The 53146-nt window shown below is 61.9% G+C and carries 69 protein-coding genes and 1 tRNA gene (2 of these 70 running past the window's edge); 45 read left to right on the plus strand and 25 right to left on the minus strand.

The genetic code is table 11. The annotated features are described in order from the left end of the window. Nucleotides 1-342, minus strand: the 5' portion of a protein-coding gene (locus tag PV764_RS02035) for a glycoside hydrolase family 104 protein (protein ID WP_346483003.1). It extends 147 nt beyond the left edge of the window; 342 of the gene's 489 nt are visible here — the first part of the coding sequence; its start codon is at nt 340-342; its stop codon lies off the left edge, out of view. Nucleotides 343-528: 186 nt separating this feature from the next. On the opposite strand from PV764_RS02035, the gene PV764_RS02040 reads away from it, so the two are divergent. Further along, complete coding sequence (locus PV764_RS02040; protein ID WP_421116082.1) at nt 529-1239, plus strand: DUF4145 domain-containing protein; 711 nt, start codon at nt 529-531, stop codon at nt 1237-1239. Here the strand turns inward: PV764_RS02040 and PV764_RS02045 are convergent. Genes PV764_RS02045 through PV764_RS02100 form a run of 12 tightly spaced genes read right to left on the minus strand, consistent with a single transcriptional unit; the run spans nt 1172 to nt 6191 of the window. Further along, on the minus strand, nt 1172-1600 hold the full coding sequence (locus PV764_RS02045) for a hypothetical protein (RefSeq protein ID WP_421116083.1): 429 nt from the start codon (nt 1598-1600) through the stop codon (nt 1172-1174). The genes PV764_RS02040 and PV764_RS02045 overlap by 68 nt on opposite strands. Next, nucleotides 1590-1985 (minus strand): hypothetical protein, encoded by a 396-nt coding sequence (locus PV764_RS02050; RefSeq protein ID WP_421116188.1) that lies wholly within the window; start codon nt 1983-1985, stop codon nt 1590-1592. The genes PV764_RS02045 and PV764_RS02050 overlap by 11 nt, the downstream gene beginning before the upstream one ends. Before the next feature lie 13 nt (nt 1986-1998). Next, nucleotides 1999-2310, minus strand: a complete 312-nt coding sequence (locus tag PV764_RS02055; protein WP_421116084.1) for a hypothetical protein — start codon at nt 2308-2310, stop codon at nt 1999-2001. Further along, a complete protein-coding gene (locus tag PV764_RS02060) occupies nt 2307-2504 on the minus strand; it encodes a hypothetical protein (RefSeq protein WP_421116085.1) in 198 nt (65 codons plus the stop codon). Before PV764_RS02060 ends, PV764_RS02055 begins: the two co-directional genes overlap by 4 nt. Nucleotides 2505-2554: 50 nt before the next feature. Beyond that, nucleotides 2555-3055 carry a hypothetical protein gene (locus tag PV764_RS02065; RefSeq protein ID WP_421116086.1) on the minus strand — a complete coding sequence of 167 codons (501 nt, stop codon included), beginning with the start codon at nt 3053-3055 and terminating at the stop codon, nt 2555-2557. After that, nucleotides 3052-3417 (minus strand): Ref family recombination enhancement nuclease, encoded by a 366-nt coding sequence (locus PV764_RS02070; RefSeq protein ID WP_421116087.1) that lies wholly within the window; start codon nt 3415-3417, stop codon nt 3052-3054. Before PV764_RS02070 ends, PV764_RS02065 begins: the two co-directional genes overlap by 4 nt. Beyond that, a complete protein-coding gene (locus tag PV764_RS02075; RefSeq protein ID WP_421116088.1) occupies nt 3417-3653 on the minus strand; it encodes a hypothetical protein in 237 nt (78 codons plus the stop codon). Before PV764_RS02075 ends, PV764_RS02070 begins: the two co-directional genes overlap by 1 nt. Continuing rightward, on the minus strand, nt 3646-3903 hold the full coding sequence (locus PV764_RS02080) for a hypothetical protein (RefSeq protein WP_346481263.1): 258 nt from the start codon (nt 3901-3903) through the stop codon (nt 3646-3648). The genes PV764_RS02075 and PV764_RS02080 overlap by 8 nt, the downstream gene beginning before the upstream one ends. Continuing rightward, the gene (locus PV764_RS02085; RefSeq protein ID WP_421116089.1) at nt 3903-4556 is read right to left on the minus strand and encodes a hypothetical protein; all 654 of its coding nucleotides are present in this window, start codon (nt 4554-4556) and stop codon (nt 3903-3905) included. Before PV764_RS02085 ends, PV764_RS02080 begins: the two co-directional genes overlap by 1 nt. Then, nucleotides 4546-5433, minus strand: coding sequence for a helix-turn-helix domain-containing protein (locus tag PV764_RS02090; protein ID WP_421116090.1), 888 nt, complete (start codon nt 5431-5433; stop codon nt 4546-4548). The genes PV764_RS02085 and PV764_RS02090 overlap by 11 nt, the downstream gene beginning before the upstream one ends. A gap of 3 nt (nt 5434-5436) precedes the next feature. After that, nucleotides 5437-5751: a winged helix-turn-helix domain-containing protein gene (locus tag PV764_RS02095; RefSeq protein ID WP_421116091.1), complete on the minus strand. Its 315-nt coding sequence runs from the start codon at nt 5749-5751 to the stop codon at nt 5437-5439. Continuing rightward, nucleotides 5748-6191, minus strand: a complete 444-nt coding sequence (locus tag PV764_RS02100) for a phage regulatory CII family protein (RefSeq protein ID WP_421116092.1) — start codon at nt 6189-6191, stop codon at nt 5748-5750. The genes PV764_RS02095 and PV764_RS02100 overlap by 4 nt, the downstream gene beginning before the upstream one ends. A 142-nt stretch (nt 6192-6333) precedes the next feature. Here PV764_RS02100 and PV764_RS02105 point away from each other — a divergent pair, with 142 nt between their 5' ends. Next, entirely contained in the window at nt 6334-6552 is a 219-nt protein-coding gene (locus PV764_RS02105; RefSeq protein ID WP_266084504.1) for a hypothetical protein, read from the plus strand. Nucleotides 6553-6764: 212 nt separating this feature from the next. Here PV764_RS02105 and PV764_RS02110 read toward each other — a convergent pair whose 3' ends face one another. Further along, nucleotides 6765-6932 carry a hypothetical protein gene (locus tag PV764_RS02110; protein ID WP_266084505.1) on the minus strand — a complete coding sequence of 56 codons (168 nt, stop codon included), beginning with the start codon at nt 6930-6932 and terminating at the stop codon, nt 6765-6767. Between the two features lie 11 nt (nt 6933-6943). Here PV764_RS02110 and PV764_RS02115 point away from each other — a divergent pair, with 11 nt between their 5' ends. After that, a complete protein-coding gene (locus PV764_RS02115; protein WP_421116093.1) occupies nt 6944-7153 on the plus strand; it encodes a hypothetical protein in 210 nt (69 codons plus the stop codon). A 4-nt stretch (nt 7154-7157) separates the two neighbouring features. On the opposite strand, the gene PV764_RS02120 is transcribed toward PV764_RS02115, so the two are convergent. Next, nucleotides 7158-7646: a hypothetical protein gene (locus PV764_RS02120; RefSeq protein WP_421116094.1), complete on the minus strand. Its 489-nt coding sequence runs from the start codon at nt 7644-7646 to the stop codon at nt 7158-7160. Between the two features lie 84 nt (nt 7647-7730). Here PV764_RS02120 and PV764_RS02125 point away from each other — a divergent pair, with 84 nt between their 5' ends. Next, the gene (locus tag PV764_RS02125) at nt 7731-8402 is read left to right on the plus strand and encodes a S24 family peptidase (protein WP_421116095.1); all 672 of its coding nucleotides are present in this window, start codon (nt 7731-7733) and stop codon (nt 8400-8402) included. 12 nt (nt 8403-8414) lie between these two features. Beyond that, nucleotides 8415-8936 (plus strand): DUF4468 domain-containing protein, encoded by a 522-nt coding sequence (locus PV764_RS02130; protein ID WP_421116096.1) that lies wholly within the window; start codon nt 8415-8417, stop codon nt 8934-8936. A gap of 36 nt (nt 8937-8972) precedes the next feature. Here the strand turns inward: PV764_RS02130 and PV764_RS02135 are convergent, their stop codons facing one another. Next, nucleotides 8973-9203, minus strand: a complete 231-nt coding sequence (locus PV764_RS02135; protein ID WP_421116097.1) for a hypothetical protein — start codon at nt 9201-9203, stop codon at nt 8973-8975. Between the two features lie 226 nt (nt 9204-9429). On the opposite strand from PV764_RS02135, the gene PV764_RS02140 reads away from it, so the two are divergent. From PV764_RS02140 to PV764_RS02160, 5 genes are read left to right on the plus strand one after another with little or no spacing between them, the layout of a single operon-like run. Next, nucleotides 9430-9669: a hypothetical protein gene (locus PV764_RS02140; RefSeq protein WP_346467862.1), complete on the plus strand. Its 240-nt coding sequence runs from the start codon at nt 9430-9432 to the stop codon at nt 9667-9669. Then, nucleotides 9666-9902 carry a hypothetical protein gene (locus tag PV764_RS02145; protein WP_070427027.1) on the plus strand — a complete coding sequence of 79 codons (237 nt, stop codon included), beginning with the start codon at nt 9666-9668 and terminating at the stop codon, nt 9900-9902. Before PV764_RS02140 ends, PV764_RS02145 begins: the two co-directional genes overlap by 4 nt. Further along, nucleotides 9899-10033: a hypothetical protein gene (locus PV764_RS02150; RefSeq protein ID WP_399620058.1), complete on the plus strand. Its 135-nt coding sequence runs from the start codon at nt 9899-9901 to the stop codon at nt 10031-10033. Before PV764_RS02145 ends, PV764_RS02150 begins: the two co-directional genes overlap by 4 nt. After that, on the plus strand, nt 10021-10203 hold the full coding sequence (locus PV764_RS02155) for a hypothetical protein (RefSeq protein WP_421116098.1): 183 nt from the start codon (nt 10021-10023) through the stop codon (nt 10201-10203). Before PV764_RS02150 ends, PV764_RS02155 begins: the two co-directional genes overlap by 13 nt. Beyond that, nucleotides 10196-10738, plus strand: a complete 543-nt coding sequence (locus PV764_RS02160) for a hypothetical protein (protein WP_421116099.1) — start codon at nt 10196-10198, stop codon at nt 10736-10738. Before PV764_RS02155 ends, PV764_RS02160 begins: the two co-directional genes overlap by 8 nt. A gap of 26 nt (nt 10739-10764) precedes the next feature. Here the strand turns inward: PV764_RS02160 and PV764_RS02165 are convergent, their stop codons facing one another. Beyond that, entirely contained in the window at nt 10765-11412 is a 648-nt protein-coding gene (locus PV764_RS02165) for a hypothetical protein (RefSeq protein WP_421116100.1), read from the minus strand. Between the two features lie 125 nt (nt 11413-11537). Between PV764_RS02165 and PV764_RS02170 the strand changes: the two genes are divergently transcribed. Together PV764_RS02170 and PV764_RS02175 are read left to right on the plus strand one after the other, a co-directional pair. Beyond that, entirely contained in the window at nt 11538-12467 is a 930-nt protein-coding gene (locus tag PV764_RS02170; RefSeq protein ID WP_421116101.1) for a DNA cytosine methyltransferase, read from the plus strand. Further along, nucleotides 12467-12655, plus strand: a complete 189-nt coding sequence (locus PV764_RS02175; RefSeq protein WP_421116102.1) for a hypothetical protein — start codon at nt 12467-12469, stop codon at nt 12653-12655. The genes PV764_RS02170 and PV764_RS02175 overlap by 1 nt, the downstream gene beginning before the upstream one ends. An 8-nt stretch (nt 12656-12663) precedes the next feature. Here PV764_RS02175 and PV764_RS02180 read toward each other — a convergent pair whose 3' ends face one another. Beyond that, complete coding sequence (locus PV764_RS02180; protein WP_421116103.1) at nt 12664-12891, minus strand: hypothetical protein; 228 nt, start codon at nt 12889-12891, stop codon at nt 12664-12666. Between the two features lie 80 nt (nt 12892-12971). Between PV764_RS02180 and PV764_RS02185 the strand changes: the two genes are divergently transcribed. From PV764_RS02185 to PV764_RS02195, 3 genes are read left to right on the plus strand one after another with little or no spacing between them, the layout of a single operon-like run. After that, nucleotides 12972-13298, plus strand: a complete 327-nt coding sequence (locus PV764_RS02185; RefSeq protein ID WP_421116104.1) for a hypothetical protein — start codon at nt 12972-12974, stop codon at nt 13296-13298. Continuing rightward, complete coding sequence (locus PV764_RS02190) at nt 13285-13620, plus strand: hypothetical protein (RefSeq protein WP_421116105.1); 336 nt, start codon at nt 13285-13287, stop codon at nt 13618-13620. Before PV764_RS02185 ends, PV764_RS02190 begins: the two co-directional genes overlap by 14 nt. 17 nt (nt 13621-13637) lie before the next feature. Beyond that, the gene (locus PV764_RS02195) at nt 13638-14468 is read left to right on the plus strand and encodes a tyrosine-type recombinase/integrase (protein WP_421116106.1); all 831 of its coding nucleotides are present in this window, start codon (nt 13638-13640) and stop codon (nt 14466-14468) included. Here the strand turns inward: PV764_RS02195 and PV764_RS02200 are convergent. From PV764_RS02200 to PV764_RS02210, 3 genes are all read right to left on the minus strand, one after another. Next, nucleotides 14465-15013, minus strand: coding sequence for a hypothetical protein (locus PV764_RS02200; protein ID WP_421116107.1), 549 nt, complete (start codon nt 15011-15013; stop codon nt 14465-14467). The genes PV764_RS02195 and PV764_RS02200 overlap by 4 nt on opposite strands. A gap of 8 nt (nt 15014-15021) precedes the next feature. Then, the gene (locus PV764_RS02205) at nt 15022-16056 is read right to left on the minus strand and encodes a hypothetical protein (protein ID WP_421116108.1); all 1035 of its coding nucleotides are present in this window, start codon (nt 16054-16056) and stop codon (nt 15022-15024) included. Nucleotides 16057-16274: 218 nt separating this feature from the next. After that, a tRNA-Arg gene (locus tag PV764_RS02210) sits at nt 16275-16351 on the minus strand. A 181-nt stretch (nt 16352-16532) separates the two neighbouring features. On the opposite strand from PV764_RS02210, the gene PV764_RS02215 reads away from it, so the two are divergent. The 6 genes from PV764_RS02215 to PV764_RS02240 all read left to right on the plus strand — a co-directional run bounded on the left by PV764_RS02215 (nt 16533) and on the right by PV764_RS02240 (nt 22365). Further along, nucleotides 16533-17078 carry a phosphatase PAP2 family protein gene (locus PV764_RS02215; protein WP_421116109.1) on the plus strand — a complete coding sequence of 182 codons (546 nt, stop codon included), beginning with the start codon at nt 16533-16535 and terminating at the stop codon, nt 17076-17078. 117 nt (nt 17079-17195) lie between these two features. Continuing rightward, nucleotides 17196-17540 carry a hypothetical protein gene (locus PV764_RS02220; protein ID WP_343312019.1) on the plus strand — a complete coding sequence of 115 codons (345 nt, stop codon included), beginning with the start codon at nt 17196-17198 and terminating at the stop codon, nt 17538-17540. A 92-nt stretch (nt 17541-17632) separates the two neighbouring features. Next, a complete protein-coding gene (locus PV764_RS02225; RefSeq protein ID WP_284129471.1) occupies nt 17633-18739 on the plus strand; it encodes a polysaccharide biosynthesis/export family protein in 1107 nt (368 codons plus the stop codon). A gap of 13 nt (nt 18740-18752) precedes the next feature. Continuing rightward, nucleotides 18753-19442, plus strand: a complete 690-nt coding sequence (locus tag PV764_RS02230) for a YjbF family lipoprotein (protein ID WP_421116110.1) — start codon at nt 18753-18755, stop codon at nt 19440-19442. Beyond that, nucleotides 19439-20218 carry a capsule biosynthesis GfcC family protein gene (locus tag PV764_RS02235; protein WP_421116111.1) on the plus strand — a complete coding sequence of 260 codons (780 nt, stop codon included), beginning with the start codon at nt 19439-19441 and terminating at the stop codon, nt 20216-20218. The genes PV764_RS02230 and PV764_RS02235 overlap by 4 nt, the downstream gene beginning before the upstream one ends. After that, on the plus strand, nt 20215-22365 hold the full coding sequence (locus PV764_RS02240) for a YjbH domain-containing protein (RefSeq protein WP_421116112.1): 2151 nt from the start codon (nt 20215-20217) through the stop codon (nt 22363-22365). The genes PV764_RS02235 and PV764_RS02240 overlap by 4 nt, the downstream gene beginning before the upstream one ends. Nucleotides 22366-22500: 135 nt before the next feature. On the opposite strand, the gene PV764_RS02245 is transcribed toward PV764_RS02240, so the two are convergent. Together PV764_RS02245 and PV764_RS02250 are read right to left on the minus strand one after the other, a co-directional pair. Next, nucleotides 22501-24747, minus strand: coding sequence for a polysaccharide biosynthesis tyrosine autokinase (locus PV764_RS02245; protein ID WP_421116113.1), 2247 nt, complete (start codon nt 24745-24747; stop codon nt 22501-22503). Nucleotides 24748-24770: 23 nt separating this feature from the next. Further along, on the minus strand, nt 24771-25208 hold the full coding sequence (locus tag PV764_RS02250; RefSeq protein ID WP_421116114.1) for a low molecular weight protein-tyrosine-phosphatase: 438 nt from the start codon (nt 25206-25208) through the stop codon (nt 24771-24773). Nucleotides 25209-25563: 355 nt separating this feature from the next. On the opposite strand from PV764_RS02250, the gene PV764_RS02255 reads away from it, so the two are divergent. From PV764_RS02255 to PV764_RS02360, 22 genes are all read left to right on the plus strand, one after another. Further along, the gene (locus PV764_RS02255) at nt 25564-26985 is read left to right on the plus strand and encodes an undecaprenyl-phosphate glucose phosphotransferase (protein ID WP_421116115.1); all 1422 of its coding nucleotides are present in this window, start codon (nt 25564-25566) and stop codon (nt 26983-26985) included. A gap of 42 nt (nt 26986-27027) precedes the next feature. Further along, a complete protein-coding gene (locus tag PV764_RS02260) occupies nt 27028-28164 on the plus strand; it encodes a glycosyltransferase (RefSeq protein WP_421116116.1) in 1137 nt (378 codons plus the stop codon). Nucleotides 28165-28251: 87 nt separating this feature from the next. Then, entirely contained in the window at nt 28252-29028 is a 777-nt protein-coding gene (gene rfbF, locus PV764_RS02265; protein WP_102788389.1) for a glucose-1-phosphate cytidylyltransferase, read from the plus strand. 4 nt (nt 29029-29032) lie between these two features. Beyond that, the gene (rfbG, locus tag PV764_RS02270) at nt 29033-30100 is read left to right on the plus strand and encodes a CDP-glucose 4,6-dehydratase (protein WP_313447395.1); all 1068 of its coding nucleotides are present in this window, start codon (nt 29033-29035) and stop codon (nt 30098-30100) included. 27 nt (nt 30101-30127) lie between these two features. Continuing rightward, nucleotides 30128-30706: a dTDP-4-dehydrorhamnose 3,5-epimerase gene (rfbC, locus tag PV764_RS02275; RefSeq protein ID WP_313447396.1), complete on the plus strand. Its 579-nt coding sequence runs from the start codon at nt 30128-30130 to the stop codon at nt 30704-30706. Nucleotide 30707: 1 nt separating this feature from the next. Beyond that, nucleotides 30708-31607, plus strand: a complete 900-nt coding sequence (locus PV764_RS02280) for an NAD(P)-dependent oxidoreductase (protein ID WP_313447397.1) — start codon at nt 30708-30710, stop codon at nt 31605-31607. Further along, nucleotides 31604-32503 (plus strand): glycosyltransferase family A protein, encoded by a 900-nt coding sequence (locus tag PV764_RS02285; protein ID WP_313447398.1) that lies wholly within the window; start codon nt 31604-31606, stop codon nt 32501-32503. Before PV764_RS02280 ends, PV764_RS02285 begins: the two co-directional genes overlap by 4 nt. 12 nt (nt 32504-32515) lie before the next feature. Then, nucleotides 32516-33577 (plus strand): acyltransferase, encoded by a 1062-nt coding sequence (locus PV764_RS02290; protein ID WP_313447399.1) that lies wholly within the window; start codon nt 32516-32518, stop codon nt 33575-33577. 105 nt (nt 33578-33682) lie between these two features. After that, a complete protein-coding gene (locus tag PV764_RS02295) occupies nt 33683-35047 on the plus strand; it encodes an oligosaccharide flippase family protein (RefSeq protein WP_313447400.1) in 1365 nt (454 codons plus the stop codon). An 85-nt stretch (nt 35048-35132) separates the two neighbouring features. Continuing rightward, a complete protein-coding gene (locus PV764_RS02300) occupies nt 35133-36500 on the plus strand; it encodes a hypothetical protein (protein WP_421116117.1) in 1368 nt (455 codons plus the stop codon). Next, nucleotides 36491-37348 (plus strand): aldo/keto reductase, encoded by an 858-nt coding sequence (locus PV764_RS02305; protein WP_313447402.1) that lies wholly within the window; start codon nt 36491-36493, stop codon nt 37346-37348. The genes PV764_RS02300 and PV764_RS02305 overlap by 10 nt, the downstream gene beginning before the upstream one ends. 3 nt (nt 37349-37351) lie before the next feature. Next, a complete protein-coding gene (locus tag PV764_RS02310; RefSeq protein ID WP_313447403.1) occupies nt 37352-38641 on the plus strand; it encodes a Gfo/Idh/MocA family oxidoreductase in 1290 nt (429 codons plus the stop codon). A gap of 259 nt (nt 38642-38900) precedes the next feature. Continuing rightward, nucleotides 38901-40466, plus strand: coding sequence for a heparinase II/III domain-containing protein (locus PV764_RS02315; RefSeq protein WP_421116118.1), 1566 nt, complete (start codon nt 38901-38903; stop codon nt 40464-40466). Further along, nucleotides 40447-41649: a glycosyltransferase gene (locus PV764_RS02320; RefSeq protein WP_313447405.1), complete on the plus strand. Its 1203-nt coding sequence runs from the start codon at nt 40447-40449 to the stop codon at nt 41647-41649. Before PV764_RS02315 ends, PV764_RS02320 begins: the two co-directional genes overlap by 20 nt. 198 nt (nt 41650-41847) lie before the next feature. After that, nucleotides 41848-42894 (plus strand): UDP-glucose 4-epimerase GalE, encoded by a 1047-nt coding sequence (galE, locus tag PV764_RS02325; protein ID WP_421116119.1) that lies wholly within the window; start codon nt 41848-41850, stop codon nt 42892-42894. A 226-nt stretch (nt 42895-43120) separates the two neighbouring features. After that, nucleotides 43121-44653, plus strand: a complete 1533-nt coding sequence (locus PV764_RS02330) for an aldehyde dehydrogenase family protein (protein WP_046273729.1) — start codon at nt 43121-43123, stop codon at nt 44651-44653. Beyond that, nucleotides 44653-45438: an SDR family NAD(P)-dependent oxidoreductase gene (locus PV764_RS02335; protein ID WP_421116120.1), complete on the plus strand. Its 786-nt coding sequence runs from the start codon at nt 44653-44655 to the stop codon at nt 45436-45438. Before PV764_RS02330 ends, PV764_RS02335 begins: the two co-directional genes overlap by 1 nt. A gap of 50 nt (nt 45439-45488) precedes the next feature. Continuing rightward, entirely contained in the window at nt 45489-45773 is a 285-nt protein-coding gene (locus tag PV764_RS02340; protein ID WP_019183054.1) for a DUF4190 domain-containing protein, read from the plus strand. 7 nt (nt 45774-45780) lie between these two features. Further along, entirely contained in the window at nt 45781-46551 is a 771-nt protein-coding gene (locus tag PV764_RS02345; RefSeq protein ID WP_070427234.1) for a class I SAM-dependent methyltransferase, read from the plus strand. A gap of 9 nt (nt 46552-46560) precedes the next feature. After that, entirely contained in the window at nt 46561-47616 is a 1056-nt protein-coding gene (locus PV764_RS02350; protein WP_421116121.1) for a quinone-dependent dihydroorotate dehydrogenase, read from the plus strand. After that, the gene (gene murB, locus PV764_RS02355) at nt 47613-48662 is read left to right on the plus strand and encodes a UDP-N-acetylmuramate dehydrogenase (RefSeq protein WP_421116122.1); all 1050 of its coding nucleotides are present in this window, start codon (nt 47613-47615) and stop codon (nt 48660-48662) included. Before PV764_RS02350 ends, murB begins: the two co-directional genes overlap by 4 nt. A 32-nt stretch (nt 48663-48694) precedes the next feature. Further along, nucleotides 48695-49582 carry a DMT family transporter gene (locus PV764_RS02360; protein WP_421116189.1) on the plus strand — a complete coding sequence of 296 codons (888 nt, stop codon included), beginning with the start codon at nt 48695-48697 and terminating at the stop codon, nt 49580-49582. A 10-nt stretch (nt 49583-49592) separates the two neighbouring features. Here PV764_RS02360 and PV764_RS02365 read toward each other — a convergent pair whose 3' ends face one another. Continuing rightward, nucleotides 49593-50759, minus strand: coding sequence for a nucleotide sugar dehydrogenase (locus PV764_RS02365; protein ID WP_421116123.1), 1167 nt, complete (start codon nt 50757-50759; stop codon nt 49593-49595). 332 nt (nt 50760-51091) lie between these two features. Between PV764_RS02365 and PV764_RS02370 the strand changes: the two genes are divergently transcribed. Both PV764_RS02370 and PV764_RS02375 read left to right on the plus strand, forming a co-directional pair. After that, on the plus strand, nt 51092-51442 hold the full coding sequence (locus PV764_RS02370) for a helix-turn-helix domain-containing protein (RefSeq protein ID WP_421116124.1): 351 nt from the start codon (nt 51092-51094) through the stop codon (nt 51440-51442). Beyond that, nucleotides 51439-52746: a type II toxin-antitoxin system HipA family toxin gene (locus PV764_RS02375; protein WP_421116125.1), complete on the plus strand. Its 1308-nt coding sequence runs from the start codon at nt 51439-51441 to the stop codon at nt 52744-52746. Before PV764_RS02370 ends, PV764_RS02375 begins: the two co-directional genes overlap by 4 nt. Nucleotides 52747-52755: 9 nt before the next feature. Here PV764_RS02375 and PV764_RS02380 read toward each other — a convergent pair whose 3' ends face one another. Further along, a protein-coding gene (locus PV764_RS02380) for a phosphotransferase enzyme family protein (protein ID WP_421116126.1) crosses the window boundary here: on the minus strand, nt 52756-53146 show its 3' portion. Its footprint extends 638 nt past the window's final position; the window shows 391 of its 1029 coding nt (coding positions 639-1029); its start codon lies off the right edge, out of view — the gene reads right to left on this strand; it ends in the stop codon at nt 52756-52758.

Here is a 53146-nt window from a genome sequence, read left to right on the forward strand (position 1 = left end):
CAGGTCCAGCGCCCGCCGCTCCCTGATCTGCTGGATAGCGATCAGATCCTGGCTGAGCGGAGAAAAGTCCTTCAACCCCAGCAGCCGACGGTACGCGTCGTAGTACCGCGACAGCAGCTGGTAGCGACCAGCCGCCGTGGACTTGATGCCCAGCCTGGGCAGCGACACCAGCTCGCGGGGGTGGTCGGCATAGCCGGTGAACAGCCCGCCTCCCACGATCACGTCATAGCCGTGGTCCTTGGTGGGCTGCTTGCCGTTGTCGGTGCCTTCGGACCAGGCCAGCATGTCCAAGAACGCCACGACGTTCACGCCGCCTGCTTGTTGGGGAGTGATGCGAGCCATGGGTTTTCTCTGTCAGGGCGCCCGCCCCGCTGCCGGCTGGGCGCAAGGGTTGATCCGGTCTGGGAAGCGGGCAAAGAAAAAGCCCCCGGCGGGAACCGGAGGCTTCTATGTCATCGTGAGTCAAACTCTAGGCTAGAGGTGTGCACCTGTCAAGCGTTACGCTGTCAGAAATTCAAAGGAACTGATATGCAGGACAAATACACTCCACCAGCCTTCCGTGAGCGCGCTTTTCACTGTCCGATTTGCCGCGTTTACGCTAATCAGGTCTGGAACAATCTGAGAATGGTCAAAGACGGGGTGTGGGATGAGGCGCCCCTTTTCTCCGCGCAGTGCGGGCATTGTGGCAAGTATCATTACTGGCGCTTCGATGAGAACGGGAACCCGCGAATGTTCTCCCCGGAGTCCACCACAGCGCCTCCATTTCATCCGATGATGCCGGAGAGTATTCAAGCTGATTACAGTGAGGCTGCTGCCGTCTTGCCTCGCTCTCCGCGATCTGCGGCGGCCCTTCTCCGGCTCGCTCTGGAAAAGCTGCTCATAGAGCTCGGTGTACCGGGTAAGAGCATCGACGCGCAGGTGAAGTCTCTTGTGGCAGATGGACTTTCACCGCTTGTCCAGCAGGCATTGGATGTATGCCGGGTGATCGGCAACGAGGCTGTCCACCCTGGGGAGATCAACCTAAACGACACGCCTGATTTGGCAGTCAGCCTGTTCGGCATGCTCAACTATATTGTCGCGGAGCGCATTGAGCGCCCCGCTGTGATCGCCCAGCTTTACGAGCAGATTCCGGCTGTGAAACGGGAATGGATCGAGCAGCGCGACAGAGGTGCTAAGCCGCAAGCGCCCAACCCTCAAGGCGCCCCCGGACCCGCTGAAACCCCAGCTCAACAAGGCTAAGGTACTGGCGGTTCGAGACCGGCCGATGGCCGCAATTCGCCATCAGCAAGATCGCCGTCTCGAACCGCTCAATCTTTCTGCGTCCCATCCCGCAGTGGTAAGCACGCAATGCACAGGCCATAGCCACATTATCGCCGGCGATGCTTGAGACAATGTCCTCGATCAACTGGGCACGACTGTCCGACTCCAGCGGCTTGTAACCCTGCGCCCTGCCTGGCATGTCTCCCTTGTGCTCGATCAGCACCTGCAGCACGTTCTTCGACTGATGCCCCAGGTAGTCGCAGTCCCGATGCAATGCATACTCCCTGCCCCAGTGCTCCAGCTCCGTGCGGACGTAGGCCCCAAACGTATCAACCTGCATTGCCCTGCTCCTGTTGCTGGTGGGCGCCCGCTTCCGGCCCGCCCGTGATCCGCACCACTACCTGCCCGCCCTTCCTGCGTTCTTCGTGCACCATGTGGCGCGTGATGAACACCTTGTCGTCGATCCCCAGGACCTGAGCGATACCGTCCCGGTAGGGCTTGAATCGCCTCAACATGTTGTCGTCATCGGGCAGTACCTTGTGGGGCTGTTGATAAAAGTCCACCCACAGGAACAGCCGGCCCGGGGGCAGCGAAACCCCCTTCCAACCTGCCTGGAGCGCCAGAAGCGCGCCGGTTTGCCTCGCCGTGGCGGTAGCGGCGGCCTTCTTGCTCCAGTGGAGCCGCGCGTTCGGCGACAGGTCCTTGCTCGGCCAGGGCAGCACCATTTCCAGCGCGCGCTCAGTCACCAAGCATCTCCGGACGAGCGGCGATCATTGCGGCATAGCGGCGGTGCATCGCTTCACCGGTGAAAGACTTCACCAGGTGAATCTCCTGCAGCATTGCCTCAGTTGGCTCCACCGGCACCAGCACGTAGCCCTCGGGCGGCGTGAGCGCGGCGGTGATGGCCCGCATTGCACGCATGATCTTCACCGATCCGAAAACCGGATCAGTGACAGCGCCTGACCGAATCATGCGCGCCAGCTGCATACACCCATCCGCCTCATACTCAGAAGCCAAAAGTTCCCGCGCCCTCTTCTCGATGTCACTCATGCGGCGATTGCCCCTTCGTCTTCTTCGTCTTCGAACTGCAACATGTGGCTGTCCCACGCATCCGCGAGGTCGTAGCCCGCAGCTACCGACAACCCTTCTGTGCTGTGCGGCCAGCCGGGCCAGGACCGGACCTCGACCATCAACGATCCATCCCGGAACCTAGCGAAGCTGATATGCGGCTTGCGCACGCCCACGTAGCCCCCTCTTGGGGGTTGCTCGTGCCAGTGGGGCCATGTATTGACGCTCACGCCGCCCGCTCCATCTGCTCCCAGTGCGCCATCAGGCGCTGCACCCGGCCGCCCCGCGCCAGGAACTGCTCAATCGTCTCCACCGGCGGCGTGGCCTTCACCGCACTTGGTGCCGGCGTATTCGCGGCTTGCATCCCCACGCGTGCAGCGCGCGATCGCTTGGGAACTGCTACCTCCTGCTGCTGCTGCCGGCGGCCAGACCTGGCACGTCCCGCATCCCTCTCGCGCTGGCGCTCTTTCCGCTCGGCGTCGGTCAGCACCACTCGCGGCATCCCCTGCCCAGTCAGCTCATACACAGGTCCGATCTTGGTCTCCGTGCGCGCAATGAATCCCGCGCCTACGCAGTACCGCACCGCATCGCGGACGGCCCTGCGCTGGTCGATTGTTTCCGCAGCACACCCTTCGCAGATGGCCACCATCGTCCAGGGCGCATCGATCGCGTTCGCGGTCAGCCAAGCACGCACGGCAGCCGGGGTCGGATTGGTTTTGCTGGTCATGCTGCCTGCCTCTGTTCGTTAATGAACGTCTGTTGGGCGATCAGCTCGTCGTCCGAACCGAATGCCTCGTGAAACTTCTTGGACCAGTGCAGCGGCGGGCCCCACCGGTCCACCATCTGCTGCTGAGTCATGTGCTCGTGCCGGTAGCGCTGGTGATGCCACTGGCACAGCGCGTAGCCGAAGAAGTGGCCGCGCCGGATGTTTCCCGACTTGGCGTGGTTGTATTCGCAGCCGTATACGACGTGGCGCTGAGCCATCAAGCCCTGCGAGAACCGCACCAGACAGGCCATACAGGGACCGGTCTTGGCGAGCTCGATCCGCGCGGCCTCGGCCTTCGTCGGCGGTGGCGCGCTGGACCACATCAGCGCGCGCCTCCCCGGCCCTTCTCGTCACGGTCGGCGGCGCGCCAGCCGTGCTGCCATGCCAGAGCCTTGTCGCCCAGTGGCTTTACCTTGCGCGGCTCCAGCTCATCCTGGGTGTCCATCCACACCATGTGCGGGTTGGTGCTGGGCCCCGCACCGTTCAATCGGGCTGAGTACCCAGCATTGATCTCGGCGGCGTACATGCTGCGAGTGCTGAAGGCGGTGAAGTCAGTCACGTGTGGCTCCTTTCGATCGTGTTCTGCGGCGACGCGGGGCGCGCGAGAGTCGCCGCACCTCGGCTTCAATGCGCTTCGCCTCTGCCATGTAGTGCTCGTGGCGCTCTTTTCGGATGACCACGCTGAACTGGTGTTGCTTCAGCGCCTCATCTGCCGAGTCGCGGTAGGCCTGGGCCAGCTTCCGCAGCGCCGGCCCCTGCAGCCGCGGGTCGTGTTCGAAGATGTCGAGCTGGTTGTTGTCCGAGCGCATCAGGCGGCCAGCTCCCGTGCCAGTTCCTCCAAGCGCGCGCGGATCTTCGGGTTGGCGCCCGGGGAGGCCTCGACCTTCCCAGCCAACAGAGCCACCGGGTTGAAGGCCGGTGTCGCCGCGGTCAGCTGAAGGTGGTCGCTCACCTGGTCGTGCGCCAGCAGCCCTTTGCTCACGGCATCCGTGAGCGCCGCATTGCGGCTGGTGAGGTCGAAGCCAAGCGACGGGGCGTAGCTGGCCGGCAGGCGTGCAGCGCGCGCCTCCTTCACCAGCCGCGTGTACGTCTCCAAGAAGGCCTGGCGTGCAGCGATCTTGTCGCCCGCCTGGACCAGCGGCAGCGCCGTGTTCCATGCCTGCTGGGTGAGCGTGGTCCAGACAACGGTGTTGCGTTCGTCCGCTGCCTGGATGGCCACCGCCCATGCTTCGTTCGGTGCCGGGTGGCCGTCGTCGATGCGCTCCAACACTGCCGCGAGCGACAAGCGGCCCTTCAGCTCCCGGCGGCAGGCCCCCAGCGCGCGCTCCAGCTGCGCCAGCGGGTAGCAGGACAGGTCCCCGACCATGTAAGCAGCGGTGGTGGGACGCAGCTGGTCGCCAATCACCTCAGCCGTTACCACCAGCAGCTCGACGAGCCGGTCCTGTTCGTGATCAGCCAGCATTGCCCGCCCTCCCCTTGCGCAAAAGCGCCTTGGCTTCGTCGGCGGCGCTCAGATTCGACTGGGTCTGGTCCGTGTGCTGGGCGCTGGTAGTCGTGACCTGCCGGCCAGTGGCCCACTGGGTCCGGTATGCCTCGGCCCCGGCCAGCAGCACGCCCAGGTCATGCATCCGCTTCACGGCGTACTGCTCGTTGACGCCCAGGAACCAGCCGGCCACCTGCGGCGCCTCTTCCCGGCCCAGCCGCTTCACCAGGTCCCGTACGTTGGTGTTGACCTTGGCGTTGCGCACCGGATCCACGCCGTGCCGCAGACGGTAGGCCGTGCGGTAGGCAGCCCACGTCTGCTTGCAGGCTTCCTGCATCTGCGCCTCAAGGGCCGCCTTGGACAGCGGCGCGGCCAGCGCCGGAACTGACGGTTCTTCTGACGGTTCAATGGGGGTTATATGACGGTTAGGCGGCACGGGGCGCACCTCCAGACCTGCGCCCCGTGCCGGACCCCCTGCATCGGGCGCAGCCCCGGGTGCATTGGGCGCACCCCCTGCATCTGCTGCACCCCCTGCGCCCGGTGCAGCCCCCGATTTCTTGGCCTTGCGCTTCGCCTTCGTGCCAGCCGCCGACACGTCGAACTTGCTCGGCGTCACCGAATACACGTTGCTGCTGTTAAAGCGCCGCTCACGGCTCAGCAGGCCGACCGCTTCGAGATGATCCATGGCGGTGCGCACTGCGCGCTCGGACATGCAGCAGCGCTTGGCGATCGTGCCGATGGCCGGCCAGCACACGCCGTCGTCGTTGGCCTGATCGGCCAGGGAGATGAGGACAGCCTTCTGCGTGACGCTCAGGCTCTGCAGCGGCCAGCACTGGCTCATGATGATCGTAGACATGGTTCAGACCGCCAGGGTGTAGTTGTCGCCCTGGGCCACTGGCCACCAGGTGCTGACGGTGATGTTGCTGATCGGGCACAGAGCCTTGGCGCCACGGAACACGCGACCCTCTTTCGCGAGATCCGGCAGGCGCCGGGCGACCATGTAGCGGTCCATGCCGGTTTCCCGGGCCAGTTGCATGCTGGTCATCCCCGGATGCCGGCGCACGGCCGCCGCAGTGCGGTCCTTCTGAGCCACATGGGCGCCGCTGCGGACAAGATGTGCAGCGGCGTCATGGCTGCCGCTGGAGTCGGTACTGCGGGCAAGCTGTGCGCTCACGGGGCATCCTTCGCGGCTGCTGCCGCGGCGTGCTGGGCCAGCTCGGCGAAGATCGCCTGTAGGCGGGAGCAGTGCTGGGCGATGGCCGAAGCCTCGTTCGGGGTAATGCGCTGGTCTTCCATCGCGTCGGCGATCAGGTCTGCCAGGTCGCCCTTGGCACCGCTGGCCGCCAACAGCGAGCCGATCAGGCTGCCGCTCGGCGACGCCTCGGTCTTGGACAGCGTGTAGCCATGCTCGGCGGCCAGCGCGTGCAGCACGCTGTCGTTGCCGGTCTTGGCCATGATCTCGCTGGCTTCCGCTAGGGTCAGGTGGTGCGTGGTGTTGTTCGGGTTGACCTTGTTGCGCAGCACCGCCGCCGACATCCCAATGCGCGGGGCGAGCGACTCGCTACCGCCTGGGTAGGCGTGGACGGTCTTGTGGGCGGCATCGATGATGTTCATGAAGGGGCTCGGTGAACGTGGATTCGGGGTGTACGGCGGCGCAACATCAGCGCCATGGACAAGATCAACTCAGGGATCGAGGGCGCCGCCCTCCTTGCGTTACGCTGGATGTGCGAACAACTCAGCCCGCAAGGAGGGCGACATGGACGAAGCAAGGTACGAAGTGGCTATGACGGCGGTTCTTTCGTTGGCGATGGCGCTGGATCACCGAAAAGTCCTGGACGTGGAGGACTACGTGACCAGGCTTTCGCTCAACTCCCTGCTTTCAAAGGCCAACGGAAACGACGAACAATCAGCGCTACTCGACGCGCACATCGCGCGGCTACGCGAAACCTTCGCGGAGCGCGGCGAGACTCACTAGCCGCGTGGTATCGCTGCCACGCCGTAATTTCTTCAGCGGTGATCGCACCGGCCCACCAATGCAGTGAATCCCTCACCTGCTCTTCAGTGAGGGTCCACTGGATGCCTGCATCCGTCGTTGCGGAAGGAAACGCTTTGGCAGGCGGAACACCCGCGCTCTTCGGCGGCTCCTTGGCCAGCAGCGACGAGATCCGCGGAAAGCGAGCGCGCATGTCAGGCAGCCTCGCTCTTGATCAGGTCAGGCCGCAGCTGGCCCGCCGCAGCAATGCCAGCCTGAAAGATCAGTGCGATATGCTCACCGCTCAGGTCGCGCTTGACTGCGTATTCACGAATGCGCGACAGGTGATGCTCCCGGGCCTGCTCGGGGGTCAACTCAGACATTGGGGTTCTCCATGGACATGGAACGAATCGAAACGCGAGGGGAAGACGGACGCGTGGTATCGGTCATCAAGCACCGAACCCGCATCGAAACCTCAGGGCTCAGCGGCCGAAGCTGGGTCGAAGGCCTTGCCCGGTACACGCTGGCGGACGGCAGTGCGGTCAATGCGGTTGAAGACGGCTTTGAGGTCGTTTCAACCTGCGAGCGGCTTGTGCGCGTGTAAGCCATCAGGCAGCCTCCACGTTGATGATTCGGTCAGCGTCCGGGTCGCTCGGCGCGGCCTCGGTGGTCGGCGGCTCTTCCTGCACGCCCAGCAGCCTCAGCACCTGCGGCAGCGCCGGGACGCTCTGCTCTTCCGGCCAGGCCTCGACCTGCTCCACCGGCAGCCTCAGCAGCTTCGCCAGCGGCGCGTCGGTCTTGAAACCGAACTTGGCCCGCAGCGCGCGCTTGCTCATCCGGCTGTCGACCAGCGGGCCGATCACAGCGCGCGGCGTCTGCACGACGTCTTCCGGCTCGGGCCAGATGTCCGGCCTAAGTTCATGCAGAGATACAGCGCCGCCGCTCTCCACATGCAGCAGGCGGACCAGGCCGCCGTCGAACCGCTGCCCTTTGCTGAGCGCCTTGCGCAGGTAGCCAATGGAAGTGCGAGCGCGGGCCGCGTACTGCGCCTGTTGCGGCGGGCTCAACGTGGAAAGGTAGGTGCGTAGGGTCTCCATGACCCAAACAATACCCGCAGGTAAGCAATCAATCAATACCTGTAGGCAATTTACTTGCAGGTAATGGAATCGTGGAATACACGGATGGATAAATACGAACAGCGCCGGGCTCAGCTGAAGGCTTTGGCTGACGACCTGGGGCGCGGCGGTGTCGCGGCAATTGCCGCGAAAATCGGTAAAGACGCCAGCTACGTGTCACGCATGCTCTACGAACCTGGCAAGGCCGGGCGTAAGCGCATTGGCGAGGACACCTTGGCAACGCTCGCCCATGCATTCCCGGATCACTTCGGCGATGGCCGCTCCGTCTCACCTGTCTTAGCGACTGAGACCCCACCCGGTTACGTTCGCTTCCATCTGCTCGAAGGAGCAGCCGGAATGGGGGTAGGCGTGGTGAATCAGGATTTCCCTGAAGTGATGCAAGTGATGGAGGTTGCTGAGTGGGAGGTACGGCGGAAGCTGGGCTTCCTGCCCAGACCAGGGCAGATTCAGATCATCACGGGGCGTGGCCCTTCGATGAGGCCAAAGATCGAGGATGGCGACATTGTATGGATCGACACGGCAGTCGATTACTTCGATGGCGACGACTACTACCTGATCAGCTATGACGGCGAGACCCAGATCAAGATGCTGCAGAAGCGGGTCGATGGCATGTACGTCGTCAGCGCCAATCCGGACTTCAAAGAATGGCGGTGCGAGCCGGACGAGCTTTCCATCCAGGGGCGCGCACTTGTGCACGCAGGTTTCAGGCGCTTTTGACAGGGGAAGTTGATGAGTATCGTCGTACGACTGGGGATGCTGGCGGTGGGGGGTTTCCTGCCAATGGTGGCAGCCGCCGCCGACCTAACTGAAGAGCAGCGCACGTTGGTGCAGGTGTTCGATGCGCCAGGCCACGACAAGGCTGCGATCTACACCGCAGGGCGACAGTGGATTGCCGAGAACTTCAATTCGGCCAAGGCAGTCATCGAGTACGAGAGCAAGGATGACGGGACCATCATCGGCAATGGCAACATCAACTATCCCTGCGCGAGCGCGTGGGAGTGTCTTGGAAAGCCCGATTGGACGGTTCCCTTCACCATGCGGCTTGAGGCGAAGGACGAGCGTTTCAGGCTGACCTTCAGCAACGTTCGGCTGCACTGGCCGGCAAAGATCAACGCAGGTATACGGCAACCAGAGTTCGACGGCCCAGTTCGAAGCGCGAAGGACATGGACAAGATCCGCCCGAAGCTGTTGATGTTCGGAGATGAGATCAATGCGTCGCTCGTGACCCGGAAGGCCGGCGACAACTGGTGACCTGACAGGGCAGCCAAGCCCTCCTCCATCGCGCCCCTACAGGGGGCGCTCTTCTTGGATGATGCGCGCCTTTGCGGCAGCGCGTTGCTCGGCCAGTATCTCTGCGCTGAGCTGGTTGTTCGTTCTTACCTCGCGGATCAGATCGTTGAGCAGTGGCTTGATGCCGAAGACTGCGAACGGAACAAAGATCCAGAGGATGGCCAGGACCGCTCCGAGTCCGAAGATCAACAGCATCACCAGTCCGTACCCCATTTCGAACCCACTCATGTGACCACCTCCATGTGTTGTTTCGAGGAACGCTAGCAGCAAGCACCGTCGCGGTAAATCCAACGGCAGAGCCGACCGCAGGATATGGCTCGTCGCCGCCATGGCCTTCCATTACCCCTGTCCGAGAATTTACTTACCCCCGGGTATTGACATAAGACATACCCGCAGGTAATTTTACTTCGTCGCCCCAGTAACAGCCCATCCGGGCCGGGGCTCGGAGTCCTCCATGGCTTTCGCTGCCTTCACCGCTTCCGGTCCCGTCACGGTCAAAGCCGTGCACGCCACCGATACCGTCGCCATCTCCTTCGGCACCGTCGAGATCAACCTCTCGCCCGCCGAATGGGCCGAGCTCGCCATGAAGGGCTCCAGCGCCGCGCTCGAACTGCGCGCCAACCACATCCGCACCGGCATGCGCATCGGCCCCCTGCAGCTCGGCAACGCCGACCTGGTCGAGGCGCAGGCATGAGCGCCGTCATCCTCCAGTTCCCCACCAACACCGCTCAGCGCGCCAACGGCGCCGGCCTGGCCGTGGCGATCGCGGCACGCCGAATGGGTTACCGCCCTCACCACATCGCCCGCGCTGCCGCACTCGCCCGCCGCGAGGTGCTGGACGGCCACAAGAGCGCTGCCCGCGCCGTCGCCGACATGACCCGCGACCTGGCGCACGGCGCACGCAACCACACCCCGGGTGCCGCATGAGCGGGATCGACTTCGCCTTCGGCCTGATCGTCGGCTTTGCCGCTGGCGCCCTGCTGGCCACCGCTTGGCTGCAGCGCCGCCAGGAAGAGCACTTCGCCGCCCTGATGGAGCAGATCCGATGCGCGGGCTGATCCGCCACTGGCGCGCCGGCGGGCTGGTGCTGCTGGGCGCCCTGCTTGCGGCCGTCGCCTTCGTCATGGCCTGGGGCGGCATCGAAGACACCGGCGTCTACCTGCTCATGGGCGCCCTGCTCTGCGCCACCCAAGTGCCCGACGCGTGGAGGCGCGGCCGCGATGGCTGATCCACTCAACGTCGCCTCCTGCCTGCGTGCCATGCGCCGCGCAGGCGCCGCCGGCGAGCCGGTTCCGGCAGACATGGCTGCCATGTGGGCAAAGGTCTGCATTGAGGAGCTGTACGGGCAGCAGAAGCCAGTGCGCTACGAATGCCGGCGCCGCGGCAGCAACGACCCATGGGAAGAGGCGGAGCCGGGCGACGTGACGCACCTGCGCCGCCGGAACCTGGTGATCCGCGCGCTTTACCTGCATCCGCCGGTGGCCAAGCAACAGCACCACTGGCCGCCCGGCAGTAACGGCCAAGGCCACTGCCTGGACTGCAACGAAGTCGAATGGCTCGCAGGGCCGGAATGCCGTCCGCACGCCCCGCTCCGCGACCACCGCTCTGACATGCCGTTTCGCATCTCGTGGCTGCTACAGCCGCTAGAAAAGCTCCTTTACTTGACCAAGTACCTCAACCCGTTCGACCGCGCCAAATGGCGAAAAGAAACCACCTACCTCATCGACCGTATCAGAGACCACGAGAAGGGAAGCCAGCCATGACTCACACCAACGATGAGGTGTCGACCCTAAAGAACATCTGGCGCTGGAGGCAATGGAAGAAAGCCATCGCCCGATCGCGTTATCAGGTCAAGTTCCGATCTGTAGGCGGGGACGACGCCCTTAATCAACTCTGCCACGGCACGTATCTCGTTCATCACAGAGCGAAAATCCGACTTGAGCTCGTCGACAACGTACTCAGCAAACGGAGCTTCAATGTCGGGTTCAGGCGAGATATCGAACGTGGCTACCGACTTGTCCCACTTTTTCAATGCTCGTCGCAGACTATTGAGGGACAAGACCAACTCCAAAGTTTCTGGAGTCGCTATCAGCTCGGGGACCGCAATGGAGTGTCGCGCCATTCCCTGAACAGTCTGTTTGGCCTGACTTGGCTCACTCGTGGGCCTCACCGTTGGAAGAATAAACCCGACCGGCCCGAGTGCATATCGCAAGTCAATGAGCTCGGCCGCGAAGTTGTCAACCACAGCCGTGGCAACTGCCAAGTTCTCCTGCTGGCGACGCTGCAACGGGAAAATGACCGCCCAGTAAGTTGCTACGGCAGCGAGCCAACTGCCCACACCTGCAAAAACAGCAACGGCGACTGCCCAGGCTTCCCATCGCGGTGCACATCCCTGATCGGGCCACCAGCAGGCGCCCACGGTGTTCAGAAATTCCATTCCCCAACCCCTAACTCGATTGGGCCGCATTCTGCCATGCCTTCAAAGGCTTGCTCAGTATCTGTCACCTTGGCTACCGTCCAGCCGCCGCGTGACCTGCGCACCAGGCTGCGGGAGGACACCTGATGCGATACCTATCGCTCTTCTCGGGCATGGAAGCCGCGCACCTGGCTTGGGCACCACTCGGCTGGGAATGCGTTGCCGTGGCCGAGATCGAACCCGCAGCGTGCGCCTTGCTCCGTCACCGCCTGCCCGACGTGCCGAACCTTGGCAGCGTCACCGAAATCACAGATGAGCAGATAGCCGTGCTCGGTGGCATCGACGTGGTGATCGGCGGAAGTCCCTGTCAGGGCCTCTCTGTCGCTGGCCGCCGTGCAGGGCTAGACGACGCCAGATCGGGCCTGTTTCACGAACAAATGAGGATTTTCAATGCAGCTCGACATCTTTGCGGGGCACGTTTCCTCGTCTGGGAGAACGTGCCAGGCGCCTTCAGCAGCAACCAGGGACGAGACTTTGCTGTCGTGGTTGGCGCAATGGCAGGATCCGTCGTGCCTGTCCCCCGCGACGGATGGGGATGCGAAGGCGTTGCGCTGGGTGACAACGGTCTCGTCGAATGGTCCGTGCTTGACGCGCAGTGGTTCGGAGTGGCGCAGCGGCGCCGTCGCGTGTTCTCTGTCCTCGATACTGGAAACTGGTCCGATCGCCCGCCGGTACTTCTTGAGCCCGAAAGCATGCGACGGCATCCTCCGGCGCGTCCCCGACCTTACCCAACGATCGATTGCGGGATTTGGCGCAAGCGGCAATGTAATCAGTGGGTCCGAAATGGCTTCGCTATTGCGAGACCAGGCGGCGTCAGCAACCCCACTCCGTTAGAAGTCGAGCGTCTTTTTGGGGCTCCTGACAACTGGACGCTGGTGCCAGATCAGAACGGCGCCCTCCTGAATGACGGCCCGCGCTACCGGATGCTGGGAAATAGCTTCGCCGTCCCGGTGATCAGGTGGATCGGAACCCGTATTGATGCGGCAGCTCAGGCTGCATTGCGGAAGGTGGCCTGATGGACACGATCACCCAGGCCCTGCACACAGCGCGCGTGCTGATCGGCGAGGCCCGCGCCCGGAGGCCGGTACGCCACGGCTTCTGGTCCATGTTTCGCATGGCCCAGTCCGCCCGCCGCCGCGCTGCGGCCCTTCCCCGGCCGGCGCCGCCGGCACGTCCTATCCAACCGGAGCTGTTCGCCCGATGACTATGACCTTATCCCTGCTGGTCCAGCCACACGCTGACAGCGTCGCGGGCGGCTTCAAGCGCGGCTTCTTGGCTCGGGAAATGATCGGGCAAACCGGGCAAAACCTCCCCGGTTTCCAGGGTCAAGCCTCGTACCTCGACGTCCTCGGCCGAGTTGAGCCAAATCGTGGCTCCAAACCTCCGGCCAAGAACATACAGCTGCGCCTCTCTGCTCCGAATGTCTTCGTACTCGACCATATCCGTGCTCCGACTCAGGCGGCCACCGCCCTCGCACAGATCTTACCCCCCTCCCAGCGGGCCCACACTGGAGGCAACCGATGACCCAGCGACACATCAGCCACCCCGAGCCGCTGCCGGACTGCGCCGCCGGTCACAGCGCGCGCCAGATCCACGACCTGCGCAGCATCTCCGCCGGCGGCGGCCACTTCGTCGAATGCCGTTGCCGGGCCACCCAGCGCCACCCTGAGGCAACCGGGGCACTCGACCAGTGGCGGCGCATCAACCGCCCTGCCCGCAGCGCCCGGAAAGTCATGCCCACGATCGAAGCGCCCGGTGCAGACAACGTTGTACAGCTGGACTTTGGCCTGGCGCCGCCAGCACCGCCCCGGCGTGCAGGAACAGGAGGTGGCCATGGGCGCCGCTGAAAAGCTCGACCTATCAGGCAAGGACTGGCTGACGGTCGAGGAAGCCGCGCACTACTGCGGCGTCTCCAATAGCCAGTTCCGCAAGAACGCCCTCAGCTACGGACTCAAACCCCGGCGCTTCATGGGAAAGCAGTTGTACGAAAAGGCGGCGCTCTATGCCGCGATCGAAGGTGCAGAGGAATGGCAAAGGTTCGACTCTACTGGCGTGGCACAAAGGCCTACCTCGACTGGGCGGAAGGCGGTGAGCGCTTTCGCCGGTCCATTGGGCAACCTGACGCCCGTGAGGCGGAGAGAATTCGTGCCGCGAAAGAAGCAGAGCTGACGCACGGGGTCCGGATCTTGGCGCGACTGCCCAAGGTTCGGGACTACCTGGAGTGGTATCTGGACTGGTACGAGGCCGAGCACCCGACCACCATCACGAAAGCCCGTAGCGAGGTGAAGCGCTTCATCAAACTGTTCGGTCATCGGCCGATCGACCGCATCCGCGCGGTCGAGGTAGAGCAGTACAAGCGCTCGCGCCTCATAGACGACAAGGCAGCGAAGGAAACAGTGGGGAAAGAGATTCGAAGGCTGAAGGCGGCATTCAACCGCGGCGTCGAATGGAAGGAACTGGACGTCAACCCGCTTGCCTCTGTGAAAGCGCCTCGCGGCGTGCGAAGCGTAGCAGTCAAGTTCTATGACCGGGCGGCGATGCGACGCCTGTATCGGGCGAACCCCGCGCGGGCGCCTCTGTGGCTTTTCTTGGCCCATACCGGCCTGCGACGGGGCGAGATCATCGCCTTGGGGAAAAGCTCGGTCGTGGCGGGACGGCTGCTGGTGGAGAGCGACCCGGACGAGAGCGGCGAAGGCCGGACAAAGTCAGGAAAGTGGCGGGAGGTTCCCCTCAACCGATATGCCAAGTGGGCGTTGCGGCACCTGCCCGATCCGCTCGTCACGGTGCACAAGGACACGGTTTCGGACTGGTTCAAGCGAGATTCCGACCTAGCCGGGATCGGGGGGCACCTCCACCGACTACGTCACACGTTCTGCGCCCACCTGGTAATGAGTGGAGTGCCGCTGCGACGAGTGCAGGTCCTTGCAGGACACGCAGACTATGCAACCACGGAAAAATACTACGCACATCTGACGCCGGAAGGTGCCGACGGTGCGGTGGCTAAACTAAAATACTAAGATTCTCCGCCGCGCTGGTCGTTAGCGACATCCGGCGCCTGTACCCCACCTAATCCACGAATCGCTTCCATCATCTTTGCTTGTGACATGTCCTTGTCCGCCTGCGATTTAATCAAATCCGCGGGATACAACGTCAGCACGACGGTCCAGACTTGCCACAGAGTAAGGACTACGAGAAGGACAAAGGACGTCGTTCGCGCCCACTCCTTGTACTCCAAAATGAGAGGCACCTGTTTAGCAATTGGAGCTGCTATACCAGCAAGCAAGACGAGCCCTAGAATTATCGTCGAGTGAGCAATCGGTGTAAACAGAGTGGTGAATTTATCGTTGACAGGGTCCGCAGGCTTGGAAAGGCCAGTAAACGAAAGCCGCAGCCTTTCCGGATACACGATCGCGAGCCATGCCCCGACGACGGCAAAGATGATAGCCGCCGTAGCCCTTAGCGCCTCAAATAGCGGCCACTGCTGCTGAAAAGGAATACTCCTTCCGAACCATAACGCCGCTCCAACCATAAAGATGGTGACAGTGAACGCAATGCTCAACATCAAAATTCTCATGTCAGCAGCCCGGTAAGATAGCTTTGATGGCCCATGATAGCCCTCAATAGGGCAGAGGTCGCCACCGTACCGTCAGCGGCTCTAATCCCGTTCAAGACCACCTCTCCGCGCGCCCCTGACTTGCTAAGCCAATGTGTACTTGTCTCACCTTTAAATTTAAAACCGTAATCATCCCAATCTGTCGTCTGGGCCTGCTGACTCCAATCGTTAATAAGGGATACAACCTCCGCCCGAGTAAGTGAGGTAGTGAGCGAGGTTGTTACGTGCGCCTTATTAGGCGTGGAGGACGGTGCCCAACCCTTTTTCATGACACCCAACGCCTTCTGCCACAGCGCGCGTTCATCAGGAGTTTTGAAGGTAATGTCTGCACGCCTCTCAATCTTGTAGACATCATCCCAGCGACGAATAATCTCTGCAGTGATAGCCGGCTTTGAGAACAGCCGGGTCCGAAATCTCGGACGCACCTTTGCTTCCACTTGGTCTCTCGGAGTCGGCCTGTAGCCATAGGTCACGACTGCAGCAGGACTGCTAGGATTAGGAGGCAGCTGCACGCAATATGAGGATTGAGTAGCAAGAAATTGCTCGCAGTACTTCTGAAAGGGCGGCTGCGCAGTGATTAAGCCCTCCACCCGAAGCGTAGCAAATGCACCTACGTTGGGGAGGAACAAAAAATACGTCGGAAAGCCTGGGATAGTGCCCTGCACTATTCCATTCATGTGCTGGGTCACACTACCCACCAAATCGTTCGCAGCGACGGACGTAACTTGATTGTCGGCCGTAGCGGGGACCTCATTCCACATTGTCAACAAAACGGCACCGTTAAAGCTTTCCATGCTTAGCAGATAAATAGGCAACGAATGCCCAGCTGCGCTCGATGAAATTTGCGTGTTTGCCAAGCTTTTACCAGCTGACCAGGTTTCCAAGTCCAGTAGAAGCTCTGCGAGCCCGCCGAATGATGGCGCAGTTGCACCATGCTTGTAGTAGCCGCAGTTAAACACTTCGTGGAAAACTACACTTACCTTGTCGCTCATCACTCCCCCTATCAGCCATCCTGGCTCATTCGTCGGGGAATGATGCCAGAGAGCCTCTACCGTGGGAACGCAACTACGAGGGCTGCGGGCGGGGCCCCCAGACTTTCAGAGGTCCAACCACGCCTGAAAGGTCCTGTGCCAAGTGTGCCAAGATTGGGCACATAAGCACTCCTTTATGGCAACGCGGGTAGTACCGCGTCGCCCCAAGTGCTTGATTTTGGTGACCCCGGCCCGATTCGAACGGGCGACCTTCCCCTTAGGAGGGGGACGCTCTATCCAGCTGAGCTACGGGGCCACGGAGGGCGTAAAGGATACAGGCAAACGAGGGGCCTCATCCATGCTCGGCCGGTTGCCCGCCACTCATCCCCGACAGCGGCAACTGCCCTATGCTCCTCCGTCCCCTGTGATGAGTGACATGGATGCATCCTCTTTGGGCCACCCTTTCCCAACTCGGCGACAGCCGCTGGCTGTTGCCCGTGAGCCTAGTGCTGATCCTCTTCGGCCCCGAAGAGAGCCGCGCCCTTCGCATTCGCTGGGCGGCCGGCCTGGCAATCGCCGGTGGCCTAACCCTGGCCTCCAAGCTGGCCTTCCTGGGTTGGGGCATTGGTTGGGCCCGGCTGGACTTCACTGGATTCAGCGGTCACGCCACCATGACGGCAGCGGTTTATCCGGTCGCCCTGTATCTCGCCGCGTCTGGTCGGCTCCCGAAACCTCTCCTTTGGGCACTGCTCGGGTCGCTGCTTGCCGCCATGGTCGCCTATTCGCGCCTACCCCTTAACGCCCACTCCGCATCTGAGGTGGTGAGTGGGTGGCTGCTGGGCACGGCGGCGACGGTTTTCGCCCTGTCGGCGCGCGCCACAGGTTGGACAACCCCCCTACCCACTCTTGCAGCGTCAGTCATAGTGGGACTGGCGGTCCCAATGCTGATGCCCACGGTCCGCACCCACGATGTGGTCATACGCCTTGCGACCGAGCTGTCAGGCCGCGACCAAGTCTTCAATCGACACCATTTTGTGCGATAGGCGTCAAATATTGGACGCAACGAAGCCAGCCCGGGTGCTCAAACCGACTTGACACTGAATAGCCTTCAACGCGAAGATGACAGCGAAAATTTACCTCACGGAGTAGGAAACCCCGTTATGAAGAAGATCTTTGCCGCTCTCGCCCTCGTGGCTTTCTCCCCGATGGCTCTGGCTCAGGAAGCCCAGGTTGAGCAGGCTGCTGGTGCTGAAGGCACCACCGCTGCCACCAGCGCAGAAGTCGCCGGCACCGGCGCCGCCACCGGTGCCGCCACCGGCGCCCTCACCACTGCGGCCGTGATCGGCGCCGGCATCGCTGTCGCTTCGGTTGCCTACGCTGTCGGCTCGGGTAGCAGCAGCGATGACGCTGGCAACAACAATGGCGGTGGCACCACCCCGCCGCCGACCGGTACTACCGGCACGACCGGTACGACGGGCACCACCGGCACCACCGGCACCAACTGATCCGCTAGTCGGAGTCAGGTCATTACGCCCTCGCCGGGCGCAGGTCCGGCGGGGGTTTTTGTTTTGCCCGACAGGGCCAGGAAGAATCATCGATGGACTGCAAGCGTCTCGGCGCCACTCTGGCGTTCGCCCTTACCCTGTCCGGCTGTGTCTGGGCGCCCGGTCAGCACCTGCGCTCCAGCGCCCTGGCCCGTGATGATCAGCCGGTCGGCAACGACCAGATCGAGCTGATCCAGATCACACCGAAGCTGATCGCCATGGACCGTGCGTCGCGCGATGTCCCGACGCTGCCGATTGCCCTGACAAGTTATCAGCCTGGCCCGTACCAGATTGGCGCAGGCGACATCCTCTACATCACTGTATGGGATCACCCAGAACTGACCGTGCCTGCAGGCCCGCAGCAGCAGCTGAATGCAGCCGGTCGACTGGTCCAGTCCGATGGCACGCTCTTCTATCCCTACATCGGCAAGATTGCCGCGGCCGGCAAGACACCGGGCGAGCTTCGCGATGAGATCACCTCAAAGTTGGCCCGAGTCATCGAAGCGCCCCAGGTCGATGTTTCCATGCTGACCTACGCCAGTCAGCGCGTCTGGGTTACCGGCGCGTCGCGCCAGGCGGCGACTGTGCCGTTGACCGTAACCCCGCTGACCCTCGGCGATGCCATCAGCCAGTCCGGGCTTGATCCGGCGCAGGCGGATCTGTCGGGCGTGCGTCTTACCCGCGAGGGCGTGACGTACACCATCGACCTCGACCGGCTCGGCCGTCAGGGCGGCGGCGCTACCAACGTCTTCCTCAAAGCAAATGATCATCTCTACGTCCCGTATCTGGACCGGAAGGAGATTTTTGTCGTCGGTGAAGTGAACCAGCCGGGTGCAATGAGCTTCAAGACCAGCGACATTTCGTTGAGTCAGGCGCTTGGCCGTGCACGCGGCCTGCAGCAGTCCACGTCCAACGGAAACGCCGTCTATGTGATCCGGGGCTCGAGTGATCTGCAGAGCGCACCCTCCAGCGTATTCCAGCTGGAAGCAAAATCCCCAGCCGCCTTCGCCGTTGCCAGCCAGTTCGAACTTCTGCCCGGTGACGTGGTTTTCGTTGGCGCAGCAGGTGTGACGCGCTGGAGCCGCTTCGTGAACCAGCTGCTGCCGTTCACCTCGATCATCAGCAACGCGGCAAGCGCGCGTAACGATCTCGACAATTGACGGCTGGCCAATGATGAGCAGGACCGCTCTCGTTGCGCCGCAACGGAACCATGGATTGCGCGGCCTGGCCGCGCTCGTATTGATGGGCTTTGCGCTCTCAGGCTGCGGCGTGGTGGGCCGTACCAGCGTCAAGACCGTACAACTGGCAATGCAGGGCAAACCAGACGTTCAGCCCACAGCCGCTGACGTGGCAGCGAACCGCTATCCCCAGATCAAGGTTACCGGCCCGCGTGGCGGGGCGGTTCTGGTTCTGGGCAACCTCGATGGTGATCGCCAAGCCTGGTACAGCAACGATCGCAGCGTCGTCTTCCTTGAAGATGGGCTGGTGGTAGGCACGCATGGTGGCATCCCTGAGCTCCAGAGCATGCGAATCGAGGGTCAAAATCCTTTCCACGCCCTGCACCAGATCGAAGCGCCCATCACCGTCCAGCGCCAGTATGACGTCATGCCTGGCTATCGCTTCGGCATGACGGTGAGCGGCACCCTCGAACGCCTCGGCACCGAGGACGTCGAGATTCTCAACAGAACCCGTTCGTTGCTGCATGTCCGCGAGCGTCTGGAAGGCCAGGACTGGAAGCGCGACAACCATTATTGGGTAGACCCGGCCAACGGGTTCATCTGGAAGAGCGTGCAGGCCATCGCACCCGATGCCAGTCTGGAAATCATCCAGCTCAAACCCTATTTGCCGGATCTGAACCGTTGATCACTTTGCGTCTGGCCGCCCTTGCCCTGGGCGTGGCCGCCTCTGTCTCCCTGCACGCCGCACCAGCCATCACCGTCGAGGTCATCGGCAGCGTCCGAAATCCGGGCATGCTCACGCTCCCTGCAACCAGTCGCTTGTCTGATGCAGCGCTCGCTGGCGTGCCGGATGATCGCAGCTACATGCTGGGAGCGGCCCTGCTCAAGCGCAGCGAGCTCGTTGCGCAGACCCGCCTGAAAACAGGCCTCCTGTTCGACCTTGCGGCCATTGAAAGCCGGCAGAGCAGCGACCCGGAAGGTGCCGCGGCCGCAACACGCATCGCCCGGGAAGTGTCTGCGATGCCAGTGACCGGCCGCGTTCGCCAAGGACTCGCCCCGCGTGTACTGGAGATGGACCTCAGCGCCAATCGGCCATTGGCAGACGGTGACAGGCTGTACTACCCGACACGTCCAAGCACAGTGACCGTCCTTGGTACGGTGGAGCAGCCCTGCTCGATACCGCACCACGCCTTGCAGCGTCCGATGGACTATGTGCGGCAGTGCCCTGCCCTGCTCGCAGCCAGCAAGGATGATGTGTTTGTCATTCAACCTGACGGCGAGATACAGAAAATTGGCATTGCACTCTGGAACCGCAGTGGTGAGTCCTCCCTCGCTCCCGGCGCCCTCATTTTTGTTCCTCTCAACGCACGAACAACGCGCGACGTAAACCCCGATTTCAACGAGGACGCCGCACGCTTCCTCGCCACCCAGGTGCTGGATGCGCCCGGAGCACCGAAGTGACTCGTTTTGCCAGATCACAGGCCGCTCGCCTGAGCCTTGCGCTGCTCACCTTGAGCATCAGCACCGCCCTCCATGCCCAGAGTGCCCCCGCCCCCACTGCAAGCGATTGGGGCGGCATTGGCCTGCTACAGACCCCCACCGCGCGCATGGCCGATGAGGGCGAACTCGCCTTCACGGCCAGTCATACCTCGCCTTACAGCCGCTACAACATGGTGCTGCAGCCGCTACCCTGGCTGGAGGGCGCGTTTCGCTACGTTTCGGTAGCCAATCGGCGCTATGGTCCGGAATGGCTGAGCGGAACGCAGAACTACAAGGACAAGTCGATCGATCTGAAGGTCCGCCTGCTTGAAGAGAGTCGCTGGGTTCCCGAAGTTGCGGCAGGCTTTCGCGATCTGGGTGGCACAGGTCTGTTCTCAAGTGAGTACCTCGTCGCCAGCAAGCGCATTGGCTCTTTCGATGCCAGCGTGGGCCTGGCCACAGGCTACATCGGTAATCGAGGTGATTTCAGGAACCCCCTGACCTCCATCGACGATAGATTCGAAACCCGCCCGCGAGCGCAAGGTACCGGCAGCCTCAATAGCGATGGGATGTTCCGTGGCCCGGTCGGTGTCTTCGGTGGCGTCGCGTACCAGACGCCGTGGGACGCGCTTCAGTTGAAGCTGGAGTACGACGGCAACGACTACAAGCACGAGCCGCAGGGGAACAACCAGCGCCAGAAGAGCCCGTTCAACGTTGGCGCATCTTACGCGGTCAACAAGAACGTGCATCTACACCTGGGCTGGGAGCGTGGCGACCTGGCGATGTTCGGCATCACCCTCCGGACGAACCTTGCCCAAGCCAGCTCCATGGCAAAGGTCCTGGATCCCATGCCGATGCCACTGAAACAGCGTCCTGCGACCGCCGCGCCTGAGTCTGAGCACGACACAAATGTTGTCGCGGAACTGTTCGACTGGTCCGGCGTCGCCAACCAACTGGAGCAGAACGCAGGGCTGCGCGTTCAGAGCATCAGCCGACGTGGATCGGAACTGATCGTCACCGGAGAGCAGCGCCGCTTCTACTATCCGGCACAGGGCGTAGGCAGAATGGGGCGTGTTCTCGACGGCACGCTACCTGACGACATCACGTGGTTCACCGTGCAAAACGCCCGGTTGGGCGTTCCGATCGTGGAAACCAGCATCGAACGAAAGGCCCTCGTCGACTACATCGAACACAAGACAGACCTGAGCACTCTCGCCGGTCATATCGAGATGGCTCCTCCCGCCGCTCAGCAGCGGGAGACCCTTTACAGCGCACCGCTGCGCCGTTTCGACGGCGGGTTCAACATCGGCTATCAGCAATCGCTCGGCGGACCTGACGGCTTCGTGCTGTTCCAGGTCGCTGGCACCTACAGCGCCAGCGCCTACCTCGCCCGGAATCTTTGGCTTAGCGGCACCGTCAGCTACAACGCCTACAACAACTACGACAAGTTCCGCTACGACGCCCCCAGTCGCTTGCCGCGCGTACGCACCAATATCCGCCGGTACATGACGGAAGAGGACTTGACGCTACCCAATCTGCAGTTGACCGGCACCCGCCAACTTGCGCGGGATACGTATGGCATGGTTTATGCGGGCCTGCTCGAATCCATGTATGCCGGCGCCGGCGGTGAAGTGCTCTATCGCCCGCTCAATGAACGTTGGGCGGTAGGCGTGGAAGCCAACTGGGTCAAGCAACGCGATTTTGATCAGCGTTTCAGCTTCCGTGACTACAGTGTCGCCACCGGCCATGCCAGTTTCTACTACATGTGGGGCGAGGAACGGCGCGTGGTGACTGCATTGAGTGCCGGCCGCTATCTGGCCAAGGATTGGGGCGCCACCCTGGCTGTCTCACGCGCGTTCGACAATGGCGTGACCATGGGCGCCTACGCAACCAAGACCGACGTATCCTCCAAGGACTTCGGCGAGGGCAGCTTCGACAAAGGCATCTATGTGTCCGTCCCCTTCGACTTCCTGCTGCCGCGCTCGACGCGCGCCCGGGCTAATTTCGCCTGGAACCCGCTCTACCGGGATGGCGGCGCTCGCCTAGCGCGCAGTTATGGACTGTACCAGATGACATCAGAGCGTGACCCGGAGTTCTTCTTCGATAACCTACAGACCATCGACGACTGATCTTCGCAGTCAGCCTAAGCATGGTGGAAGTAAGAAAAAGAAGGCCAGGAGCATGCTCCTGGCCTTCTTGGCATATCACATCATGATTCTGCAGCCCATCAGCAGAGGGAGCGGCAAGGACCGCCCCTCGCCGAATCACTTCTCGTTGGAAGCGTACTCGTAGTATCCATAACTGTAGTAGCCAGTTGCGCGCCTCTCAACGGCGTTGAAGATCGCACCCTTCACTTGAACACCGTTCTGCTCGAACCGCTTCATCGAAAGCAGGATCTCCTTTGGCTGGTTTACGCCAAATCGGGTCACCATCAGCGTTGAACCAGCGTGGTGAGAGACGATCGCGGCATCGGTAACTGCAAGAATCGGAGGAGTATCCACGATGACCAGGTCGTACTCAGAAGACAGTCCTTCCAAGAGGCTGGCGAAGCGCGGGTGCATCAGGAGCTCTGAAGGATTCGGCGGAATATCGCCGCGCGTCATGTAGTGCATCTGCTCCAACCCGGGAACGGCATGAATTGCGTCGCCAACGGCCAGCTTTCCAGACAGTACATCCGACAGGCCGCTGACGTGGCTCACGCCCAACACTTTATGCAAAGTCCCCTTGCGCATATCCACGTCAATGACGAGCACCTTCTGACCTGCCTGGGCAACGACAGCACCCAGATTCGCGGAGATGAAAGTCTTGCCGACGCCAGGGCGCGGACCGGAGATTGCAATGACGTTGTTCTTCGCCTCCATCATCGCAAAATGCAGGCTTGTCCGCAGACTGCGAAGTGCCTCTACGGCCAGGTCTGCCGGCTCCGCCGCGGCCAGTAGATGCGAGCGACCATCAGCCACCACGCGGGACTTGCCTCCCCGACCCTTCTGGATCTTCAAGAGGTTACTGGAGACACTCAGCGGAATGGCGGCATATACAGGCAGGCCGAGCTCTTCAATCTGCGCGGGGTCTTCCACGCCAGGATTGAGCATTCGAGCAAGGAAAGCAGCACCTGCAGACAAGAAGAGACCCAACAACGTCGAAACCAGCACGATCAGGCCTTTCTGGGGTTTGACCGGCTTGCTGATATCAACAACCGCATCATCGACGATCCGGACATTGCCGACCGTTCCCGCCCGGGCCACGTCCAGCTGCTGTGCCTGATTCAGCAGCGCCGTATAGAGCTCATTGCTCACCTGAAGATCTCGCGTGAGTCGCAGCAGCTCCTGCTGCGTGTCCGGCAGCGCATTGACCTCACGGCGGAAACCGTCTTTGCGTCCCTGCAGATCGGAAAGCTGCTTAAGCAGGGCACGATAAGCAGGATGCTCGCGAGTGAAGCTCCGGTCCATCTCCGCCTGCTTCATTCGCAGCTCCTGGATGCCCGTTTCAACCGCCACCTCTTGTTCCAGTAAGCCCTTCGTCTGCATGGTGATGTCAACAGAGTTGGCGCGCGACTGGTACTTCGCCATTGCCGCCTGGGCATCCTCAACCTGCTTGCGCACGGTAGGCAGCTGGTCCTTCACGAACTGCAGCTGAGAGGCCGCCTCGGCAGAGCTACGATCCACGTTCTGGCGCGCATAGGCTTCGGCGACCTTCTGCACCACCATCTGCGCCAGCACTGGATCTGCATTTTCATATGCTACTCGCAGAATGCCGGACTCTTTGCCTTGCTCACCGGCCTTAATCTCTTCCTGCAGACCCGACACTACATCCAAGCGACGCAGCTTGGTGACAATAAAGCGCATACCCGGATGCGCGCGCAGGCTTTCCACTTCGATACGGAAACCATGTGCATCAGCTGCGACACCGGCCCTTCCCTTGACCACGAGTTGCCCGTCATCATCGATCAAATCGAATGCACCGTCGGCAGTAGTCGCCACAAGCGTTAGAGGCTCGTCAACGTAGGCACGCGGAACCTCGAAGCGATGGATCTTCAGCGATTCACCGCCCCACCCATAACCTGACAGGCCCAACAGCGGCTCGGCGAGCTCATCGGGCGCGCGCGCTTCGGAACGACGTGCGAAGAATCCACCAAGTACGGGGAATCGCCTGGGCTTAGCGACGATATCCAACTGCAGCTCATCCACTGCGGTCCCCACCACAGAGCGCGACGTCAAGAGCGCAACCTCGGTCGTAGCGGCTGTACTGCCGCCACCCGCCAGCGAGGTCAGATCGGCCAAGCCCGGAATCGTTGGCATCTTCGACTCCACCTGCACCATTGCCTGAGCTTGGTAAACAGGCGTGGCGAACAGCGCATATGCCGTGCCAACGATTGCGAAGATCAGTGTTGTCCCAATGATCCACCATTTTCGGTCGATCAGAACCCCCAGCATCTCTCGCAGGTCAAATTCATCGTCCTCTCGGACGGCACGCGCAGGCGCTTCCTTCATCTTGGCTTCCATTTCATTCATTTCCACCGTGATCGGGCGGATCGTTACTTAACGTACTTGGACCAACGATCGACGCTTTTATCGATCAAGGCGTAAACATGCTCAAAGGCGATACGCTGCTGACGGTAGGGATCGGGTACTTCCAGCGAATCCCAACGCCCCAGCAGGAACGTTTTTCCACTTACCTCGGGTGCATCGCGCACGATGCGCGATACGTGCGCCTGCTCCATCACCAGGATCAGATCAGCCGCACGTAGCACTTCAGGAGTCGCTTGCCGTGCACGATGTCCGTCCGGATCCAAGCCGTGCTCGCGCAGTATCTCGGCCGCCATAGGATCGACCGGCTTCCCAACCAAAGCCTGAAGGCCGGCCGACGAAACCTCAACCCCCACCCGGTCGCGCAGCGCGTGACGCATGAGGATCTCGGCGGTAGGGCTACGGCAAATATTTCCGACGCAGACAAGCAACAGCTTCTTGAACACATATCCCCCAAGGCATTCATCCATGAACCAGGCGCACGGCCACCCTTGCCCGCGCTGAACAGCCCGACAGTCTACAGCATTGGCGCAAAAACGGAGTGGGATTGGAGCCTAACCTCCTGATCCACCTCAAAGATCATGCACCCAGATCGCGCTTCCGACCAGACATCGTGGCACCATGCAAATCTTGGGCCACTTGGCAACAACCCATCTACCGCTGCCTTCTGGTAGGATGCCAGCACAATTTTGACACCTCCGTCACGGAACCGGCGCCCGAACCGCATCCACCAACTTGACGCGGCCCAAGAAGAAGGCGGGCCGTAGCGCGTCGCTTTTTCAATCAAGGAAGACGAATATCATGTGGCTCTCCCCGTCCCGGCAACACTCTGGCCTTTGGACTTTATCCGCTGGGCGCTTCGGGGCAGCATTGAGCTTGGTCCTTCGTATTGGCGACCCCGTCCTACTCATCGCGGGAGCGTTTGTCGCTTACGCATGGCGCTTCGGGGACTTGCATGTTCCGGTTGATTACTGGCGGCTGGTCGCCATTACAGCCGTGTTTGCTGTCTTGGTCCTCGGCGCCTCAACGCTTTACGGAAGCTGGCGCGGGCGCGGCCTGATTGCAGAGTTCGCGCAGCTGCTGCTCAAGTGGGCGCTCATCTTCTCGGCGCTCGTCGCATACGCCACGGCAATCCAGATTACTGACGAATTGTCGAGGCTCTGGCTTGCCACGTGGTTCGCCGCAAGCCTTGCCGGCGTGTTTGCCCTGCGCGTGGTGGTCCGCATCGGCTCTGCGTGGGTGCGGGCTCGGGGCATGGACCTCAGATCTGCAGTGATCGTAGGCGCCAATGCCGATGCGCAACACATCGTCGACACCCTCAGGGACAATGCCTGGACCGGCATCACCGTCAACGGATGGTTCGCAGCCGATTCAGATCGCTGCACCTTAAACGGTGTGGCCGCGCTGGGTGATATCGAAAGTTTGGGCAGTTTTGTAGAAACAAACCAGATAGATCAAGTTTGGATAGCGCTACCGATGCGCGATGAAACCCAAATCAGAATGGCGCTGGACCAGCTTCAGCATTCCACCGCAGACGTTAAATTCGTGCCGGACATGTTCGGGCTTCATCTTATGAACCATTCGGTGGAGCAGGTAGCCGGCCTTCCTGTGATCAATCTGCAACAAACTCCTTTGCACGGCGGTGCACGACTTTTGAAGGCAAGCGAGGATCGTTTGCTGGCGGCACTCATCCTTCTACTAATACTCCCCCTGATGCTTGCCATCGCGGTCGCCGTGAAAATCAGCTCACCGGGCCCAATCTTCTACCGTCAGGAGCGGATGAGCTGGAATAACAAGACGTTCTGGATGCTGAAGTTCCGCTCTATGCCAGTGGACGCGGAACAGTCTTCCGGCGCTGTATGGGCAAAGTCTGGCGAGGCGCGCGCGACGCGCATTGGAGCCTTACTGCGGAAAACCAGCTTGGACGAACTTCCACAGTTCATCAACGTGCTGCTCGGCGACATGTCCATCGTGGGCCCACGCCCAGAGCGGCCAGTCTTCGTTCATAAGTTCAAGAACGAGATTCCAGCCTACATGAAAAAGCACATGGTTAAGGCAGGGATCACTGGCTGGGCCCAAGTGAATGGCTGGAGAGGATCAACGGACTTGCAGAAGCGCATCGAGTGCGACCTCTTCTATATCGAAAACTGGTCGCTTTGGTTCGATCTGAAGATCGTTTTCATGACGCTGTTCAAAGGGTTCGTGCACAAGAACGCCTACTAAAGCGCGCCCTTTGACCTTTCTGCTTTTCACCTGTAGCCCTTTATGCTCATTGCCCTCCTAATTCTTGTCGCCGCCATCTGTATTCTAGCGGTGGTCTACCCGTACCTGATCTATCCCACCCTTCTCGCTGCGACAAAGGCGCGACCGATTCAGCTTGGCGCTCCCGAGTGTGGCGATGGCGCAGATTTCACGCTCCTTTTTTGTGCGTACAACGAAGCATCGGCAATGGCCCAAAAGCTCGCCAACCTCAGGGATCTCCGGTGCAGGTATCCTGCGATGCAGTTCATGGCTTTCGATGACGGATCCAGTGATGGGACGGCAGACCTTATCGCTCGCGATGCCCCGTTCGTCCAACTCATCCGTGGCGGCGGCCGAAATGGCAAGGCGCACGGTATGAAGCTGATGGCCCGCCAAGCTTCAACGCCAGTGCTTGTCTTCACAGATGCCAATGTACTGCTGGACCTGGATGCTCCCCAAGCACTTGCCGCCTGCTATTCCGACAGCAGCGTCGGAGGCGTCTGCGGCGCACTTCATTACTTGGGTGCCGACGGGTCGTCTACGGCGGCCGTAGGCGGCCTTTATTGGCGTCTGGAGGAAAGAATCAAGGATCTGGAGTCGCGTAGCGGCAGCGTGATGGGCGCCGACGGCTCCATTTTCTCGATTCGTGCCGAACTTTATCCGGAGTTCCCCGATACTGTACTTGACGATTTCACGGTATCAATGTCAGTGGTGTTCAATGGACTTCGCCTCATCAAGAGCAACGCGGTCATCGCCTATGAGCAGCTTGTCTCCTCGCGAGGCGATGAGTTTGCCCGAAAGGTCCGCATCGCTGCTCGTGCGTATCATACGCATTCAGAGTTGACATCGAAGCGCCGGAAGCTTTCGCTGACGAATCGCTTTAGGTACTTCTCACATAAGACCTTGCGCTGGTTCGGTGGTGCTTTTCTCCTGGCCGGGGCTGCGTCTGGAATAGCTGCTGTCAGCTTAATGTGGCCACTGGCTGGGGTGGTTGTTGGCGTCCTGATTGGCACGATGATCGTCATCGGCATCTACACACATAAGGGCGCGATATCGTCCGTTCTGGAGATCGTCTTGGCAATGCTTGCCACGCTGCAGGGCGTTGCGCGTGCAGCGCGAGGTCAGACCTTTGCGGTGTGGAATCCGGCGAAATCGCGCTAAACAACGGATCTTTGCCATAAGACCGCGTGATGAAGGCAACAGTGACGCGGCACCAATGTTTTTCTCGAGAATTTTCCAGGAGGCAGAATGAAAGCAGTCATCCTAGCGGGTGGATTGGGGACGCGACTGGCCGAGGAAACGGCCGTGCGCCCGAAGCCGATGGTTGAGATCGGCGGCCATCCGATCCTTTGGCACATCATGAAGATCTACTCGACCCATGGCGTCAACGAGTTTGTCGTATGCCTGGGCTACAAGGGCTATTACGTAAAGGAGTTCTTCGCGAACTACGCCCTCCATAATTCCTCGATAACGGTCGACATCGTCAACCGCTCCCTGGAGTTCAGGGGTGATTCGCAGCTTCCTCCTTGGAAAGTCCACCTGGTGGACACCGGCACCGACTCGATGACCGGCGGTCGCCTGCGGCGTGTGCGCGACTACCTGGACCACGATGAGCCGTTCTGTATGACGTATGGAGATGGTGTGGCCGACATTGACATTACGGCACTGCTAGCGTTCCACAAGAGCCATGGAAGGGACGCAACGCTGACGTCCGTACGCCCTGCTGGCCGTTTCGGCGCGACCGTAATCCAGGACGGCAAGGTCACGGAATTCACCGAAAAGCCGGCCGGTGACGGTGCGCAGATCAACGGAGGGTTCTTCGTGCTCCATCCGCGCGTAATCGACCGTATTGCTGGTGATGACACCATCTGGGAACGCGAGCCACTCGAAGGCTTGGCACACGACGGGCAGCTCGCCGCTTTCGAGCACAAGGGCTTCTGGCAGCCCATGGACACGCTCCGGGACAAACAGTCTCTGGAAGCGCTTTGGGACGCCGGCAAGGCCCCGTGGAAGATGTGGGACTAAGCATATGCCGAACCGTGATTTTTGGAGCAAGCAACGCGTATTCCTGACCGGGCACACCGGCTTCAAGGGCAGTTGGACCGCGCTCTGGTTGGCCCGCATGGGCGCGCAGGTGCACGGCTACTCGCTCGCGCCCGAGACCACCCCCAATCTGCATGACCTGATCGGCAACGCCAAGGGCATGACCTCCACCATCGGTGACATCCGCGACCCTCTCGCACTACAGCGTGCGGTGGATGCATGCGACCCTACGGTGGCGATCCATATGGCGGCCCAGCCCCTGGTCCGTCGCTCCTATCGGGAGCCGGCAGAAACCTACGACGTCAATGTCATGGGTACGCTGCACGTGCTGAACGCGCTTCGCCGCGCCCCCCATCTGCGCGCGATCCTCGTCGTCACCACGGACAAGGTCTATATGAACGACGACTCCGGCCGTCCGTTCATTGAAACCGATCCACTTGGCGGTCACGACCCCTACTCCAGCTCCAAGGCGGCGTGCGAGGAACTGGTCTCCTGCTACCGGCAGAGCTACTTCGAAGAGGCCGGAATCCGCGTGGCCACGGCGCGTGCCGGCAACGTCGTAGGCGGCGGCGACTGGTCGGAGGATCGCCTGATCCCCGACATCTGGCGCGCCATGCTCGCCGGCCAGCCAGTGACCTTGCGCAACCCCGGCAGCACCCGGCCGTGGCAGCATGTCCTGGACCCGGTATCCGGCTATCTGGATTACGTCGAGGCACTGGCATCCGAGGGCGCCGTGGCGCTCCCCAATGCGCTGAACCTCGCGCCCGCGACAGACTCCCCAATGAGTGTTCAGGCAGTCACTGAAACACTCGGGCAGGCACTGGGCATGCACGAAACATGGCGTCTGGACGACGGTGACAATCCGGTAGAGATGACGATGCTGACCTTGGACGCATCGCTGGCAACCCGCGTGCTCGGCTGGCATCCACGCCTGACCGGGCGCCAAGCCGTCGAATGGTCTGCTGACTGGTACATCCGACAGCACCAAGGGCAGGATGCGACCGCGCTCACCCTTGCCCAGATCGATGAATACGAAGGACTGGCGACGCGCTGAGCGCGCCTCTGGAAAGGAAACGACACCATGAAATTCACCCCCGCCCCGCTGGATGGCGTGTACCTGATCGATCTGGAGCCCCGCAGCGATGATCGCGGCTTCTTCTCGCGCCTCTTCTGTCAAGACGAGTTCGCAGCACATGGACTGGAGACGAACTTTCTGCAGTTCAACACCTCGTTCACCCGAGCGCGTCACACCCTGCGCGGCCTCCACTATCAGCTCGGCGACTCTGCCGAGGTGAAAGTTGTCAAATGCACGGCCGGCAGCCTATACGACGTCGTGCTGGACCTACGCCCGGACTCGCCCAGCTTCGGCAAGTGGTTCGGCGCAGAACTGAGCGCGGAAAACCGCCGGATGATGTATGTGCCCCGCGGCTGCGCCCACGGCTTCATGTCGCTCACCGACGATGTCGAGATGCTCTATTTCGTCAGTGCGGCACACAACGGCAAGAACGAGCGCTGTGTCCGCTGGAACGACCCGCGTTTCGGGGTGGAGTTCCCTCACGCGCCGCTTTTGATCTCCGAGAAGGACGCTGCCGCTCCGGACTTCGACCCAGCATGGCACCTGGACGCCGGCCTCACCAACACCCCATTCCCGCGGAGCTGAAATGCGCATTCTGCTCACCGGCGCCAGCGGTCTCATCGGACAGGCCGTGCACAGGAATCTCTCTCTGGACAACGAGGTAATCACCCTCGGCCGGAGCTCACGCGCGGACGTACGCCTCGACCTGGCTGACGTGGACGGACTGAACTCAGTGGCGCTGCCGGCGGCAGATGCCCTGGTCCACTGCGCCGGCATCGTCGACGAAGACTTCCGCGAAGATCCCGTCCGTGCGGCCAGAATGGCCATGTTCGGCGCGGGCGCGCTCGCGCGTCAGGCCGTCGCGGCGGGCGCCACGCGTCTTGCTTACATTTCCTCGGCACACGTGTACGGTCCGATGCTGGGCCACATCGACGAGCGCTCACCGCCCAACCCGGTATCGGACTATGCGATCTCGCACTACGCCACCGAACAGGTCTTCCGACGGTATGCACAAGGTGCAGTGACCGCCGCCGCATTCCGGCCGTGCGCCGTGTTCGGCAACCTGGGGGACCTTGACGCATTCCGTCGTTGGACGCTGATTCCCTTCTCCTTCCCACGCGAGGCGGTACTGGATCGTCGCATCGTCATCCGATCGACCGGACAGCAGCGACGCAACTTCGTTGGAACCGACGACGTCGCGGACAGCGTACGGCGCTGGCTGGATGCCCCATCTTCGGTCTGGCAGGTAATCAATCCGGTTGGGGCTACGTCCTGCACGGTGTTCGAGTTCGCCCAGCGGTGTGCTGCCATCTCCGATGAACTGGCCACGCGTAGGTGCATCGTCGAGCGTCAGGAGCCAAACGGGCCGCAGGCCGGAGATGATTTTGAGTACGCATCCACCCTGCAGCCGACCACGGCTCGTCAGTCCATTGACGACTTCGCCCGCAGGTTGATGGGCCAGCTTCTGCTCAAGGCTGTGCCATGACGCCGCGCTTGACCATCGGCCTTATCATCTACAACGGGGTGGACATTGCACGCCGCTGTATCGACAGCCTTATCGGGCAGACGTACACGGACTTCGTTCTGTTGATCCACGACAATGGGTCGACCGACGGCACCAGCGAAATCTGCGCCGAGTATGCGGCCCGTGACCCTCGGGTCCGACACGTGCGACACCCGCAGACCATTCCGCAAAGCGATAACTTCCGCGGCGTACTGATGTCTGCGGACAGCGAGTACTACATGTGGGCAGCGGACGACGATATCTGGTCGCCGCGGTTTGCCGAGCTATGCATCGCCCAGCTCGACGTCAACCCCGATGCGGTGGCGTGCTGCACAGAGGTGAACTTCCGTTACCCCGATGGCGATGTACGCCGTGCACGCGGTACGTTTCCCATCGTCGGGACGCCCGACGAGCGGGTGCGCACCTACCTTCACAATCCGCGCGACAGCGCCCGGCTTTACGGCGTGTACCGCACCAAGGCACTCCAGGCCAGCTATCCGGCCGGACTGAACATGTTTGGCTACGATTGGCTGGTGGTCTGCCTGAGCATGCTGCACGGCCACCACCTGCAGGTCGACGGCGTGCAGCTTCTGCGCAGCGGGCATGCGCCAGGAAAGTACTTCGAGCGCTATGACCGTCATTTCGTACGCGATACGGGCCTGGTCGGACGTCTATCCTGGTTCCTGCCGCTATTGCCTCTGTCGCAGGCCCTGAAGGCTAACCTTCCACGCAGCGCATGGAGGGCTTCAAGGCTTCGCGTTGCGCGGCTCAATCTGATCCAGCTGCTGTTATTGCTGAAGTGGAAGTGGCCCGTACTGAACAATACATTCTTGCTTGCGCGGAAAGTCGATCGCCTCTTTACCAAGAAGCACCCCTAGCGGAGCCGTGTCGTGAGCATCTCGCCACATCTTGACAACAACTTCAACCTGCTTCGGTTGGTCGCGGCATCATCCGTCATCTTTTCGCATGCCTATGACATCGCCTCGGGGCTGCATGATCCGCTGAGCGCAGGAATCGGCTATTCCGCCGGCTGGGTTGCCGTGTCTGCGTTCTTCTCCATGAGCGGGTACCTCATCTACAAGTCGGCGCTTCGCACGCCTTCTGCTGTCGATTACATGGCCGCCCGCTGCCTTCGGATCCTTCCGGGGCTCTGGGCCATGCTCATCATTACAACGTTGGCACTTTCGTCAATCTCGGCACTTTCCCTGATGGACTACCTTGGAACGTCCGAAACGTGGGAGTACATCCTCGGCAACGCGATCATGTACATGCCTCGCTACGAACTGCCCGGGGTATTCCTGGGCAACCCGTTGGCCGGCGTGATCAATGGGTCACTATGGACCCTGCGATTCGAGTTCACCTGCTACATCCTGGTCATCGCTCTCAGCGTCAGCGGAGTTTTTTCCCGCGAACGCTGGTTCCGACTGTTTGCAGTAGTCGCCGTTGCAGGGTATCTGGCGTTCATTGCCCATGCGCAGCTGACGAATGCCACCCAATCAGCGCTCTTTGACGGAAACAGTGCCGCCAAGTTCCATCGGCTGGGTTTCGCGTTTCTGCTTGGCATGTTTTTCGCTCGCTACCGCGATGGCATGCCTGTTTCATGGAGGATGCTCCTGGGCGTGTACCTGGCCACAGCGGTCCTATTTCAGACCCCACTGTTCCAGCCCGCCCTCATCGCGGCGATCGCGGTCACCTGCTTCAAAATTGCCTTCGCGCGAATGCCCTCGCTTGACTGGGCGAAAACAATGCCCGACGTCAGCTATGGCCTGTACATCTACGCGTTTCCCGTCCAACAGGTATTTGCGTACGCCTTTCCGCAATGGAGTCCTTTGCAGAATGCCCTCGCAAGCCTTCCCGCCACGCTTCTGCCGGCGATTCTCTCCTGGTATCTAGTGGAGAAACCCGCCTTGAGGCTCAAGGGAAAGTTTTTCTTCACACGGGCGGGCGCCTGACTTCCTAGGCATCCACATTCCAAGACAACTCACATCGCGATTCAGAGCACGCGAGCACCGTGACAAGTCCACGGCCCTCGAGTCGAAGCAGCGAGAACCTACACCTTGAGCCTGAAACGCAATTCAATCTTCTCCGCTATTGAAGTGGTAGTAAACGGTCTTGGACTGTTTTTCATCTATCGAGGCGTCGTTCAGCACTTAGGGCTATCGGACCTAGGGGTCTGGTCAATCGTCCTCGCTACAACAGCATTCGGACGCGTTGCTGATGTTGGGATCGCGTCCGGTCTTGCACGATTCATTGCGACGTCAAATTCGAGAAGCAGGCATGACGTCTCGTCAACGTACTTCTCAACGGCACTGATTTCGATATTCATCCTGATGGGCGTGGTCGCGCTTCTGGGCTGGATACCTCTATCCTATGCACTGCGACTTACACTTGACGGAACTGCACTTTCAAAAGCGAATGCCCTGCTCCCCTGGGCCCTGCTCACCTTCTGGCTACTCAACCTCAACGCTGTGGTTGCCGCTGCCCTCTTGGGCATCCAGCGCTCCGATCTGCGCGCCACGGCATCAATCGCCGGCATGGCTCTGCAAGTTGTCGCAAGCCATGCGCTTATCTCAACACATGGGCTTGAAGGGCTGGCTTGGGCGCAGGCAGCACAGTACGTGCTGTCCCTAAGCTTGGGTTTCGCAGCTATTCACTGGGCGAGCTCAATTCGCGCGTCTGCCAGAATTGACCGATCCACTCTAAAAGAGCTGATTGGGTTCGGAGCTAAACTCCAGGCCGGCACAATAGCAAATCTTGTGTTCGAACCAACTTGCAAACTCATCCTCGGCGTAGTATCGGGACCAGCAGCAGTTGGACTGTTTGAGATGGCATACAGGATGGTCTACCAGGTCCGCGGGGTTGCGGTTATGTCGGCACAGAATCTTGTCCCAGCATTTGCATCAGCAATTCAGGATGGACCATCCGAACTAGCAAAGGTTTTTCGACGTGGCACTCGCGCATGTGCAGTTGCAAGCACGGTCCTCATGTGCGGCGTGACGGCAGGCTCGCCACTCGCTTCCAAACTCTGGCTCGGCCGCGTCGACCCCCTCTTTTGCCAGTTAACCGCGATTCTTTGCGTATGCTGGGCCATCAACATCATCAGTGCACCCTCCTACTTCCTAGGGATCGCTCGGGGTACGGTCAACGCAAATATCAGCGGACAGATCTTAACCGCACTCTTGGCGCCGTTCCTAGCTTACGCGTTCGGCCTTCAGGGCGGGATAGTACTGGCGACAGTGGGAATTACCGCAGGAAAGATGGCAGGAGACATACTCCCCTTGGTACTGAATCGTCCAGACGGCATTACGATACGAGCAGCGGCACTTAACCCATCAATTATTGCGGCTACTACTTGCGTAGCACTATGTGCATTAGGCATGTACGTTGGATCACCCAACCTTTCCTCCATCCTTTCATTTTAAGCACCCGCACTAACTCATGGTCAATCAAACGCAATCGATCAGGATCTCGAAGGCAGGGGTGACACTTTCGCTCCTCCTGGTACTCGTGTACCTGAAGATCCACCTGACCATTCCAGGCTTGGGGATTCCCTACTTCTGGGCGCACGCGCTAGCTTGGTTGTACCTGATTAGAACAAATCGAGCCAAAATGACCTTGGGCTTCACCGCCCTTGCAGCATTCGTACTCCTTTTTCAGTACCTTTTAACTGCTGCAAGCTACACCAACCCATCCAAGCAGGATTCCCAGTACTTCATCTATTGGCTCCTCAACTTCGGGACGTTTCTCGGATCGATTGCGGTTCTCCAAGACTGCAATCCGCGCACCATTAACAGAATCTGTAGATTCTTTTTGTATGGAATGCTACTGATCGCATTCTCAGAGGTTTACCTCGGCGCAAGGCCACTGATTGATGAAGTTCGAAGTCTCTATACAAGCACATCGTCTCTTTACAACTTTGTCGACCGAGACATCCAGCAGTATGGCGCGGTTCGCGCTACTGCATTGACCAGCGAGCCATCTAGCGCAGGCAACTACTTTGGCTTCCTTGTCATCTTGCTGATTGCGACAAGTCAAAGGATGAAGATCGCGTTTATTGAGGCACTCGTCTTATGCATTGCAGCTACATACCTCTTCCGCACACCCACACTTACGTTCTATATCGCGTTCGCTGGAATCATTTTGGTATTTGGCAAGTCAAACTCAAAGCGCACAATACTTGGAAACAGCCTGGCCTGCATCACCCTTGCGGGAGCAATTGTTGTCCCATACTTGCTCTATCTAAACATGCTGCCCGGACTCGCTTCGTACACGGGCGGGTTCACCAGCACTGGAAGCTTTTATATCCGGCAGATCGCACCGATCAACACATTCCTCGGAATGATATCCGATTCACCACTGATGGGATTCGGATTTCAGTATTCCGAGCACTCTCGAGACATTAATTCAGTAGTGTTAGCCTCTGACTATGGCGGTTTCTATACCACCAGCCAGCTGTCCGACATGCAAGCAGGGCAGTTCTCTACCAACGCGTTCTGGGAGTTTTTCTCCACAAATGGAATTCTCGGGTCCATTGTTCTTCTCGCAATCTACCGCAAGGCGCTCCGAGCAATGAATGTCCCCCATCATTTGTTTATCCTTCTCGGGTCTTCCACTTTGCTCCTTGCTCATGGAGGGCTAATCCTCCCATTTACGTGGACGCCCGTGGTCGCTCTCGCATACTTCGCGTGGCGCCGGGGCAAAGCGAATAGCTCCACTCACTTCGACACAGTTTCGCATGGTGAGTTGAGCGCCACCCAAGACAGCGGGCTAGGTGCTCACAACAGCCTTGCAGGACAAGTTGGGCCTGCCTTGACAACAAAACTCTTGAACTTCACTTCAGGCACGGGCAAACGGCAGGACAATCGATGGAGATGAGGAACATTGGCCTGGGATGCAGCCGACTCGGATCGGTCAATGGGGTAGCCGGGCCAGAAGCCACCCGTCTGCTTGCGGCCGCGTTGGACGAGGGCTATCGGTTCTTCGATACGTCCAACGTGTATGGTCAAGGCGATAGCGAGCGGCTGATAGGCAACGTTATTGGTAACCGCAGTGACTGCCTTATTTGCACCAAGGGAGGCAAGTATCTGCCCTTCTCCAAGCGCATTCTGGTACCGGTAAAGGGCCTGATCCGGCTTGTCGTGCGCGGGTCCAACAAAGCACGAAACGGTGTAAGCAGTCTGCGTAGTCAGCCGCTGCCCACGCGCTGGGACACTGATTTCATTTCTGCGGCAATCGACGGAAGTCTGCATCGACTGCGGCGTGACGCGATCGATGTTTATCTGTTGCACAGCCCGCAGGAAAGCGCGCTGCGCAATGGGGAAGCCATTCAGGCGCTGCACGACGCCCAGCAAGCCGGCAAGATTCGTGTGGTTGGCGTATCGGTCGATGACGTCGGCACGGCTATGGCGGCGCTGGCGGATCCGCGAGTAGGCGCCTTGCAGCTTCCGCTCCACCCTAATGCCCACGATTACGATCAGGTGCTGGCGCAGGCCTTCCAGCAGGGCGTGAAGGTCATTGCCCGTGAAGTGCTGGGCGGGCAGAGCGCGATAGCCGCCGCGCAGGATCCCTCGGCGTACGCCACGGCACGCATCCAGGAGCTGCATGATGATCCCCGTATCGCCACTGTCTTGGTAGGAACCACCAAGATCTCCAATATGAAGGTCGCTGCACGGGCCGCTGGCCTGATCGCCAACACTCCTGCCGGGCCGCAACGTGGAAGCTGAATCGTGAACATTGCAATCGTGGGCTGCGGATTTGTCTTCGACATCTACATGCGGACCTTCAAGGCTCATCCAGAGCTGGCCATCGTAGGCGTCTTCGATCTCAAGTCCGATCGGATGGATCGCGTTTGTGCGTACTATGGCCTTGAACGCTATGCCTCGCTGGACGCCCTGTTGAACGACGGCCGGGTGGATATCGTAGTGAACCTGACGAATATCGGCGCGCATTTCGACGTAAGCCGCAAGGCATTGATGGCTGGAAAGCACGTCTACAGCGAGAAGCCTGTAACCCGAAATCTGCAGGAAACCCAGGAACTGTTCGCCATCGCCGCGATCAACGGAGTGCGCATGTACGGTGCGCCCTGCAACATCTACAGTGACTCGGTGAGAACGCTATTCAAAGCAGTCGGCGACGGGGCTATCGGAAAACCGCTTCTGGTGTACGCCGAGCTGGATGACAACCCCATTCATCTGATGGAGTTCGAGAAGGTTCGGAGCCCGACGGGTGCCCCGTGGCCACTTGAGGAGGAGATCCTTGAAGGGTGCACCTTTGAGCACGTGGGCTACCATCTTGTCTGGATCTGTGGGCTGCTGGGACCAGCAATCGCGGTTACCGCCTACTCCAACGAGCTGATCGAGACCAAGGCAGCAGGGGTGCCCGGCCGCTCGGGGACGCCGGACTATTCGGTCGCCTGCCTGACGTTCGCCAATGGCACATCGGCCCGAATTACCTGCAGCGTGGTGGCGCCCCGCGATCATCGCATGCGCGTGATCGGCACCGATGGAGAGGTATCTACGGACAGCTACCGCCAGTACCGTTCCCCGGTCCACCTTGAGCGCTATTCCAAAGGCAGCCTGAGTGCGCGCAAGCTCCAGGTGCTGCGCAACAGCCGCTCGTTGGGCAGGCTGTTCGGCATCGGCGGGCGCCGCATGCGCCTGGTACGGAACTGGAAGTCCAACGCGGTGGAAAAGGACCAATCGGTGCGTTCTTCTCTGCGAACCCGCGTCAAGGAATGGGTCCGTCGCAAGGAGGTTTACGCGCAGGACAAGTTCGTCGGCATTGCTGAGATGGCGCGCGAGATAAGGGCCGGCGAGCCGCAGTATCTGTCACCCGACTTCATCGCCCATCTGAACGAACTGACACTACTGATCCAAGGCGCAGGTCCTGAAGGCCTGGCGACGCGCCCCACCACAACGTTCGCACCACTTGGCCCACTGCCAGGCACGCAGGACTACGGAACCGGGTATCTGGAGCGCCTCCACCCCACCCTGCTGGAGCGGATTGCCTCCCGATGAAACACGGGGCGCCGATGACATTCTATCGGCGCGCTCCAAGGACTGACGCAACTGGACGACTACTTTGGAATTCAATCTACGAACTTTGCAAGCCGCATCGCGGCTTGATGCGAAGATGCTTGGGTATCATCTCAAGCGGGTGCTTCGCAATGTCCTTGCCCGGCGGTTTCCCAATGCCTACGCACGACGCCTTGAACGACTTAGTACGCGTGTGCCAGTCATCGCCTCGCGAGGCACCGGAGCAACGGGAACGGCTGTGATGTTCGTCTCCCGATTCTATCGGGACGAGTACCTAGACGATATGGACGATGTGGCTCGTGGCCACTTCACCTTCTTCGGTCAATCCGTAGATTTCGGCAGCGTCGCAAAGATCGATTGGCACCACACCATTGCCGTCGAGAAAGACCTTCATCTCTGGCGTATGAAGCTGGCGCACCTGGGATTCATCTGCCCCATGCTGGTTTCCGGCACGACCGCGCATCACCAAGCCGTCGAAGAGATCCTGGCTCGATTCAATGCCAGCAGCAGCTTCGCGGTGGACGGGTGTTTCAGCTCCTATTGGTTCCCATACAGCGCATCGCACCGGATACTCAGCGTACTCAGCGGCTATCTTGTCGCGCGCCAGGAGCGCTCGCTCGGAACTTCACTGGTCGTCGCCATCGAGACGTTTCTCCGACGAGATATTGCCTTCGTGCTGGACACCATCGAGCATGAGCTTAAAAACAATCACGTCGAACGCAATCTGGCGGCGCTGTGTCTTTACTACAGCCACGCAGAAGAGGTTCCGACGTCTATCGCGGCGCGCCTGAACCGCGACGTGCATCGGATCATTCTGGATTGCGTCCTCGAAGACGGACTGCTGTCCGAGCGCTCCGCCATGTACCAGGGGTTGACCGTCATGGCCTTGCGCGTGTTCCAGGACACCCCTTTCCTGGACGCCGCCACTCGCAAACTGGCCCGCGAGCGCCTCGCCCTAGCCGAGCATGCGTGGGCGGTGATGTCGCATCCGGATGGCGAGATTGCACTGTTCAACGACAGTTGGTTCGGAGAGGTACCTCCAGTCAGTGCACTCATGGAGCCCGCTTCAATGCAGACGCTTGAAGTGCTGCGGCATGCCGGTTATGCCCGCCTGCAGGATGAAACGTGTTTCGCCTTGTTTGATGCCGGTGCGATTGGCCCGTACTGGAATCCCGGGCACGGCCACGCCGACTTCCTGGCGGTGGAGATCGACCTGCACGGCAGAAGGTTCATCGTGGATCCGGGCACATATCAGTACTCCACAGGCGAGCGCAGACGCTTCGAACGCTCGGCTGCAAGCCACAACGGGCCAGGCTGGCGAGAGGTCGAGCCAGTCGAGTACAGCGGCTGTTTCAAAGTAGGCCGTATGAGCAAGGCGCAGCTGACCGAGTGTGGCCCGGTCGAGGGCGGATATCGCGTGTCCGGGGCGCTGAATCTCAAACGTGGCACCGCGGACCGAAGTGTAACGCTGCGGAACGGTTGCCTGCATGTGAGCGACCGCTGGTACGGGAATCTTCCCCGACCGCGCACCAACCTGCTCATCTCTGCCGATTGGAAAGTGGTCTCGTGCGAAGGGAACCATTTGCAGTTCGCACAGGACGGAATCATCGTGGATATGGTGATTCGCAAGGGGCGCGTGGCAGATCTCTGCGCGTCTTCCTGGGCAAGCCACTACTTGCAGGCTCGGCAAGGATGGCTGATCACACTGGAGCCCGGCGGCACCGCCGAGTTGGACTGGGACGTGACCAGTTCGGTTCCAGCCCCCATATGCACCAAGGAACAACACGATGTCGTCCGTTCGCCGTAAGCGCATTCTCATCCTCAGCCGCCTCTTTCCGTACGCACCGGCGCGTGGCGGCGACATGAGCTATTCCAGGGGACTGGCCACCTCATTTGCCCACGTCGCAGACGTGACCGCAGTGGTTGCCACCAATGGCGTGCAGCCTGATGGTCCGGTCGACAAAGATGGTGTGCGCTGGATCGTCGCAGGCGCTCCGCGCAAGGGACGCATGGGATCGGTCGCCACCCGCCTGCCCAACATTGCCTGGCGCGGACAAACCACTGCTTACACTAGAGCCGTGGCACTGGTCCTTCAGGAAGAGTGGGATGTGATCGTCATCGATCACATTGGCTCCTACCATGTTCTACCGCGGGTGCTGGCGTACCGCGCCGGTCGTCCCGCAACGCGCATCTCCTACATCTCCCATGAACACGAAGCCTCGGTGCGCGTTGAGAAGTACGCAGCGTATGGTGGTAATCCGCTGCTACGCCTTGCGCTGAAACTGGATGGCATCAAGGTGGGCAAGGCCGAGCTTGACCTGGTGCGATCGGTGGACCTCCTGTCACTGATCAATCCCGATGACGCCGCACTCTACAAGGCTCAGTTGCCAAGTCTGCAGTACGTCACCTTGACGCCGGGGTACCAGGGCAGCAGCACGCTTCAACGCCGGATCGATGCCTCGGTTCCTCGACGTGTCGTCGTCCTAGGCGGGCGTGAATCCCGCCAGAAGCAGGTGATTCTGGAGCGCTGGCTGGAGCATGCAGCGCCCGTCTTCCATCGATCAGGTGTCGAGATGGCCGTAGTGGGGCCGATCGATGATGCACTCGGCGACACGCTGTCCAGCCGCTACCCGACCGTGCGTTTCATGGGCTTTGTCGATGACATCGACGCGTTCCTCGCGACCTGTCGGGCAAGTGTGGTCGCGGACTTCCTCGGCGGCGGGTTCAAGGTGCGCCTGCTGACCTATGTCTTCAACCGTCTGCCGATGTTTGCCATGAAGGGCGCCGTTTCCGGCCTGGGAGTGAGCGCGCCCAGCGCATTCGCCGAGTTCAACGACTTGGCGGCGCTGGCACAGGGGGTTTGCGAACGCATTGACGATTTCGACTATCTCAACAGCCTGCAGAACCACGCTTATGAGGGTGCCGAGGGATGCTTCGATTGGACGGACCGTGGGGTGCGCTTTCTGAAGGCACTGGAGGCAGCACAGTGACTGCACAGTTAACCACGGCGACGCAGCGTTTCGGGGGCCACCAGCGTATTGAGGTGGTACGCGTCCCGGCCGCGTTCGCGATCGTCTGGTACCACTCGCAGGCACCGCGAAGCAAGATCAGCTGCGCTTGAAGCAACCGGCTGTCCCCTCTGTGATGCCCCCTTTACTCTGCGATGTGTCGCACTTGGAGTTTGTTCCTTGAGTACTTCCAACATTCTCATCTGCGGTGGCGCCGGCTACATAGGCAGCCACATGGCCCAATGGCTTGCCGAGCGGGGTCACACGGTCACGGTGCTGGACAACCTGTCCACTGGCCATCGAGGCGCCGTCCGTTGGGGCCGCTTGATAGAGGCCGACCTGATGGACCCGGCGGGGTTGAAACACACCTTCGGCGGGCAACGCTTTGACGCCGTGATGCACTTCTGCGCGCGCTCCCTGGTCGGTGAATCCGTCGCAGAGCCTTATCCGTACTACCGCAACAACGTGACTGGCACGCTCAATTTACTGGAAGCCATGCGTAAGCATGACGTAGGCCAGATCGTGTTCTCTTCAACCGCCGCAGTCTTTGGCAACCCAATGACCCAAGCCATCGATGAAGAACACCCCAAGTCTCCAATCAATCCGTACGGTGCCAGCAAGTTAATGGCGGAGCGTTTTCTGGCCGATGCGGCGCATGCTTACGGTCTCCGCTCTGTGACGCTGCGCTATTTCAACGCCGCAGGCGCGCTGCCCGAGCATGGCATCGGGGAAGCGCACGCGTGCGAGACCCACCTGATTCCAAATGTGCTTCGCGCAGCCTTGGGCGAGGGCCCGGCGCTGAAAGTGTTTGGAAATGACTACGACACCGCCGATGGGACCTGTGTGCGCGACTATGTCCATGTGCAGGACCTTGCTCAGGCCCATGCCCTCGCACTTGGGTTCATGGGGCGCGAAGAGGGCGCGCACACGTTCAATCTGGGCAATGCCCAAGGTTTCTCCGTGCAGGAGGTAATTGCAGCTGCGGCCTCCGTCACGGGCGTTCAGATTCCCTACGATCTCGCGCCCCGGCGTGCCGGTGACCCCGCCCATCTGGTGGCGAGCAGCGAAAAGGCACGGCGGTTGCTGGGTTGGACGCCGCAATGGACGGCGCTTGAACCGATCATCGAAAGTGCTTGGCGCTGGCATCGCGACCCGCCGTCCTGGTCGCCTCACTATCCTCATGCACGTGCACATGCACATGCACATGCACTGGGCCAGATCGCCTGAACGATCCGGCATCCGCCAATCTCTCTCTTGGCTGCAACCAACCTTACTTTATTGAATTTGAAAGACTTTCCTAAGTTCTCGATGCCTCGGAAGTCAGTCTCCCCACCGGCACCCTGCTTGTGACAAGGGAAGCCCAGCTCCCCTCTGCTACCATCAGCGGTCAGCTTGCCGCCCCCCACCCTGCCAGCGGCCAGCGCCTTACAAACGCAACGCAACAGGAGTTTGCATGTCCTCTGACCTGCTCAAGGCCCTCGGCCTCGACGCGACCAACGCTGGCACCTACCTTGGCAACGGCGAGTGGTCCTCGGCTACCGATGCCGGTGTGATCACCCCGGTGAACCCGACCACCGGCGAAGCCATCGCCAAGGTCTACGCGACCACCGACGCCGACTACGAAACCATCGTGGCCCGCGCCCAGGAAGCCTTCAAGGTCTGGCGCACCACCCCGGCCCCGCGCCGCGGCGAAGCCGTGCGCCTGTGTGGCGAAGCACTGCGCGCCAACAAGGACGCTCTGGGCTCGCTGGTCGCGCTGGAAATGGGCAAGAGCAAGCCCGAGGGCGATGGCGAAGTGCAGGAGATGATCGACATCGCCGACTTCGCCGTGGGCCAGAGCCGCATGCTCTATGGCTACACGATGCATTCCGAGCGCCCCGGCCACCGCATGTATGAGCAGTACCAGCCGCTGGGCCTGGTCGGCATCATCAGTGCGTTCAATTTCCCGGTCGCGGTGTGGGCGTGGAACTCGTTCCTGGCCACGATCTGCGGCGACATCTGCCTGTGGAAGCCCTCCAACAAGACGCCGCTGACCGCGATCGCTTCGATGCGCATCTGCAATGAAGCGCTGCGCGAAGGTGGCTTCCCGGACCTGTTCTTCCTGATCAACGATGCCGGCACCGAGCTGTCGCAGAAGATGGTGGCCGACAAGCGCGTGCCGCTGATCAGCTTCACCGGCTCCACCCAGGTCGGCCGCCAGGTCGCCGAGAAGGTCGCCCACCGCCTGGGCCGCTGCCTGCTGGAACTGGGCGGCAACAACGCGATCATCCTCGATGAAACCGCCGACCTGAAGCTGGCGATCCCGGGCATCGTGTTCGGCGCGGTCGGTACCGCGGGCCAGCGCTGCACCACCACGCGCCGCCTGATCGTGCACGAATCCATCCATGACGACGTGCTGGCCACGCTGATCAAGGCGTACAAGCAGGTGGAAGGCAAGATCGGCGATCCGACCGACCCGGCCAACCTGATGGGCCCGCTCAACAGCGACGGCGCCGTGCAGCAGTTCCTGGCCTCGATCGAGAAGGCCAAGGCCAGCGGCGGCACCGTGCAGACCGGCGGCACCCGCATCGACCGCGCCGGCAACTTCGTGCTGCCGGCCATCGTGACCGGCCTGAAGAACAGCGACGAGGTCGTCCAGCACGAGACCTTCGCCCCGATCCTGTACGTGATGAAGTACAGCACGCTGGACGAGGCGATCGACATGCAGAACGGCGTGCCGCAGGGCCTGTCGTCTTCGATCTTCACCACCAATCTGAAGACCGCCGAGCGCTTCCTCTCGGCCGCGGGTTCGGATTGCGGTATCGCCAACGTCAACATCGGCACCTCGGGTGCGGAGATCGGCGGTGCGTTCGGTGGCGAGAAGGATACCGGCGGTGGCCGCGAGTCCGGCTCGGATGCCTGGAAGGTCTACATGCGCCGCCAGACCAACACCATCAACTACTCCGACTCGCTGCCGCTGGCCCAGGGCATCAAGTTCGACCTGTGATGGATGCCGTGCCCCAGCTGCCGGCCGGCCCGCGCCTGGATTTCACCGGGCGCCGGATACTGATTGCCGGTGGCAGCAAGGGCATCGGGCGCGCCATGGCGCTGGCGTTTGCTTCGGCAGGCGCCCACGTCTCGGTCTGCGCGCGTGGCGAGGCCGGTCTGGCTGCGCTGCGTGCGGACGCCGGGGCCCTCGGCCTGGCCGTGCATACGGCCAGTGCCGACCTCTCCCGGCTGGACGACATCGGCCGCTGGCTGGACGATGCCGCCCAGGCCTTGGGCGGCATCGACGTGCTGGTCAACAATGCGACCGGTTACGGCATGGCCGACGATGAGGCGGGCTGGGAAGCCAGTTTGAACGTCGACCTGATGTCGGCGGTGCGGGCCTCGCGGCTGGCACTGCCCTGGCTGCAGCAATCCAGTGATGCCTGCATTCTCAACCTGGCCTCGATCGCGGCCCAGCAGCCGCGCCCGGGTGGCGCGCCGTATGCAGCAGCCAAGGCCGCGCTGATGCACTACACCACCTCGCAGGCCCTGGCCCTTGCGCCGCAACGGATCCGCGTCAACGCCATCGCCCCGGGCTCGATCGAGTTCGAGGACGGGCTGTGGGCGCGTCGGCGCGAACAGGACCCGGAGCTGTATCGGAACACCCTGGCGAAGATTCCGTTCGGCCGCTTCGGCGAGCCGACCGCCATCGCCAACGCCGCGCTGTTCCTGTGCTCGCCCCTGGCGGGCTGGATCACCGGGCACACCTTGAATGTCGATGGTGGCCAGGTCCTGATGGGATAAACCCGCCGCTGGCCCTATCATCGAACCACCCCACCGCGACCAGGACCTGCATGAGCCTTCCGCCCCGACAAACGAGTGCCATGGCCGTGGTCAGCCTGATCATGGGCATCCTCGGCTGGACCGCCCTGCCCTTCATCGGCAGCGTCGCGGCCATCATCACCGGCCACCTGGCCCGCGCCGAGATCCGCCGTCGCCCGCTGGAGCTGGAAGGCGACGGCATGGCGCTGGCCGGCCTGATCCTGGGCTGGATCATCGTGATCGGCAGCCTGCTCGCCCTGGTGGTGATTCTGTTGTTCTTCGGCGGACTGGCCTGGTTTGCCGCTACCCAATCGTGAGGTGCACATGAGCCGCTCGGATTCAACCGAACGCTTCAGCAGTCGGGTTGCCGACTACGTCCGCTACCGTCCCGACTATCCCCCGGCATTGCTGGACTGGCTGCACCAGGACATCGGTGTACCTGCCGAGACCCTGGTCGCCGACATCGGCGCCGGCACCGGCATTTCCACCCGGCTGTTCCTGGCCACCGGCCACCCGGTCATCGCGGTAGAGCCGAACGCGGCCATGCGCGAGGCCGCCGAACAGTTGCTTGCGCCTGACTATCTGCGCCTGAAGGTGGCCGACGGCACCGCCGAGGCCACCGGCCTGGCCGACAACAGCGTTGGTCTGGTCGCCGCCGCGCAGGCCTTCCACTGGTTCGACACCACGGCGGTGCGCCGCGAATGGGCCCGCATCCTGCAGCCCGAAGGCATGGCGCTGGTGTTCTGGAACTCGCGCCTGCTCGATGCCTCGCCCTTCCTGATCGGCTACGAGCAGCTGCTGCAGGAGTTCGGCACCGACTACGTGGAAGTGGCCGAGCGCTACCAGGACGATGACACCATGCGCGCGTGGTTCGGCGAGGGCCTGCGCGGCATGGCCCGCCTGCCGAACGTGCAGCGCATGGACTTCGATGGCCTGCGCGGGCGCCTGCTCTCTTCCTCCTATGCACCGCAGGCCGGCCACCCGCGCCACGCGCCGATGCTCGATGCGCTGCAACAGCTGTTCGACGCCCATGCGGTGGACGGCCAGATTGCCTTTGAATACCAAACCCGTGCCTTTGTCGGCACGCTGGACTGATTGAACGCTATGTACTCGCTTGCCCGCCCCTTCCTGTTCGCCCTTGATGCAGAACGCGCCCACGGCCTTGGCCTGAACGCGCTGGACCTGGCCTACCGCACCGGCACCACGCCGCTGATGGGCCGCCGCATCGACCCGCTGCCGACCACCGCGTTCGGAGTGAATTTCCCGAATCCGGTGGGCCTGGCCGCCGGCCTGGACAAGAACGGCGAGCACATCGATGCGCTGCTGGCGCTGGGCTTCGGCTTCGTGGAGATCGGCACGATCACCCCGCGGCCGCAGGCCGGCAACCCGAAGCCGCGCCTGTTCCGGCTGCCGGACCACCAGGCGATCATCAACCGCATGGGCTTCAACAACCTGGGCGTGGACGCGCTGGTGCGCAATGTGGAGCGCGCCAAGCGCCGCACCGGCCTGCTCGGCATCAACATCGGCAAGAACAAGGACACCCCCAACGAGCAGGCGTTCGACGATTACCAGCACTGCCTGGAAAAGGTGTATCCGCTGGCCGACTACATCACCGTCAACATCTCTTCGCCCAACACCGCCGGCCTGCGCGAACTGCAGGAAGAGACCGCGCTGCGCCAGTTGATCTCGCAGCTGCGCGAGAGCCAGGAACGCCTGGCCGCCAAGCATGGCCGGCGCGTGCCGATGCTGGTCAAGGTCGCCCCGGACCTGAGCGACCGCGACATCGATGCCGCCGCGCGCGTGCTCGGCGAGCTCAAGGTGGACGGTGTGATCGCCACCAACACCACGATCGACCGCAGTGCGGTGGCCGGTGACCCGCGGGCGAACGAAGCCGGCGGCCTGTCCGGCGCGCCGCTGCTGGGCCAGTCGACCCTGGTGCTGCGCCGCCTGCGTGCGCGCCTGCCCGAGTCGATGCCGTTGATCGGCGTGGGCGGCATTCAGTCCGGTGCGGACGCGGTGGCCAAGATGGCCGCCGGCGCCGCACTGGTGCAGTGCTACAGCGGCCTGATCTTCCGTGGCCCGGAGCTGGTGCACGAGTGCGTGGAGGCGATCCGCCGCCGCAAAGAGGCACCCAGCCGCGGCGCGGTGGCACCGCTATGAACGACGCCATGACGGCCTGGGCCATCACTGAAAACGCCTCGCTGAAGGCGCTCAACACCTTCCACGTCGAGGCCACCGCCGCACAGCTGCTGGAGGTGTTCGACCCGTCCGTACTGCCGGAGGTGCTGGCCCTGCCGCGCGTTGCCGAGCAACCGTTGCTGGTGCTGGGCAGCGGCAGCAACGTGCTGATCGCCGGCAACGTGGAAGGCACCGTGCTGGTATTCGCCAACCGCGGCATCGAGATCCTGGAACACCGCGCCGACCACACCATCGTCCGTGCCGGCGCCGGTGTGAACTGGCATGGGCTGGTGATGTGGTCGCTGCAGAACGGCCTGTCCGGTCTTGAAAACCTGGCGCTGATCCCCGGCACCGCAGGCGCCTCGCCGATCCAGAACATCGGCGCCTATGGCGCTCAGGTCGGCGAATTCATCCAGGCCGTGGATGCGTGGGACCGGCAGGAGAACGACTGGGTGCACTTCGATGCCGAAGGCTGCCAGTTTGCCTACCGCGACAGCATCTTCAAGCACGACCCGGACCGTTACCTGATCACTGCGATCGAGCTGCGGCTGCCGCTGCTGCATGGCCTGCGCCTGGGCTACGCCGGGATCGCCGAGGAAATGGAGGCGATGGGCGTGGAGCTACCGGTGGCTGCCGATGTGGCCAATGCGGTGATCAACATCCGTCGCCGCAAACTGCCCGACCCGGACGTGCTCGGCAACGCGGGCAGCTTCTTCAAGAACCCGATCCTGCCGCTGGAGCAGGTCGAGGTATTGCTGCAGCACTTCCCCGAGTTGCCGGTGTTCCCGGCCGATGAGGACAGCCGCCGCAAGATCTCCGCTGCCTGGATGATCGAAAGCTGCGGCTGGAAGGGCTACCGCGATGGCGATGCCGGCGTGGCGCCGAGCCATGCACTGGTGCTGGTCAACCATGGCCAGGCCACCGGCGAAGAACTGCTCGCGCTGGCGCGGCGGATTTCCGCCTCGGTCCTGGAGAAGTTCGGGGTGCCGATCGAACCGGAACCGAGGCTGATCGGCGCACAGTGGTGAATCGCGCCCCCGCCTTGCCGGTGGCCACGCCGTTGCGGGCCGCCCTGCTGATGCTCGGCAGTACGCTGGCCTTCGGTCTGATGGCGATTGCGATCCGCTACGCCACCCGCTACGTGCCGACCCAGGAAGTGGCGTTCTTCCGCAACGCCTTCGGCCTGCTGGCGCTGCTGCCGATGCTGATCCGCCCGGGCAGCGCGCCGCTGAGAACGCAGCAGCTGCCGCGCTACTTCCTGCGCAGTGCGATCGGGCTGGCCTCGATGCTGTGCGCGTTCTGGGCGATCGGGCACCTGCCGATCTCCCAGGCGATCTCGCTCTCCTACTCCACCCCGCTGTTCGTCACCATCGCCGCGGTGCTGTGGCTGGGCGAAACCGTTCGCCTGCGCCGCTGGGCGGCGGTGATCATCGGCTTCATCGGCGTGCTGATCATCGTGCGCCCCGGCTCGACCAGCTTCACCCCGGGCACCCTGGTCGCCGTGGGCGCGGCGGTACTCAGCTCGCTGGTGGCGATCCAGATCAAGCAGCTCACCCGGGTGGACAGCGCCGATACGGTGGTGTTCTACACCTATGTGTTCTGGGTGCCGCTGTCGCTGGTGCCGGCCTTGTTCGTGTGGGTCTGGCCGACCGGCCTGGCATGGGTCTGGCTGGTCGCCACCGGGGTGCTCGGCACGCTGGGGCAGCTGCTGTGGACCCGCGCCCTGCGCCTGGGCGAGGTCTCCGCGCTGACCCCGATCAGCTTCATGCAGCTGCCGCTGGTGAGCTTCCTGGGCTGGCTGCTGTTCAATGAAACGCTGGACCGCTGGACCGTGATCGGCGCCGCCATCATCCTCGGCGCGAATGCCTATATCGCCCACCGTGAAGCGGTGCTGGCACGGCGAGCGAAATCGCAGGCCGCCACGGCGGCCGTCAAACCGGGGGAATAGCCCCCGGGAATCAATCCGAGCCGAACAGATCGCGGGTGTAGACCTTGTGCGCGACGTCCGCCAGTTCCGGCGTCAGCCGGTTGGCGACGATGATGTCGGCCTCGGCCAGGAACGCGGCGAAATCGTTCACCACGCGCGAGCGGTAGAACGTCGGCTCGGTGAGCACCGGCTCGTGCACGATGACCTCGATGCCCTTCGCCTTGATCCGCTTCATCACGCCCTGCACCGCCGAGGCACGGAAGTTGTCCGAGCCGGCCTTCATGACCAGCCGGTAGATGCCCACCACCTTCGGGTTGCGCGCCACGATGTCATCGGCGATGAAATCCTTGCGGGTCCGGTTGGACTCGACGATGGCGTGGATCAGGTTCTGCGGCACCTTGCTGTAGTTGGCCAGCAGCTGCTTCGTGTCCTTGGGCAGGCAGTAGCCGCCGTAGCCGAAGGACGGGTTGTTGTAATGGTCGCCGATGCGCGGATCCAGGCTCACCCCTTCGATCATCTGGCGCGTGTCCAGCCCGTGCGAACTGGCGTAGGTGTCCAGTTCATTGAAGTAGGCCACCCGCATCGCCAGGTACGTGTTGGAGAACAGCTTGATCGCCTCCGCCTCGGTCGCGTCGGTGAACAGCACCGGCACGTCCTTCTTGATCGCGCCTTCCTTCAGCAGTTCGGCGAACACCGCGGCGCGCTCGGAGCGCTCGCCGACGATGATCCGGCTCGGGTGCAGGTTGTCGTGCAGCGCGCGTCCCTCGCGGAGGAATTCCGGCGAGAACAGGATGGTGTCGGTGTTGAACTTGGCCCGCAACGCGGCCGTGCAGCCGACCGGCACGGTCGACTTGATGACGATGACGGCAGATGGGTTGATCCGCAGCACATCGCCGATCACCGCCTCCACGGAGCCGGTGTTGAAGTAGTTCGATTTGGGGTCGTAATCCGTCGGCGTGGCGACGATGACGAAATCCGCGCCCGCATAGGCCTGCGCCGGATCCAGCGTCGCGGTCAGGTTCAGCGCGCGGTTGGCGAGGAAGTCTTCGATCTCGACATCTTCGATGGGCGACTGGCGGGCATTGATCATCGCCACTTTGGCCGGATCGATGTCCAGCGCCACCACCTCGTGATGCTGTGCGAGCAGCACCGCGTTGGACAGGCCCACGTACCCGGTACCGGCGACGGCAATCTTCATTCAAGGTCCTTCTTTTGCAGCGTCCAGAGTGAACTGCGAATTTTAGCAAACGCGGTGCACTGAACGCCGGCGCAGGTAGGCCGCATTTCGACAGGATCGCTGCGGATGCTGCTGCCTGGACCGGTGCCGATCGTGCGGGCCACGGGTTCGAGCTTCTACTTGCACGTGTGAATACCCCTGTCTTTAAGCGTCATTTATGGCATTTTATATGCATATCGACGTACAACACGCCATACATGGCGCTTTATCTAGACTCATTTTAAGTTCCACAAAGCGCCATACTTGACGCCGCAGCCCAATAGAGGATGATAAAGCGTCAGGAGGGTCACTTTATGACAATCACACAGCTGATGACCGACGAGGCGGTGCTGCTGGAGCTTGGGCTACGCCTTGCGCGCATGCGCCTTTCGCAGGGACTCACCCAGGAACAGCTGGCGGATGCCGCTGGCGTCTCCAAGCGCACCGTGCAGCGGCTCGAAGACGGTACGCCCGCGCAACTGGCCAACCTGATCCGGTACCTGCGCGCCCTCGGCAGGCTGGAGGCGCTGGACGCCCTGCTGCCCAGCAACAGCCCCAATCCGATCGACCTGCTGGAACGCCGTGGCCAGCCGCGCCAGCGTGCCCGACCGGGGGTGGCCGCGTCGGCACCGGCCAAGCCGTGGACCTGGGGCGATGAGCAATGAATACCACCGCCGAGGTGCGCTTGTGGGGCAGCCGGATCGGCGCGGTGACACTGGCCGACGGCGAGCGGATCGCGCAGTTTGCCTACGACCCGGCGTTTGCACGCTCCAGCATCGAAGTCGCCCCTCTGACCATGCCGTTGGCGGCGGAGCGGGTCTTCAGCTTCCCCTCGCTCAACCCCGCGGGCTTCCATGGCCTGCCCGGCCTGCTCGCCGATGCCCTGCCGGACAAGTACGGCAACACCCTGATCAACGCGTGGCTGGCCACGCAGGGCCGCACCCCGGACAGCTTCAACGCGGTGGAGCGGCTGTGCTACACCGGCACGCGCGGCATGGGCGCGCTGGAGTTCTCGCCCGTGCATGGTCCGCGCGTCCGCACGGCGCACAAGATCCAGATCGATGCCCTGGTCGCGCTGGCCACCGAAGTCCTGAGCAACCGCGACAATCTGCGCGCCTCCTTCGGCGATGAAGAACGCGCCGATGCGCTGCGCGACATTCTGCGCGTGGGCACCTCGGCCGGTGGCGCACGGGCCAAAGCCGTGATCGCCTGGAACGAAAGCACCGGTGAGGTACGATCGGGCCAGGCCGCGGCCGCGCCAGGCTTCAGCTACTGCCTGCTCAAGTTCGATGGCGTACAGAACAACCGCGACAAGGAGCTGGCTGACCCCAAAGGTTACGGCGTGGTCGAGTACGCGTACGCGCTGATGGCACGGGATGCGGGCATCCAGATCAGCGAGTGCCGGCTGCTGGAGGAAGGCGGCCGCCGCCACTTCATGACCCAACGCTTCGACCGCACCGAGGCCGGTGGCAAGCACCATATGCAGTCGCTGGCGGCAATGGCCCACTTCGACTTCAACGATCCCGATGCGTACTCCTATGAGCAGGCGTTGCTGGTCATGCGCCAGCTGCGCCTGCCCATGGCGCAGCTGGAGGAACAGTTCCGGCGGATGGTGTTCAACGTGATCGCCCGCAACCAGGATGACCACGTCAAGAACATCGCCTACCTGATGGACCGGCAGGGCCAGTGGTCGCTGTCGCCTGCCTTCGACATCACCTGGGCCTACAACCCGGACGGCGACTGGACGGCTCGGCACCAGATGTCGATCAACGGCAAGCGCGAGGGTTTCGACCTGGCCGACCTGGCCGCATGTGCCGCCACCGCCTCGATCAATGCCCGACGCGCCCGCGACATCATTGAACAGGTCCGGCAAAGCGTGCTGCGTTGGCCACACTTTGCCGACGACGCCGGCGTGGCCGGGGTCTGGCGCGATCAGATCCGCGGCAGCCTGCGTACCGACATCCGCTGAGCGGCGGCCTCAGCCCTGTGTGGCCTGCCACGCACGGGCCGCGCAATCGGCCACGTTGCCGGGTGCGAACTGCTCGGCCATGTAACGCAGGGCCTGGCGTCGCTGTGCAGGTGGACGTGCCGTGGCGCCGGGCTCGAGCAGCAGATCATGGAATTCCTGCAGGTCCTGCAGGATCCGCCAGTGGCGGTAGTAGGCCACCCGCAGCGGGTCGACCGTGACCGGCCCGTAGCCCTCGGCGAAGCCCGGCGGCTGTTCACGCCCCCAGCGCCCGCCGATCCCTGCGCCGATGAACATCAGATCACGCTCGCGCGGCGCCAGCACCATGTCGTCCCAGTCGATCAGAAAGACGCTGGCGCCCGGCCCTACCAGCACATTGCCCGCGTGCAGATCCGCGTGACAC

This window comes from Stenotrophomonas sp. AS1 (assembly GCF_048957655.1).
Classification (GTDB): Bacteria; Pseudomonadota; Gammaproteobacteria; order Xanthomonadales; family Xanthomonadaceae; genus Stenotrophomonas; species Stenotrophomonas bentonitica_A.

What these genes read in the sequence shown, in the direction of transcription:
- PV764_RS02040 (WP_421116082.1), top strand. Translation starts at nt 529, where the DNA reads ATGCAGGACAAATACACTCCACCAGCCTTCCGTGAGCGCGCTTTTCAC.
- PV764_RS02045 (WP_421116083.1), bottom strand. Translation starts at nt 1,600, where the DNA reads ATGCAGGTTGATACGTTTGGGGCCTACGTCCGCACGGAGCTGGAGCAC.
- PV764_RS02050 (WP_421116188.1), bottom strand. Translation starts at nt 1,985, where the DNA reads ATGGTGCTGCCCTGGCCGAGCAAGGACCTGTCGCCGAACGCGCGGCTC.
- PV764_RS02055 (WP_421116084.1), bottom strand. Translation starts at nt 2,310, where the DNA reads ATGAGTGACATCGAGAAGAGGGCGCGGGAACTTTTGGCTTCTGAGTAT.
- PV764_RS02065 (WP_421116086.1), bottom strand. Translation starts at nt 3,055, where the DNA reads ATGACCAGCAAAACCAATCCGACCCCGGCTGCCGTGCGTGCTTGGCTG.
- PV764_RS02070 (WP_421116087.1), bottom strand. Translation starts at nt 3,417, where the DNA reads ATGTGGTCCAGCGCGCCACCGCCGACGAAGGCCGAGGCCGCGCGGATC.
- PV764_RS02080 (WP_346481263.1), bottom strand. Translation starts at nt 3,903, where the DNA reads ATGCGCTCGGACAACAACCAGCTCGACATCTTCGAACACGACCCGCGG.
- PV764_RS02085 (WP_421116089.1), bottom strand. Translation starts at nt 4,556, where the DNA reads ATGCTGGCTGATCACGAACAGGACCGGCTCGTCGAGCTGCTGGTGGTA.
- PV764_RS02090 (WP_421116090.1), bottom strand. Translation starts at nt 5,433, where the DNA reads ATGTCTACGATCATCATGAGCCAGTGCTGGCCGCTGCAGAGCCTGAGC.
- PV764_RS02100 (WP_421116092.1), bottom strand. Translation starts at nt 6,191, where the DNA reads ATGAACATCATCGATGCCGCCCACAAGACCGTCCACGCCTACCCAGGC.
- PV764_RS02105 (WP_266084504.1), top strand. Translation starts at nt 6,334, where the DNA reads ATGGACGAAGCAAGGTACGAAGTGGCTATGACGGCGGTTCTTTCGTTG.
- PV764_RS02110 (WP_266084505.1), bottom strand. Translation starts at nt 6,932, where the DNA reads ATGTCTGAGTTGACCCCCGAGCAGGCCCGGGAGCATCACCTGTCGCGC.
- PV764_RS02115 (WP_421116093.1), top strand. Translation starts at nt 6,944, where the DNA reads ATGGACATGGAACGAATCGAAACGCGAGGGGAAGACGGACGCGTGGTA.
- PV764_RS02120 (WP_421116094.1), bottom strand. Translation starts at nt 7,646, where the DNA reads ATGGAGACCCTACGCACCTACCTTTCCACGTTGAGCCCGCCGCAACAG.
- PV764_RS02125 (WP_421116095.1), top strand. Translation starts at nt 7,731, where the DNA reads ATGGATAAATACGAACAGCGCCGGGCTCAGCTGAAGGCTTTGGCTGAC.
- PV764_RS02130 (WP_421116096.1), top strand. Translation starts at nt 8,415, where the DNA reads ATGAGTATCGTCGTACGACTGGGGATGCTGGCGGTGGGGGGTTTCCTG.
- PV764_RS02135 (WP_421116097.1), bottom strand. Translation starts at nt 9,203, where the DNA reads ATGAGTGGGTTCGAAATGGGGTACGGACTGGTGATGCTGTTGATCTTC.
- PV764_RS02140 (WP_346467862.1), top strand. Translation starts at nt 9,430, where the DNA reads ATGGCTTTCGCTGCCTTCACCGCTTCCGGTCCCGTCACGGTCAAAGCC.
- PV764_RS02145 (WP_070427027.1), top strand. Translation starts at nt 9,666, where the DNA reads ATGAGCGCCGTCATCCTCCAGTTCCCCACCAACACCGCTCAGCGCGCC.
- PV764_RS02150 (WP_399620058.1), top strand. Translation starts at nt 9,899, where the DNA reads ATGAGCGGGATCGACTTCGCCTTCGGCCTGATCGTCGGCTTTGCCGCT.
- PV764_RS02155 (WP_421116098.1), top strand. Translation starts at nt 10,021, where the DNA reads ATGCGCGGGCTGATCCGCCACTGGCGCGCCGGCGGGCTGGTGCTGCTG.
- PV764_RS02160 (WP_421116099.1), top strand. Translation starts at nt 10,196, where the DNA reads ATGGCTGATCCACTCAACGTCGCCTCCTGCCTGCGTGCCATGCGCCGC.
- PV764_RS02165 (WP_421116100.1), bottom strand. Translation starts at nt 11,412, where the DNA reads ATGGAATTTCTGAACACCGTGGGCGCCTGCTGGTGGCCCGATCAGGGA.
- PV764_RS02170 (WP_421116101.1), top strand. Translation starts at nt 11,538, where the DNA reads ATGCGATACCTATCGCTCTTCTCGGGCATGGAAGCCGCGCACCTGGCT.
- PV764_RS02175 (WP_421116102.1), top strand. Translation starts at nt 12,467, where the DNA reads ATGGACACGATCACCCAGGCCCTGCACACAGCGCGCGTGCTGATCGGC.
- PV764_RS02180 (WP_421116103.1), bottom strand. Translation starts at nt 12,891, where the DNA reads ATGGTCGAGTACGAAGACATTCGGAGCAGAGAGGCGCAGCTGTATGTT.
- PV764_RS02185 (WP_421116104.1), top strand. Translation starts at nt 12,972, where the DNA reads ATGACCCAGCGACACATCAGCCACCCCGAGCCGCTGCCGGACTGCGCC.
- PV764_RS02190 (WP_421116105.1), top strand. Translation starts at nt 13,285, where the DNA reads ATGGGCGCCGCTGAAAAGCTCGACCTATCAGGCAAGGACTGGCTGACG.
- PV764_RS02200 (WP_421116107.1), bottom strand. Translation starts at nt 15,013, where the DNA reads ATGTTGAGCATTGCGTTCACTGTCACCATCTTTATGGTTGGAGCGGCG.
- PV764_RS02205 (WP_421116108.1), bottom strand. Translation starts at nt 16,056, where the DNA reads ATGAGCGACAAGGTAAGTGTAGTTTTCCACGAAGTGTTTAACTGCGGC.
- PV764_RS02220 (WP_343312019.1), top strand. Translation starts at nt 17,196, where the DNA reads ATGAAGAAGATCTTTGCCGCTCTCGCCCTCGTGGCTTTCTCCCCGATG.
- PV764_RS02225 (WP_284129471.1), top strand. Translation starts at nt 17,633, where the DNA reads ATGGACTGCAAGCGTCTCGGCGCCACTCTGGCGTTCGCCCTTACCCTG.
- PV764_RS02230 (WP_421116110.1), top strand. Translation starts at nt 18,753, where the DNA reads ATGAGCAGGACCGCTCTCGTTGCGCCGCAACGGAACCATGGATTGCGC.
- PV764_RS02245 (WP_421116113.1), bottom strand. Translation starts at nt 24,747, where the DNA reads ATGAATGAAATGGAAGCCAAGATGAAGGAAGCGCCTGCGCGTGCCGTC.
- PV764_RS02255 (WP_421116115.1), top strand. Translation starts at nt 25,564, where the DNA reads ATGTGGCTCTCCCCGTCCCGGCAACACTCTGGCCTTTGGACTTTATCC.
- PV764_RS02260 (WP_421116116.1), top strand. Translation starts at nt 27,028, where the DNA reads ATGCTCATTGCCCTCCTAATTCTTGTCGCCGCCATCTGTATTCTAGCG.
- rfbF (WP_102788389.1), top strand. Translation starts at nt 28,252, where the DNA reads ATGAAAGCAGTCATCCTAGCGGGTGGATTGGGGACGCGACTGGCCGAG.
- rfbG (WP_313447395.1), top strand. Translation starts at nt 29,033, where the DNA reads ATGCCGAACCGTGATTTTTGGAGCAAGCAACGCGTATTCCTGACCGGG.
- rfbC (WP_313447396.1), top strand. Translation starts at nt 30,128, where the DNA reads ATGAAATTCACCCCCGCCCCGCTGGATGGCGTGTACCTGATCGATCTG.
- PV764_RS02280 (WP_313447397.1), top strand. Translation starts at nt 30,708, where the DNA reads ATGCGCATTCTGCTCACCGGCGCCAGCGGTCTCATCGGACAGGCCGTG.
- PV764_RS02285 (WP_313447398.1), top strand. Translation starts at nt 31,604, where the DNA reads ATGACGCCGCGCTTGACCATCGGCCTTATCATCTACAACGGGGTGGAC.
- PV764_RS02305 (WP_313447402.1), top strand. Translation starts at nt 36,491, where the DNA reads ATGGAGATGAGGAACATTGGCCTGGGATGCAGCCGACTCGGATCGGTC.
- PV764_RS02315 (WP_421116118.1), top strand. Translation starts at nt 38,901, where the DNA reads ATGTTCGTCTCCCGATTCTATCGGGACGAGTACCTAGACGATATGGAC.
- PV764_RS02320 (WP_313447405.1), top strand. Translation starts at nt 40,447, where the DNA reads ATGTCGTCCGTTCGCCGTAAGCGCATTCTCATCCTCAGCCGCCTCTTT.
- PV764_RS02330 (WP_046273729.1), top strand. Translation starts at nt 43,121, where the DNA reads ATGTCCTCTGACCTGCTCAAGGCCCTCGGCCTCGACGCGACCAACGCT.
- PV764_RS02335 (WP_421116120.1), top strand. Translation starts at nt 44,653, where the DNA reads ATGGATGCCGTGCCCCAGCTGCCGGCCGGCCCGCGCCTGGATTTCACC.
- PV764_RS02340 (WP_019183054.1), top strand. Translation starts at nt 45,489, where the DNA reads ATGAGCCTTCCGCCCCGACAAACGAGTGCCATGGCCGTGGTCAGCCTG.
- PV764_RS02345 (WP_070427234.1), top strand. Translation starts at nt 45,781, where the DNA reads ATGAGCCGCTCGGATTCAACCGAACGCTTCAGCAGTCGGGTTGCCGAC.
- PV764_RS02350 (WP_421116121.1), top strand. Translation starts at nt 46,561, where the DNA reads ATGTACTCGCTTGCCCGCCCCTTCCTGTTCGCCCTTGATGCAGAACGC.
- murB (WP_421116122.1), top strand. Translation starts at nt 47,613, where the DNA reads ATGAACGACGCCATGACGGCCTGGGCCATCACTGAAAACGCCTCGCTG.
- PV764_RS02365 (WP_421116123.1), bottom strand. Translation starts at nt 50,759, where the DNA reads ATGAAGATTGCCGTCGCCGGTACCGGGTACGTGGGCCTGTCCAACGCG.
- PV764_RS02370 (WP_421116124.1), top strand. Translation starts at nt 51,092, where the DNA reads ATGACAATCACACAGCTGATGACCGACGAGGCGGTGCTGCTGGAGCTT.
- PV764_RS02375 (WP_421116125.1), top strand. Translation starts at nt 51,439, where the DNA reads ATGAATACCACCGCCGAGGTGCGCTTGTGGGGCAGCCGGATCGGCGCG.